This is a genomic window from Lysinibacillus telephonicus (assembly GCF_003966145.1).
Lineage (GTDB): Bacteria > Bacillota > Bacilli > Bacillales_A > Planococcaceae > Ureibacillus > Ureibacillus telephonicus.
Genome location: NZ_RXNR01000002.1, coordinates 1 through 57671 on the forward strand (window position 1 = coordinate 1; position 57671 = coordinate 57671).

49 protein-coding genes and 1 riboswitch (1 of these 50 running past the window's edge) are annotated in these 57671 nt (G+C 34.9%); of the genes, 28 read left to right on the top strand and 21 right to left on the bottom strand.

What is annotated here, in order from left to right:
* The coding region (locus tag EKG35_RS00690; protein WP_281274571.1) for a group II intron maturase-specific domain-containing protein at positions 1–277 on the top strand (277 nt) is incomplete at its 5' end.
* Between the two features lie 76 nt (positions 278–353).
* Here EKG35_RS00690 and EKG35_RS00700 read toward each other — a convergent pair.
* A complete protein-coding gene (locus EKG35_RS00700) occupies positions 354–1538 on the bottom strand; it encodes an alanyl-tRNA editing protein (protein WP_126292387.1) in 1185 nt (394 codons plus the stop codon).
* 359 nt (positions 1539–1897) lie between these two features.
* Between EKG35_RS00700 and EKG35_RS00705 the strand changes: the two genes are divergently transcribed.
* From EKG35_RS00705 to EKG35_RS00725, 5 genes are all read left to right on the top strand, one after another.
* Positions 1898–2875, top strand: a complete 978-nt coding sequence (locus tag EKG35_RS00705) for a BMP family lipoprotein (RefSeq protein ID WP_246020121.1) — start codon at positions 1898–1900, stop codon at positions 2873–2875.
* Positions 2876–2889: 14 nt separating this feature from the next.
* Positions 2890–4539 (top strand): methyl-accepting chemotaxis protein, encoded by a 1650-nt coding sequence (locus EKG35_RS00710; protein ID WP_126292388.1) that lies wholly within the window; start codon positions 2890–2892, stop codon positions 4537–4539.
* 74 nt (positions 4540–4613) lie between these two features.
* Positions 4614–4913 (top strand): DUF6509 family protein, encoded by a 300-nt coding sequence (locus EKG35_RS00715; protein ID WP_126292389.1) that lies wholly within the window; start codon positions 4614–4616, stop codon positions 4911–4913.
* 232 nt (positions 4914–5145) lie between these two features.
* Complete coding sequence (locus EKG35_RS00720) at positions 5146–6621, top strand: S-layer homology domain-containing protein (protein WP_126292390.1); 1476 nt, start codon at positions 5146–5148, stop codon at positions 6619–6621.
* A 486-nt stretch (positions 6622–7107) separates the two neighbouring features.
* Entirely contained in the window at positions 7108–8292 is a 1185-nt protein-coding gene (locus tag EKG35_RS00725) for a CaiB/BaiF CoA transferase family protein (protein ID WP_126292391.1), read from the top strand.
* Positions 8293–8335: 43 nt separating this feature from the next.
* On the opposite strand, the gene EKG35_RS00730 is transcribed toward EKG35_RS00725, so the two are convergent.
* Positions 8336–9793: a hypothetical protein gene (locus EKG35_RS00730; RefSeq protein WP_126292392.1), complete on the bottom strand. Its 1458-nt coding sequence runs from the start codon at positions 9791–9793 to the stop codon at positions 8336–8338.
* 562 nt (positions 9794–10355) lie between these two features.
* Between EKG35_RS00730 and EKG35_RS00735 the strand changes: the two genes are divergently transcribed.
* Both EKG35_RS00735 and EKG35_RS00740 read left to right on the top strand, forming a co-directional pair.
* Complete coding sequence (locus EKG35_RS00735; protein ID WP_126292393.1) at positions 10356–14672, top strand: S-layer homology domain-containing protein; 4317 nt, start codon at positions 10356–10358, stop codon at positions 14670–14672.
* A gap of 126 nt (positions 14673–14798) precedes the next feature.
* Positions 14799–15728 carry an AEC family transporter gene (locus tag EKG35_RS00740; protein WP_126292394.1) on the top strand — a complete coding sequence of 310 codons (930 nt, stop codon included), beginning with the start codon at positions 14799–14801 and terminating at the stop codon, positions 15726–15728.
* A 78-nt stretch (positions 15729–15806) separates the two neighbouring features.
* Here the strand turns inward: EKG35_RS00740 and EKG35_RS00745 are convergent, their stop codons facing one another.
* A complete protein-coding gene (locus tag EKG35_RS00745) occupies positions 15807–17303 on the bottom strand; it encodes a catalase (protein WP_126292395.1) in 1497 nt (498 codons plus the stop codon).
* 572 nt (positions 17304–17875) lie between these two features.
* Between EKG35_RS00745 and EKG35_RS00750 the strand changes: the two genes are divergently transcribed.
* On the top strand, positions 17876–18922 hold the full coding sequence (locus EKG35_RS00750; RefSeq protein WP_126292396.1) for a nitric oxide synthase oxygenase: 1047 nt from the start codon (positions 17876–17878) through the stop codon (positions 18920–18922).
* A 46-nt stretch (positions 18923–18968) separates the two neighbouring features.
* Here the strand turns inward: EKG35_RS00750 and EKG35_RS00755 are convergent, their stop codons facing one another.
* Positions 18969–19523 carry a restriction endonuclease gene (locus EKG35_RS00755; protein WP_126292397.1) on the bottom strand — a complete coding sequence of 185 codons (555 nt, stop codon included), beginning with the start codon at positions 19521–19523 and terminating at the stop codon, positions 18969–18971.
* 186 nt (positions 19524–19709) lie between these two features.
* Positions 19710–20927, bottom strand: a complete 1218-nt coding sequence (locus EKG35_RS00760) for a CynX/NimT family MFS transporter (RefSeq protein ID WP_126292398.1) — start codon at positions 20925–20927, stop codon at positions 19710–19712.
* 436 nt (positions 20928–21363) lie between these two features.
* On the opposite strand from EKG35_RS00760, the gene EKG35_RS00765 reads away from it, so the two are divergent.
* The 5 genes from EKG35_RS00765 to EKG35_RS00785 all read left to right on the top strand — a co-directional run bounded on the left by EKG35_RS00765 (position 21364) and on the right by EKG35_RS00785 (position 26682).
* The gene (locus tag EKG35_RS00765) at positions 21364–22815 is read left to right on the top strand and encodes an amino acid permease (RefSeq protein WP_126292399.1); all 1452 of its coding nucleotides are present in this window, start codon (positions 21364–21366) and stop codon (positions 22813–22815) included.
* A gap of 148 nt (positions 22816–22963) precedes the next feature.
* The gene (locus EKG35_RS00770) at positions 22964–23650 is read left to right on the top strand and encodes a uracil-DNA glycosylase family protein (RefSeq protein WP_126292400.1); all 687 of its coding nucleotides are present in this window, start codon (positions 22964–22966) and stop codon (positions 23648–23650) included.
* A 190-nt stretch (positions 23651–23840) separates the two neighbouring features.
* Positions 23841–23942: riboswitch (purine riboswitch) on the top strand.
* Positions 23943–24092: 150 nt separating this feature from the next.
* Entirely contained in the window at positions 24093–24665 is a 573-nt protein-coding gene (locus EKG35_RS00775) for a xanthine phosphoribosyltransferase (RefSeq protein WP_126292401.1), read from the top strand.
* A 37-nt stretch (positions 24666–24702) separates the two neighbouring features.
* Positions 24703–26004 (top strand): nucleobase:cation symporter-2 family protein, encoded by a 1302-nt coding sequence (locus tag EKG35_RS00780; RefSeq protein ID WP_126292402.1) that lies wholly within the window; start codon positions 24703–24705, stop codon positions 26002–26004.
* 174 nt (positions 26005–26178) lie between these two features.
* A complete protein-coding gene (locus EKG35_RS00785; RefSeq protein WP_126292403.1) occupies positions 26179–26682 on the top strand; it encodes a hypothetical protein in 504 nt (167 codons plus the stop codon).
* 33 nt (positions 26683–26715) lie between these two features.
* On the opposite strand, the gene EKG35_RS00790 is transcribed toward EKG35_RS00785, so the two are convergent.
* Positions 26716–27666: a carbohydrate kinase family protein gene (locus EKG35_RS00790; protein ID WP_126292404.1), complete on the bottom strand. Its 951-nt coding sequence runs from the start codon at positions 27664–27666 to the stop codon at positions 26716–26718.
* 323 nt (positions 27667–27989) lie between these two features.
* Complete coding sequence (locus EKG35_RS00795) at positions 27990–28430, bottom strand: Lrp/AsnC family transcriptional regulator (protein WP_126292405.1); 441 nt, start codon at positions 28428–28430, stop codon at positions 27990–27992.
* 133 nt (positions 28431–28563) lie between these two features.
* On the opposite strand from EKG35_RS00795, the gene EKG35_RS00800 reads away from it, so the two are divergent.
* Complete coding sequence (locus tag EKG35_RS00800; RefSeq protein ID WP_126292406.1) at positions 28564–29031, top strand: carboxymuconolactone decarboxylase family protein; 468 nt, start codon at positions 28564–28566, stop codon at positions 29029–29031.
* Between the two features lie 167 nt (positions 29032–29198).
* On the opposite strand, the gene EKG35_RS00805 is transcribed toward EKG35_RS00800, so the two are convergent.
* On the bottom strand, positions 29199–30575 hold the full coding sequence (locus EKG35_RS00805) for an aminotransferase-like domain-containing protein (RefSeq protein WP_126292407.1): 1377 nt from the start codon (positions 30573–30575) through the stop codon (positions 29199–29201).
* A 156-nt stretch (positions 30576–30731) separates the two neighbouring features.
* Between EKG35_RS00805 and EKG35_RS00810 the strand changes: the two genes are divergently transcribed.
* Complete coding sequence (locus EKG35_RS00810; protein WP_126292408.1) at positions 30732–31640, top strand: DMT family transporter; 909 nt, start codon at positions 30732–30734, stop codon at positions 31638–31640.
* Positions 31641–31913: 273 nt separating this feature from the next.
* Here the strand turns inward: EKG35_RS00810 and EKG35_RS00815 are convergent, their stop codons facing one another.
* The 5 genes from EKG35_RS00815 to fumC all read right to left on the bottom strand — a co-directional run bounded on the left by EKG35_RS00815 (position 31914) and on the right by fumC (position 37109).
* Positions 31914–32603 carry a LutC/YkgG family protein gene (locus EKG35_RS00815; protein ID WP_126292409.1) on the bottom strand — a complete coding sequence of 230 codons (690 nt, stop codon included), beginning with the start codon at positions 32601–32603 and terminating at the stop codon, positions 31914–31916.
* A complete protein-coding gene (locus EKG35_RS00820; RefSeq protein ID WP_126292410.1) occupies positions 32600–34030 on the bottom strand; it encodes a LutB/LldF family L-lactate oxidation iron-sulfur protein in 1431 nt (476 codons plus the stop codon). Before EKG35_RS00820 ends, EKG35_RS00815 begins: the two co-directional genes overlap by 4 nt.
* A gap of 28 nt (positions 34031–34058) precedes the next feature.
* The gene (locus EKG35_RS00825) at positions 34059–34775 is read right to left on the bottom strand and encodes a (Fe-S)-binding protein (RefSeq protein ID WP_126292411.1); all 717 of its coding nucleotides are present in this window, start codon (positions 34773–34775) and stop codon (positions 34059–34061) included.
* A 113-nt stretch (positions 34776–34888) separates the two neighbouring features.
* Entirely contained in the window at positions 34889–35605 is a 717-nt protein-coding gene (locus tag EKG35_RS00830) for a FadR/GntR family transcriptional regulator (protein WP_126292412.1), read from the bottom strand.
* Positions 35606–35717: 112 nt separating this feature from the next.
* A complete protein-coding gene (fumC, locus tag EKG35_RS00835; protein ID WP_126292413.1) occupies positions 35718–37109 on the bottom strand; it encodes a class II fumarate hydratase in 1392 nt (463 codons plus the stop codon).
* Between the two features lie 361 nt (positions 37110–37470).
* Here fumC and EKG35_RS00840 point away from each other — a divergent pair, with 361 nt between their 5' ends.
* Entirely contained in the window at positions 37471–38544 is a 1074-nt protein-coding gene (locus tag EKG35_RS00840) for a YeeE/YedE family protein (RefSeq protein WP_126292414.1), read from the top strand.
* An 18-nt stretch (positions 38545–38562) separates the two neighbouring features.
* Complete coding sequence (locus EKG35_RS00845; protein ID WP_126292415.1) at positions 38563–38787, top strand: sulfurtransferase TusA family protein; 225 nt, start codon at positions 38563–38565, stop codon at positions 38785–38787.
* 96 nt (positions 38788–38883) lie between these two features.
* On the opposite strand, the gene EKG35_RS00850 is transcribed toward EKG35_RS00845, so the two are convergent.
* The 3 genes from EKG35_RS00850 to EKG35_RS00860 form a co-directional block, all read right to left on the bottom strand.
* Positions 38884–39195, bottom strand: coding sequence for a hypothetical protein (locus EKG35_RS00850; protein ID WP_126292416.1), 312 nt, complete (start codon positions 39193–39195; stop codon positions 38884–38886).
* A gap of 112 nt (positions 39196–39307) precedes the next feature.
* Positions 39308–39859: an SLOG family protein gene (locus EKG35_RS00855; protein WP_425462042.1), complete on the bottom strand. Its 552-nt coding sequence runs from the start codon at positions 39857–39859 to the stop codon at positions 39308–39310.
* Positions 39860–39955: 96 nt separating this feature from the next.
* Positions 39956–41143 carry an ornithine--oxo-acid transaminase gene (locus EKG35_RS00860; RefSeq protein ID WP_126292493.1) on the bottom strand — a complete coding sequence of 396 codons (1188 nt, stop codon included), beginning with the start codon at positions 41141–41143 and terminating at the stop codon, positions 39956–39958.
* Between the two features lie 406 nt (positions 41144–41549).
* Between EKG35_RS00860 and EKG35_RS00865 the strand changes: the two genes are divergently transcribed.
* The 4 genes from EKG35_RS00865 to EKG35_RS00880 all read left to right on the top strand — a co-directional run bounded on the left by EKG35_RS00865 (position 41550) and on the right by EKG35_RS00880 (position 46360).
* Positions 41550–42734 (top strand): cysteine peptidase family C39 domain-containing protein, encoded by a 1185-nt coding sequence (locus EKG35_RS00865; protein WP_126292417.1) that lies wholly within the window; start codon positions 41550–41552, stop codon positions 42732–42734.
* Between the two features lie 52 nt (positions 42735–42786).
* A complete protein-coding gene (locus EKG35_RS00870; RefSeq protein ID WP_126292418.1) occupies positions 42787–43191 on the top strand; it encodes a hypothetical protein in 405 nt (134 codons plus the stop codon).
* A gap of 276 nt (positions 43192–43467) precedes the next feature.
* Positions 43468–44040 carry a TetR/AcrR family transcriptional regulator gene (locus EKG35_RS00875; RefSeq protein WP_126292419.1) on the top strand — a complete coding sequence of 191 codons (573 nt, stop codon included), beginning with the start codon at positions 43468–43470 and terminating at the stop codon, positions 44038–44040.
* A gap of 130 nt (positions 44041–44170) precedes the next feature.
* A complete protein-coding gene (locus tag EKG35_RS00880) occupies positions 44171–46360 on the top strand; it encodes a YhgE/Pip domain-containing protein (protein ID WP_126292420.1) in 2190 nt (729 codons plus the stop codon).
* A gap of 89 nt (positions 46361–46449) precedes the next feature.
* On the opposite strand, the gene EKG35_RS00885 is transcribed toward EKG35_RS00880, so the two are convergent.
* The 3 genes from EKG35_RS00885 to EKG35_RS00895 all read right to left on the bottom strand — a co-directional run bounded on the left by EKG35_RS00885 (position 46450) and on the right by EKG35_RS00895 (position 50138).
* The gene (locus EKG35_RS00885) at positions 46450–47622 is read right to left on the bottom strand and encodes an MFS transporter (RefSeq protein WP_126292421.1); all 1173 of its coding nucleotides are present in this window, start codon (positions 47620–47622) and stop codon (positions 46450–46452) included.
* Positions 47623–47819: 197 nt separating this feature from the next.
* A complete protein-coding gene (locus tag EKG35_RS00890) occupies positions 47820–48623 on the bottom strand; it encodes a hypothetical protein (protein ID WP_126292422.1) in 804 nt (267 codons plus the stop codon).
* Positions 48624–48965: 342 nt separating this feature from the next.
* Positions 48966–50138, bottom strand: a complete 1173-nt coding sequence (locus tag EKG35_RS00895) for a YbfB/YjiJ family MFS transporter (protein ID WP_126292423.1) — start codon at positions 50136–50138, stop codon at positions 48966–48968.
* 396 nt (positions 50139–50534) lie between these two features.
* Here EKG35_RS00895 and menC point away from each other — a divergent pair, with 396 nt between their 5' ends.
* The 5 genes from menC (at position 50535) to EKG35_RS00920 (ending at position 55448) form a co-directional block, all read left to right on the top strand.
* Complete coding sequence (menC, locus tag EKG35_RS00900; RefSeq protein ID WP_126292424.1) at positions 50535–51641, top strand: o-succinylbenzoate synthase; 1107 nt, start codon at positions 50535–50537, stop codon at positions 51639–51641.
* Between the two features lie 337 nt (positions 51642–51978).
* A complete protein-coding gene (locus EKG35_RS00905) occupies positions 51979–53019 on the top strand; it encodes a YkvI family membrane protein (protein WP_126292425.1) in 1041 nt (346 codons plus the stop codon).
* Positions 53020–53145: 126 nt separating this feature from the next.
* Complete coding sequence (locus EKG35_RS00910) at positions 53146–53883, top strand: VCBS repeat-containing protein (protein WP_126292426.1); 738 nt, start codon at positions 53146–53148, stop codon at positions 53881–53883.
* Positions 53884–53946: 63 nt separating this feature from the next.
* Positions 53947–54306, top strand: coding sequence for a hypothetical protein (locus EKG35_RS00915; RefSeq protein ID WP_126292427.1), 360 nt, complete (start codon positions 53947–53949; stop codon positions 54304–54306).
* A gap of 128 nt (positions 54307–54434) precedes the next feature.
* Positions 54435–55448 (top strand): S66 family peptidase, encoded by a 1014-nt coding sequence (locus EKG35_RS00920; protein WP_126292428.1) that lies wholly within the window; start codon positions 54435–54437, stop codon positions 55446–55448.
* Between the two features lie 196 nt (positions 55449–55644).
* On the opposite strand, the gene EKG35_RS00925 is transcribed toward EKG35_RS00920, so the two are convergent.
* Complete coding sequence (locus tag EKG35_RS00925; RefSeq protein ID WP_126292429.1) at positions 55645–56064, bottom strand: universal stress protein; 420 nt, start codon at positions 56062–56064, stop codon at positions 55645–55647.
* Between the two features lie 11 nt (positions 56065–56075).
* Positions 56076–57509, bottom strand: a complete 1434-nt coding sequence (locus tag EKG35_RS00930; RefSeq protein WP_126292430.1) for a SulP family inorganic anion transporter — start codon at positions 57507–57509, stop codon at positions 56076–56078.
* A gap of 127 nt (positions 57510–57636) precedes the next feature.
* Between EKG35_RS00930 and EKG35_RS00935 the strand changes: the two genes are divergently transcribed.
* On the top strand, positions 57637–57671 hold the 5' portion of the coding sequence (locus EKG35_RS00935; RefSeq protein WP_126292431.1) for a recombinase family protein. The gene runs 514 nt beyond the window's last position; only the first 35 of its 549 coding nucleotides appear in the window; it begins with the start codon at positions 57637–57639; the stop codon falls past the right edge of the window.

Below are 57671 nucleotides of genomic sequence, written 5' to 3' on the forward strand. Positions count from 1 at the left end.
TACGAGTTCCATATTCAAATCACTAGATAGCTGGATTAAAAGAAGATTAAGGATGTGTCTATGGAAGAATTGGAAGAAACCTCAAACAAGAGTCAGAAATCTTACTCGGTTGAAAGTTCCTTATGGAAAAGCATACGAGTGGGGAAACACCCGAAAAGGGTACTGGCGCATTTCTAAAAGCCCCATATTACACAGAACCCTCGGCAATTCCTATTGGGAAAGCCAAGGGCTGAAAAGTCTGAAAGTTCGTTACGAAACTTTGCGTTATTCATCTTAATTGAACCGCCGTATACGGAACCGTACGTACGGTGGTGTGAGAGGTCGGGAGTTAATCACTCCCTCCTACTCGATTTTTATAAAAACAAATTCTTCATTTTCGCTAACAATTCATCCGCAGATAACAGCTTTTCCCCACCGCCTTGAATGATATTGTCATTTCCTCCACCCTTGCCATTTATAAGAGGAAGGATTGCGCTAGAGACATCCTTCATACTTTTTTCTATATTTGCTCCACGTGCTGCAATAAATTGAAGCTTATCATCGTTGTCTGCAACAAATAATGCAACTGCCATACTGTTTTGAGCAGTAATTGCTCGGCCAAGTTTTTGTAAATCCTGGATTGTTCGATCTTTATATGCAGCTGCAATGACTCCATCTTTACAATTTGCAGCAAGTTCTTTTGCTTCATATTCTAATAACTTATTTTGAGCATCTTCCAATGCCTTTTCAGTTGCTTTTACTCCGTTTAGCACTTTTAATAGCGCCTCTGCAGAATGTTCTTCAGGCACGCTTAATTGACGTGCTACATTCGATAGTACGTTTTTCCTCATTCCCAACTGATCTAATACTCGTTTCCCACATACAAACGAAACACGAGTGTTTTTCTTCATTTTTTCAGTTCCTAATATTTTAATGGCGCTTACTTGTCCAGTCGAATTAGGGTGAGTACCACCACAGCCGTTATAATCGTAGTCGGGAATAATGACTAAACGTATATCTTCATCAACTGAAACGTCCTTGCGTAATTGGTAATTTGAAAGCTCTTCTTTTGTAACCCACTTTGATTCAATTGGACGATTCTCTAGTATAATTTCATTTGCTCGTTTTTCTGCCAAAACAAGCTGCTCTTCTGAAACAATTTCTGTATCTAAATCAATCGTTACTAGCTCATTTCCTAAATGGAAGCTGACAGTAGCAAAATCAAAAAGTTCTACAAAGGCTGCAGTTAATATATGCTGCCCACAGTGCTGCTGCATATGGTCAAATCTGCGCTCCCAATCTAGAACGCCTACTATTTCACCATCTAAAGAACTTATATCTCCCTCTACATAATGCCGTATCTCCTCTTCAACTTTTTCAACATTAATTACACGAATATCATTAATAAATCCTGTATCATTTGGTTGCCCACCGCCTGTTGGGTAAAAAGCTGTATTCGAAAGTACGATAAATGGGCGATTATAATCTATTCCCGTACGTATTACTTGAGCAGTAAATTGTTTTATCATGGCATCTTGATAATAAAGTAAATCTTTCATAATTTTCCCCTTTCTGTTCAACGTAAGGATTCTGGAAGTAATTTAAAAGTACAATAAATTTTATATTAAGAGTTTGTAACTTCCCCCTATATTTTCACTAAATGCAGTATGATTGCTTTGAATCTAGCTCTACATATTGAATCACGTATTAAGTAGACTTTCACAAAACTCTTAGTAACATTTTGGCATAGAAGTGTATTACTGTCACGAAGGTAGTAAATAATCCGTAAGTCATTTTATTTTTAAATACTTAAATAGTATTGTAAAATACTTAAGTGCAAATTATGGTAATTTTTTGAACGTTTTACCTAAAAGTTGGCTCGAAAAAGGAGAAATGTAGATACTTAGGAGTGATTTTGGTGAAAAAATATGTGATTATATGTACCTATATCCTGTGTGTTTTTGTTCTTTCCGCTTGCTCAGGTACAGACGAAAACACGGAAGATGATCGAGTGAAAATTGGTATCATGTTATCTGATGCAGGTTTAGGAGATCAATCATTTTCTGATCTAGGATTTGCAGGTCTGGAAAAAGCACGTGATGAATTAGGAATTTCGTTTGATTATCGTGAACTGAAGGATACTAAGACTTATGAGCAAGGTCTTGAAGAGTTGGTCGAAGAGGGAAATGATTTAATAATAGGGCTTGGTTTCGCTATTCAGGAAGCAATGGAAACAGTGGCTGAAAAATACCCAGACACAGAATTTTTAATAATTGATTCCCAATCAGATTTACCAAATATTAATAATATTACATTCAAAGAAGAAGAAGGATCTTTTTTAATTGGTGTAGTAGCTGGGATGAAAACACAAAGTAATGTTGTTGGCTTTGTTGGAGGAGAAGATGCACCTCTTATACATAAATTTGAACAAGGGTTTATTAATGGAGTAAAAGCCGTTAACCCTGAGGCACAGATACTTTCCAAATATGCAGGCACTTTTGGAGACGATAAATTAGGTGAAAGTATTGCAAAAGAGATGATAACAGCCGGGGCTGATTATATTTATCCAGCTGCAGGCTTTACAGGAGTAGGGGTTTTACTTGAGTCACAGCGTGCAGGAACCTATTCCTTTGGAGTTGATAGTGACCAATTTTATCTAGCAGAGAAATCTGTTGTGTCTTCTATGGTTAAACAGGTTGATGTCGCTATTTACGATACGGTAAAAGAACTCGTTGAAACAGGGACTATTTCTGAAAAAAATAAAGTACTAGGATTCAAAGAAAACGGTGTAGTAATTGCCCCAATAAGGGTGATAAAGCTTTCAGAAACTGAACAAAAAACATTAGATCAGTTTACAGAAGGAATCTCAAACGGATCAATTACAATACTAGACTAAGAGGCGGAAAGTAAATGAAATTAAAATATAAAATATTACTTCTATCCATCGTTCCTCTGTTGCTTTCTGCGTGTATTATAGGATTTAATATAATTCAATTAATGACTTTAAAATCCTCAACAGAGGAAATTGTTGATTCACTTGTTACGGTTGAAGAATTAAATAGTGCATCTAAAAGTCTTCAAAAATCTTTAAGTGCTTACGCTCTAAATCTAACTGAAAGCAACAAAAATGATATTGAACAAGATTTAAATTCGATTCAAAACATTCATAAGCAATTAATGCCTACTTTAACTACTGTCGAGCAACAAGCATACGCTGAAAAAATATCGAATAAGTATGAAGAAATTCTTAGCCTTTCGACTCAAGCGATTAATGAGAACAACCAAGCAGAAATAAAAAGACAGTCATTAAGAACAAAGGGCTTAATAAATGATGTTATTGAGCTTAAAAGAAATATATCCTCTCAATATGCAAACATGCAAGCCGAACTGCAACATAATATCGATAGAATCATCTTTATATCCATTTTGTTAGTTGCTATTCTTTTAGCTGGAAGTATCTTCTTCGTATACTTCCTTACAAATCGGATTGTTAAAAGCATAAGCAAAGTAACGAAAAATGCAGAGGAAATTGCGAATGGAAATTTAGCAATCAATCTAGAAGAGGAAACATCAAAAGATGAAATTGGTTCTCTACAAAACTCATTTAAACACATGACAATGAATTTAAGAGAAATCCTATCACATGTATATGATAGTTCAAGTCAAGTGGCTGCTTCGGCAGAAGAGTTAATGGCGAGTGCTGATGAAACAATGAAGGGCGCAGAATTGATTTCTGCATCAATTCAACAAGTATCCAATGGTGCTGAGAAGCAGGCTGTTATGTCTGAAGAGTCTGCCCGCTCTGCACAACGAAGTATACTAGCTGTCAGTGAAATAACTGAAAACGCTAATTTGGCACAAAAATTATCAATATCTACTAGCGACAAAACAAAACAAGGCTCAAGTTATGTAAAGGAAACTGTCTCTCAAATGCAAAGAATTAATGAATCTGTAAAAGAGACAGACGCTGCATTGATTAAGTTAAATAATCAAACAAAAGAAATTGTACAAGTTTTAAGCCAAATAACGGAAGTAGCAGACCAAACGAATTTATTGTCACTTAATGCAGCGATTGAAGCTGCAAGAGCAGGAGAAGCAGGAAAAGGGTTTGCAGTTGTAGCCGATGAGGTAAGAAAACTAGCAGATCAAACAAGAAGTTTAGTTTCTAACATTACTGAAGTTGCAACCCAAATAGATATTGATACAGAGAAAACGGTTCATTCTATCAATGATGTAAAAGAACGTGTAAATTCAGGTTTGATAATTGCTTCTGATACACAAACTACATTTGAGGAAATTCTTACAGCAGTTGAACAAGTAAACATGCAAGTAAGCAATATAACAACAATATCAAATAAAATCCAATCAGAAGTGTCGAAAGTATCTACACATGCTTATGAGATGTCAAACGTATCTAAAGCTACTTCAGATAACTCTAATTCTGTAGCGGCTACATCAGAAGAACAGCTTGCATCTATGGGGGAAATTACGGGTGCGGCTGATTCATTGGCCAATCTCGCAGAGGAACTGCAAAAAAGGTTATCAAAATTTACAATTTAATAAATATTTGTGTATGATAAATGAGGCGTAAGGCCAAAATAGAATCTCTTAAAGTAATAAGAAGGGGCTTGTTTATGGAAATTACACAATTTTCGATTGAAGAAATAAAAGATCCAACCAACATTATTGAAGGAAAACGTTATGAATTTTTGCTAGATGTTGAAGTGGACGAAGAAGATGAACTATATTCTGCTGCAGGTATTGAAGTTCGTGTTTTAATAGGACAAAAGCCAGATGGGGAAACTTACATCTTAAACTATTTCATTATTGATAAAGCGGAAAATGAATACTTAGATTTTGCGCTTGAAGATGAAGAAGAGGTAATGATTTTAGGGTTCTGTCGAGAACAATTAACAAGTGAAGAAACAGAATAAGGATACCAAAAAGAGGCACAGCATTTTGTGCCTCTTTTTTATGTTAAATGATTGCGATTGAAATTCCAGTGTAGAATCACTCGTTTAAAACAGTGACAAAAATTAGCAGCGCAGCATTTAATATTTTTATCCCAAACTTAAATTATATTAAAATGTTATTTAAAGCCCATAGCCTAATTTCCATTATAAGGTTATATTTTAAGAGAAGTGTTTTTTTAGGGAGGGCTTGAAAATGCTTTTAAAACGTAGTAAGTGGTTAACATTTGTAGTCGCATTCGCCATTTGTTTAAGTCTATTTACTTTACAAGCAAAGGCAAAAATTGTTTCAAAGGAATTCACCGATGTGCCAAAAGACAAGCCATACGCAAGTGCTGTTTATGATCTTGCCGAGCGAAATATTATTGGCGGATATAAAGATGGTACTTTCAAACCAGAAGCAACTATCACGCGCGGTCAAGCAGCAGCAATTATAGCAAAACTATTAAACCTTGATACTAAAAATGTAAAAGATCCAGGATTTAAAGATGTGTCTTCAAAACTTTGGAGCTATGGAGCTATTGCTGCAGTATCTGAAAAAGAAATTTTCCGTGGATATGCAGATGGCAGATTTGGACCGAATGATCCCATTACTCGTGGGCAAATGGCATCTATTTTAATTAAAGCTTTTGAATTCCATTATTATAACGCTGATTATCAGGATTCCCCTTTTAAAGATATAGAGAGATTAGAGAGTCATAAAGATGCAGTATATACGCTTTATAAGTTAGGTATAACTTCTGGTACAACACCAACAACATTTAGTCCAAATAATCCGATTACTAGAGCACAAGCAGCAGTTCTAATTACAAAAACGGAAAGGGCTCGATCAGCAACAGTTACATTAAATGTAAAAGATTATGGCTGGTCCAAATTTAGAGAGTACGAAGATTATCATGATCGCTATAGACCTGAACAAAATGAAGAAGAAATTATTCAAGTAATACCAAGTAATACGAATGCTAGATTACTTCAAATCGTACCGGTAAAAGTTGGAACTCAAAAGCTTTCTATTGCTGGTCTGAAGGTGGATGCAACAGGTAGCGAGAGCAGGGTATATAAAAAATACTATGTCCACGTTACAAAAGATAGCAGTCAACTAAAAATTAATTTTGAAGAAACAGAAGATGTTTTACCGACAAATGTTGGATTAAATGCTAAGAAAGAATCTATAGAAAAAATTTCGCTCTCAACGATGAATGGAACGATTTTAAACGACAATATGGAGTTTAAAAACTGCAAATATATGGGTTCTGATGAAACTTGTATTACGTTAACTGAACCTGGTGAATATATTGCAACTGTTAAGTATGTGAATGGTACACAAGTTCGCTATGGCATACAAGCAACCGTAAATTCATCTAGTTTCTACTTCGGCACAAGGTTGCTTGAAGAAAATCAAACTGTTACGGTGGATTTAAGTGAAGATAAAGGTGACTTTAGTGAATATGAAATAAAAAATACTAATGGTAGCGATGTTATAAAATTCACTCGAGAAGGTAATTCTGATATTTTCCATATCGAAGGGGTGTCGGAAGGGAATGTTTATATAGATTTTCCTAAAAACGACGAGGGCAAGGAAGGATTGCTAGGTTTAAACATTAATGTTCAAAAAATTGGTTCAATTATTCATGTTGTAGTCAATCGCGATTACTATGATCCATACCATTAACAAACCAATAAGTATATTTCACAAGAAATAGACTTTAAAAAAGTAGATTAGTGTATGAGCAACGTTTATTAGAAATATTTAAATAACCCAGCTGCCATTAAGTCAGCTGGGTTATTTCACGTATAAGGGAGCTTTCCGCTATGTAACATAACAGGATTATAGCTCAAAGCAATCATACTGTATTTAATAGAAAAAAAGGGATGATTTACAATCTCTTAATATAATCTTTATTGTATCTTAAATTTTTTGAAAAATTCTTACATTACATTAATAATTTTAGCTTAATTACTCATATTTCTCTGACCTTCCCCATATAATTTTCAGATTATTTCTATATTATGATTCTTTTTATATAATTTTAGAAAAACAACTGTTATAATACTGTTGTAAGTAATATAATCTGTATTATCACAGGTTTTGAAGTAACATAGGTTTGTCATTTTTCTTTAAGGGGTACTCGTTTAGTTCATTAAAGGGGATGGGAATATGGCGATTTTAAAGGGGTTAAAAATACTTGATTTTACTTCAGTACTACCTGGTTCGTTAGCGACAATGATGTTTGCTGATTACGGGGCGGATGTGATTCATATAGAATCTTCTCGTCGGGTAGATTTAATGAGAATTATGCCGCCATATGATGAACATAAGGAGTCCTATATTCATCAATACTTAAACCGTTCAAAGAAATCGCTTTCATTAAATTTAAAAGAGCCTGAAGCGGTTGAAATTGTGAAGAACTTGATTCTTGAATATGACATCATAGTCGAAGGATTCCGTCCTGGAGTTATGCAGCGTTTAGGATTGGACTATGAATCGCTAAACTGTGTAAATCCAAGGCTTATTTACTGTTCCATCACTGGTTACGGTCAGACTGGTCCTTACCGAGAACGACCTGGGCATGATAATAATTATTTATCTATAGCAGGCGTGCTCGATCATTCGCGACTAAAAGGAAAAAAGCCAGTCGCGATGGGCATTCAAATTGCAGACATAGCAGGAGGGACATTGCACGCAGCGGTAGGGGTGCTTGCTGCGGCACTACATCGTGAACAAACAGGTGAAGGAAAGTATATCGATGTTTCTATGACTGATGCAGTATTTTCAATGAATGCATTATATGGACCTGCTTTTTTAGGAAGCGGCCATGTAGCTCAGCCTGAAGAAGAAATATTAAATGGCGGAACGTTTTATGATTATTATCAAACAAAGGATGGGCGGTATTTCTCAGTGGGAAGTCTTGAACCACAATTTCGCAAACTGCTTTGCGAGGCGTTGGAGATTCCCGAATTAATCCAAAGTACATTTAATGATTCAACATACACACAAAAACGATTTAAGGATGCAGTCAAAGACGCATTTCTATCTAAAACTTTTGTTGAATGGCTCAACATATTTAATAATGGTTTCCATGGTTGTGTAGAGCCTGTTTTGACTTTTGATGAAGCTTGTGAACATCCGCAAATACAAGCTCGCAATATGCTAGTAGATGTACCAGATCATAACGGAAATCTTCAAAAACAAATCGGAGCTGCAATTAAGTTTAACCAAGTAGAACCTACCTATAAATTCGTAGGAGCAAAACTTGGGCAACATACAGAAGAACTATTGCTAGAACGAGGATATTCAAAAGAAGAAATTGTTTCATTAAAGGATAGAGGGGTTTTACAATAAAAGAGTTTTAGGATCGTCTCATTTGAAATGGAGGCGATCCTTTTTACGTACTCAACTCATTTTTAACATAAACAGAAACAAAATCTCGTAAATTAATAAAATGCTCATCGATTTTAAAATACTTTTTATAAATTTCCATTAATTTTTCAAAAAGCTCATACTGCTCAGTTGCAAACAAAGATTTTAATATATTGCATACATGATTTGAAGTCATATTTGCAATTTCATAATATGGACTTCTCTCATCATAGTAATGCTCCAGCCATTCTTCTATGGATTGCAGCACATATTGAGGGGAATTATGAACAATATAAGCAATATCACGCTGCACAGTTGCTTCAATTCGATGAAGCAAGTCCTTATTAAACTGCTGAGCATTAAAGTATTCATAAATGCTGGTACAGGAAGCAATTTCATGTTGTTTAAGCAATTGAACGACTTCTGAAAATTGATTGCTTTGAACAAGTGCATCTATCAGTATATAAAAAACTTGCTCTAAATAGTTATTATCATACCTCTTTACAAGTGTGGTTGGTTCCGGTTTTAAATTCGGCAATACATCACTGTATTCTAATAGCAATTCGATTGCATGGTTAATAAGACGATCATTTTGAATTAACTGTTTTCCATATTTAATTATTTTTTCAGTATCGTTTTGAGTAGATGTTGTGATTGCCAAAATATATGTTAAAAGAGTTAATTCTTTTTCGGATAAAGCCCATTTGCCTTTTTCCCATGATTTAATTATGTCTTCAATTAATGAATTTAACTTTCGGAAATGTCTCTTTCCACCGTTATAATGTGATATGAGATTGAATAAATGAAGCTCTTTTAATTGAAAGGAACGAATATTTTCATTATCAATATATTTGATAAGTTGGTTAGTTATAATAACAGATTGGTTTAGTGTGTATTGTGTTTCTAATAAACCTTTAAATTGCTTCATAAGTTGTGTCGCATTTTGGATTGTATGTAAGGGTGTCTGCATAAAGATAGAATAGATTTTTTTAGTAAATAAAACATTCCAGAAATTAGAGTGCTCATTATAAATAATATGGACTAAATACTTTTTTCCAATTTGATATAAGTAAATTTGGTGTAGACCTCCGACTGCCTTTGAAAATTTAATCTCTTTTCCAAATACTAAGCCAATTAAGTTTTCAAATTTAAATGAATTATGTATAAGTAAATAGTCAAAAATAGTCTTTTTCGCTTGTGGTGATGAAAAAAAGGCTTTCAATCGGTCATTGGCATTTTCTAAATCGATTGATGTCCCTTGAATAGTTGCATGTAAAAATAAATTCACATCTCCCCAATAATTTTGAGCTGTAGAAAATATAAGTTTACTAGCTTTTTCTTTATTAACGAGAATAGAATTTGCGGGGAGGATTGCACCAAAAATATCGCTCCAATCCTCTGATAATCTACAGATAGCGTCCTCTAACGAGTGTCCTACTTTCCCTTTTGTTTCATTTAGTAGTTCATAATCTATTTTTAGCATAATGACACCTCTATCCATAAAAGAGAAATCTTACAAAAAATATATCAAAAATTTTTGAAAAATAAAATGTCCAGTCAGTGGATCCCCTCTTTACAGACATTTTAATTTAACTCTTCTTACTCATTAAAGTACTTGCAGCCAATAATGTTGCAATGTAAACAATAACTGTGAATATGATGCTTGAAGTTGGGAAACTGCCGGTATTCACGTAAGATTTTATTAAATTGATTGTAAAAAGTACTGATAAAAAAAGGCAAATATAAAAGTGTCTTTTATTTTTATTTCCTCTCATTTTTGCCACTCCATATTTATTATTTAATCCAATACTAACATCAGTAATGTGACAATAAAATTATTTTATTTTAAATAAATCATTTATGTAGGAAGTTACCAAAGTTCTGTTAAGTTAAAAATGATTTTATGCGGGCGGTTGAAAAAATTGTATTTTTTTCATATCTTTATCAATGGATAGTGGTTATTAACCGATATAATTCATATAGTGTGTTTTTTGGTAAAGATTCTATCACTTTAAATAGAAAATAACTTAAAGGAGGCTCTTAAAATGGAGAAAGGCAAGTTTAAGAAGCTGAATAAGGCAACTGTTGCTACCATTTTAGCTGCCAGTGGTGTCGCTGTAGTCGTTCCGCAGCCAACATTTGCGAATACATTTAAAGACTTAAACCCAAACGCCGATTATTATGGACCAGTTATGGAACTAACGAATCGTGGAATAATTAGTGGGTACTCAGATGGTACTTTCCGCCCTAATAGTATCGTTACACGTGGACAGGCAGCTAAGATGCTGGCTCTTGCATTAAAGTTGGATATAGAAAACGTAGTAAATCCAAACTTTAAAGACGTACCAACAAATTATCAATTTTACAAATATATTGCAGCATTAGTACAGGAAGGGTTAATTGATGGCTATTCAGATCAAACGTTTAGACCAGATGAGCCGATAACACGCGGTCAAATAGCTAAAATTCTAACATTAGGCTATCGTTTTAGTGTAGCAACAAAGCTAACTCATCACTTCGAGGATGTTCCAAGTAATAATAGTAATGCCTACTATATTCAAACATTAATTAACCTAAATATTACTAAGGGAGTCTCTCCAGTATCGTTTAAACCAAACGATCCTATTACACGTGGGCAGATGGCAACTTTCATTGTAAGAGCTGAAAATGCAGATGGTTCAGGAATGGCTGTAAATACAGTCGGAAAAATTGAAGGCAACAAAGTTTATATTAACTCTGTTCCATATTCAATTGATCCAAGTCTAACTTCAATCTTTAATGAAAGTAATGAAGCTATTCTAAAAGATGCATACGTAGAAGGTACGTTTAGTGGAAAGACAATCAAATCATTATCGAAGTTAACAATTAATGCTTCTGGTTCTGAAAATAGAAAGTTGCAATTTGATGGTAAAAACACAAGCTATAGTGGACAGCTTATAGTGAATGGCAACTATGTTGAATTTAAGAATTGGACATTATCGGGTACAGTAACGATAGGTGAAACACCTCGAAAATCATTAAGCTACTATACGAATAGATTACAAAATGTTCGTATTGCTAGTTTAAACGGGGTAGGATTTATTGATTGGACAAAACCAACAGAGCCAGAAGACAATGAGTTTTTAAATCCAGATGAAAATGAGCAGTTAAAAGATAAACCATCTAAAAATGGTTCATCAAAGGTAATTGATCGTATGCCGGTAATAGAAAGATATGTAGATTTTACAAACTGTACGGTAAATCGTTTAGTTATTGAACAAAATCGTACATATGTTACTGGTGATAAAAAGTTTGGCAGTATAACTGTGCAAAAAAACGTTGAACAGTTTGAACTTTATGCTGATGCAGAGACGATGTATATTGAAACAGACACTTCAGTTATCATGTATGGCTCTAGTGATATTGATAAAGTTTATAAAAATAGTTATTACGATGTATATTTCAATTCTGATAGCTACATCGACATATTAGCAGTAGACAATAGCTATGGTTGGATTGATATCGGTGACAATGCATATATTGATAAGGCAATATTGCCTGTAGGTAAAGGTGTTAACGATATTTTTGATGACTTTACCAATGACAGCGAAAACATCGGGGATATCGAAGACGAAAATGGTGACGATGTCGACAAAGACCCAGGTGATGATGAAGTAGCAGATAACACAAATCCAGAAATAATAGATTTAGACGTAATACCATCAGGTGATGGAGGAGAAGCTCAATTAACTGCCAATGAAAGTGGTACATATTACTATGTAGTGCGCAGTGCCGAAGATATAGAAAAAGGAATTCAATCGGCTCCATCAGTAAGAGAAATCATCGTTGGGGCAAGAGGTAGCGGTCAAGTTATTGAAGACCAAACTGCATTTTTTGAAATAACAGGACTTGAAGAAGAAAAGGAATATATTCTTTATGTAGTAGTAGTTGATGCTGCAGAAAATGTATCGAATGTAGAAAGTAAACCATTTACAACAACAGATGGAACGTTGCCTCAAGTAAATAATTTAACAGCTAGACCATTGCATGGTGGGCAGCGAATTGAGTTCAGCTTTAGACCTAGTGAGCCTGGGGAGTATTTCTATTACATCCGAATTAAATCGACTGCACCAGATCCGACAACAGAGGATATTATTCGAAATCCTTATGGAAGAGGAACGATTAATAGTCTGACAGATTTAGAAAATGGATTTGTTACAGATATCGCTTCCGGTTTAGCAAACAACACAGAGTATGAATTATATGTTGTGATGAGAGATAAGTGGGGGAATATTTCAAATGATCCACCACAGAAAGCAACTGTAAAAACAGGTGATTTAGATAATACACCACCATTTATAGTGGATGGAAAACTTAATGTATTAAATTATGAAGAAAATACGTTTTATTTTGAAGTAAGTGAAGAATTAGACCCGGAAACGGCACAAAATACTCAAAATTACCTCTTATCAGGAACGGGTATTATTAATACAAGTGGACAGGAAGAAATTTATCCTGAGAAAGTTGTTTACGATAAAACGAATAATCGAATCATTTTAACTATTCCTTCATTAACAGGTTTTGTAAATGGAGATAATTTAATTGTGACAGTGCTTCCGAGCGTAAAAGATATTGCCTACAATGACTTTGAAAATACAAGCAATGTCCATCCAACGGCAACGCCTAGAAACAGAGCGGAATATATTCATTCCGATACATTGCTTCCAGTGTTAACGTTAATAGGTGAACCGGAAGTGAATCCTTCTAAGACAGCGGCATTAGTAACGTATCGTGCCAATAAAGCTGGGACTTATCACTATGTAATTATGGAATCAGGCATCGACCCATCAGCTATTGATGGACGAGAAATGATTAAAGCAATTCAAGACAATGCAACAACCTTAAATGTGACGTCTGGTGATACTGTTGTAGGTATAGACATTGTTGGAAGCAACGGAAATAACCCGGCACAGCTCGGAGAACAGACAGTTAATATTCCATTCCCAAATAGAACGGCTTTAAATCCTTATAAGAGCTACGATTTATATATCGTATTACGAGACCGTTCTGGGAATATTTCGCAAGTACGATCTACACCTCTTATTGCCGATGAGCTGCCGCCAACGATTACTGGGGTAGATGTTAAAGTAAATGAAGGGGATCGTTCTGCTGTACTTTCCTTTACATCAACTGAGATGGGTGAGTATTACTATCTTGTTAGAAAAGAAGGAGAAGACCCGGCTTTACCAACAGATGAAGATGAATTAAAGGCTTATATTTTAGAAAATGGTAATAAACGAGAAATGCGAGAGTTAGGAAACAGTGTTTCTCTGAATGGGCTAGACCCACACGAAGACTATATGTTGTATTTAGCTGCAAAGGATGTATTTGGCAACGTTACAATATATAAAAACCATAGAGTAAATAATCAAGGTAAAGAATTACAACATGATGGCTTAATGGCGTACAAATTCTATACAGATGGAACTGCTCCAAAAATCGGTGAGGTAGTAAGAAAATTATCCCGAGCAGAATTTGAAGTAGTAAATAACCCGGCAAGCTTAAGTGGAACTGGTAACTTTGAATCTGTAACATATGAAGAGAATAAAACATTCTTAGTAACATTCTCTGAATCGATTATATTAGATGACCCAACACAGAGCTTCTTTGTTATCAGAGATGAAGATGGTAATCCAATTGATAAGACTAAATATACGTTTGTATTTGAAGACTACTATGATGAAACTAAACCGAATACGGTAAATTCTCCAAAAAATACTTGGAGTCCTAGAAGAATGATTATTAAATTCAATGAAGAAATGAAAAGTAGCTTTAGTGTCGTAATTGATGCGAACGCAGTAGATATTAACAAACCAGATGCATTTGGTGGAAATAATAAATTTGAAGGTAATACTCCACTTGGTAACAATGCAATAGGACACTATAAATATCCGACTACTACAGCGAATAATGAAATCCTTGCTGGAGCATTAACAGGAAATATTACATCAGTAGGTAATTATAAATACTCTAGTACAATGGATTTACTAGTTCAAATCAATACAACTTTAGATTGGAAGCAAACATATTACTTTGCTGTGGCAAATGTTAGTGCGCAAGATTTAACTGCGGATGATATTATTAGAGTTGTTGATAAGGGTACGACGATACAGGGTGTTACAGCAGGTGGTAAAGATGAACTGGATGTAAGTACAATTAGTGAGGGAAGCTTCGTACTTCACCTTAAAACACCAGTTTCAGGTCAAGTATTTACTACAGGACAAAAAATCTATCTGTTAACAGTTGACCAATACGGTAACGTTGTAATGGCTATGGATAGAGAAAATAATCAAAATAATTATATATTAATTACTGCACCATAATTTAAAGTAAGAAGGATGTCCAAAAGTAAAAAACTATGGAACATCCTTCTTTTATTGAATAAATTGGAGTGGTGATATAAAATTTCCATATGTAGTATAAAAAACTTAAATTTAGAGGAAAATACTATGACCTACTTATCTATGATTTTCTTCCAAATTGTCGCCCCAATCTTAGTGCTTTTAGTTATTGGAGCTGCTTTACAGAGAAAATTTCAATTTAATTTAAAGGCGATGTCACACTTAATTACATACTGTTTTATGCCGGTTACTGTATTACTAAACATATATGAAACGACTATTGAAATGAGTGTTTTAGGGCAGGTTGCAATATTTATTCTCCTATTAATTGGAAGTCAAATGCTTCTTAGTCATTTTATTGCAAAAATACTCGGTCTTAATCGCATGGAATCTGCAGTTTTCAAAAATAGTGTTGTTCTAATTAACTCTGGAAATTATGGAATTCCAGTTGCTCAAATGATATTTGCTACTCAGCCAATCGGTGTTGCCATTCAGGTAATTCTAGTGATCTTTCAAAACATAACTACATACACATATGGTTTATATAATCTAATTTCTGCAACAAAATCAGGTATTGAAATTTTAAAAGACTTTATTAAAATGCCAATTCTCCACGCACTTTTATTGGGTGTTATTTTGAATGTCTTGAACTTCGACATTCCTCAAACAATACGAATCCCACTCGATCATATTTCAGATGGATTTGTTGCCGTTGCATTAATTACACTTGGTGCACAGCTTTCTCAAATTGAAATAAAAACTATGTTAAATAAAACTATTTTAATCAGTTGTTTTACAAGATTAATAGTGGGGCCTTCTGTTGCCTTATTAATAATTTATATATTAGGACTTGATGGAGTAGTAGCACAATCACTTTTAATAGCAAGCTCATTTCCAACGTCTCGCAATAGCTCAAGCCTTGCACTTGAATATGATATTGAATCGAATACAGCTGCGCAAACTGTATTGTTCTCAACAATTGTTAGCTGCTTAACAGTAACGTTTGTAATTTACTTATCTACAATGCTCTTTGGATAATAATAAAAACGCTTCGTAATTCATATTGAATTACGAAGCGTTTTTTTGGATTGGATATCAATGAAAATAAATCGTTAATTATTGACCTACTTTAGTTAGGTATGGATTTGAAAGGTCCATTCCGTCTAAAGTTAAGCCCATAGCTTTTGCTACGCCTTCACCATATGCTGGATCAGCTAAGTAGCAGTGTAGGATATGGCGGCGTTTAATAAATTCTTCTACGCCTTCCATGTTTGCAGCAGTGTTTTCGAATAAACGTTGTTGTTCTTCTGCTGTCATTAAGTTAAATAACTTACCTGGCTGTTCGAAGAAGTTATTATCATCTTGGTTAAAGTCGTAAATATCAGCTGGACCATCTAAAGCAAGAGCTGGGTCTTTGTATTGTGGTTGAGCTTGTAACGCACCATAGCTGTTTGGATAGTATGATAAATCACTTCCGTTGTTGCCATCAACACGCATTGCGCCATCGCGGTGGTAAGCGATGAATGGACAACGTGGTTTGTTTACTGGAATTTGGTAATGGTTTACACCTAAACGGTAACGAGTTGCGTCTGCATAAGCAAATAAACGAGCTTGTAGCATACGGTCAGGTGAGAATGAAATACCAGGAACTACGTTGGATGGAGCAAATGCAGCTTGCTCAACGTCTGCGAAGTAGTTTTCTGGGTTTTTATTTAATTCGAATTCACCAACAGGAATTAATGGATATTCAGATTTGTACCATACTTTTGTTAAATCGAATGGGTTATCTTTGTGATTACGAGCTTGTTCTTCTGTCATCACTTGGATATACATTTTCCATTTAGGGAAATCGCCGCGCTCGATTGCTTCGAATAGGTCGCGTTGTGAAGATTCGCGGTCTTCACCGATTACTTTTGCAGCTTCATCGCTAGTTAAGTTTTTGATACCTTGTTCTGTACGGAAGTGGAATTTCACATATACGCGCTCACCAGCTTCGTTTATCATTGAGTATGTGTGAGAACCGAATCCGTGCATGTGACGGTAGCCATCAGGAATACCACGGTCGCTCATTACGATTGTTACTTGGTGTAATGCTTCCGGTAGACTAGTCCAGAAATCCCAGTTGCTATTAGCGTTGTGCATATTAGTTTTTGGGTCACGTTTAACAACGTGGTTTAAATCTGGGAAGTGTAATGGATCGCGGAAGAAGAATACAGGTGTGTTGTTACCAACTAAATCCCAGTTGCCTTCTTCAGTGTAGAATTTAAGAGCGAAACCACGGATATCGCGTTCAGCATCAGCTGCACCACGCTCACCAGCAACTGTTGAGAAACGAGCGAACATTTCAGTTTTCTTACCAACTTCAGAGAAGATTTTTGCTTTTGTATATTTCGTAATATCATGAGTTACAGTGAAAGTACCAAATGCACCCGAACCTTTTGCGTGCATACGACGTTCTGGAATAACTTCACGGTTAAAGTTAGCTAATTTTTCGATTAGGAAAACGTCTTGTAATAGAATTGGGCCGCGACGACCAGCTGTTAATACATCATCGTTGCTTACAACTGGAGCACCAGTAGTAGTAGTTAAACGTTGATTGTTTTTATTTGTCATATATGTACCTCCTAAAATTTAATTTTTAACCTCTTCGAAAGTCAGTATAACAAATCTAAATCATAATATCTACTAAATTATAATAATTCTTTTTAAGAAGTTTATATCCTTTACTAAATATTTTAAAAGTAATGCAGAATAGTAAAAAGATGTTTTTGCTTTTCTGGATAGTGTCTTTCTTATTAATAGGGAAAACGTTGTCTGATAATGATTTTGTCGAGGAGAGTCGAAATCTGATTGTAAATTTTTTGTTTAAAATTTTAAAGAGGTTTTTTTATAAATTTACATTTTCAATAAAAATATTAAATTCTTATTGAAAATTTATAGTTCTAATTGAAAATGAACCTTGTAGAAATACCAGGGTCATTAATATTAAATAAAAAACTAAAAGATTTATAACTTAAGCTCTATTGTTCAATTAATAACCTTTTAATTTTTTGAGAGGTCACCCAGCAAATTAATTATTATGAATAATCTATGTCATATATATAAAATACATCTTTTTTCAGTATTAAATATCATTGATATAAGGAAATTCAGTAATCTAAAATTGAGATAACGGGGGATTGATAATGAATATACAGGAGACATCTGAATTTCTAAAACAGTATAAAGAAGAATTGGGTCTTTCCGATGAATGGTATGAAAATAGAATGAAAGATATACGAAGTGACAGCGATTATTATCCAACAACTGAGGAATTAACATTCGGTGCAAGAGTTGCTTGGCGTAATAGTAATCGATGTATTGGAAGACTCTTTTGGAAGTCATTATATGTATTTGATGAACGCGAATTACAGACAGAAGAAGAAATATATATGGCACTTCTTCGCCATATAAACTTCGCAACTAATAATGGAAAAATAAGGCCGACAATAACTGTTTTTAAGTCAAATGCAGTGCGTATATGGAACTGCCAATTAATTCGATATGCAGGATATGAAACGGAAGGTGGCGTTTTAGGAGATCCACATTCAATTGAATTCACAAAAATTTGCCAACAATTAGGTTGGCAAGGAGAAGGAACAGGGTTTGATATACTGCCTCTTGTAATTCAAATAGCAGAAAATGATCCGAAAATTTTTGACATACCAAAAGAATACATATTAGAAGTACCAATTCGCCACCCTCATTATGAAAAAATGACGGATTTGAATTTGAAGTGGTATGCAGTACCAATAGTATCAAATATGAAATTAAGCTGCGGCGGCATCGAGTTTCATGCAGCCCCGTTTAACGGATGGTATATGGGTACTGAAATTGGGGCTCGAAACTTTGCTGATATTGACCGTTATAATTTACTGCCCAAAGTAGCTGAAATAATCGGACTTGATACTAACTCTAATATATCGCTTTGGAAGGATAGGGCGCTTGTTGAATTAAATGTTGCTGTCCTGCATTCATTTAAAGAAGCCGGCGTAAGTATTGTAGATCACCATACGGCTGCTCAACAATTTAAATTATTTGAACAACAGGAAGAAGATAATAATCGTCAAGTTACGGGTAATTGGTCTTGGTTAATTCCACCAATGTCTCCAGCAGCAACACACATTTTCCATAAGCCGATTGCAAATATTATTAAAAAGCCTAATTATTTTTATCAAAAAAGGCCTTATTAAAAAAGCTATTTAAAAGTAATAAAGAACTTTTAAATAGCTTTAGTTTTTATTTTTTATTTAAGATCATATCAATTAATTCATCTCGATCAATTAAATAAACGTCATTTGTCATAGCTAATTTTTCTGCTTGTTTTGTAAAATAGCTATTTGTTGCAACCCAAGCCTGCGTAGCATCATACATTTTTAATGCACCGACAATTTCTTGAACAGCTTTTACCCCAACAGAACCAGAGTACCTCTTTGCTTGTACGACGATAATTTCTTCTCGGTCCTCTAATATTAAATCTGCGCCATAATCGCCGGAAGCCTTTGTGTACGATACTTTAAACCCACGCTTTTTAAAAAGATGGCCTAAATATTGCTCAAATTCTTCCCCAGACATTGCATCGATTTCTTTAATTCCTGCTTTTCTTAATCTTGCATAGCCTCTCGTTTTACGCCAAATTTTAAAGCTAATAACAAAGAGAATGAATAAAACAATAGCGGCAATAATACCATTTATTGAATTTGTATAATACCAACCACCGTATCCGACTACGGAAATTATTAATAAAGGAAAAAAACGAATTCGCTTTTTCTTTTTTTCTTTGCGTTTTCGCAAACTGCTTAACCCCTTTTATTTTTACTCATATATCCCTATTTAACGTGAAGCAAGGCCGACACCTTAAAATGCCTTACCGTCAAAGCGGGACTGTTTCACTAACAATCAGTAGAGGATGAAGAGGTCCCCCTTGATTGAAGTTTTACTTTATTTTATTGTAACATAAAAAGGGTACATATGTTTGTGTTATAGATATCGATTTTTCGCACTAATATAGGCTGAAACAAACAGTATCATTGATGCAATAATAAATATTATATTTGATGTGTTCCAGCTTCCTGTTACATCATGTAAATATCCGAATAAAACTGGTCCAACTGCTGCAAGTAGGTAGCCAATAGATTGGGCGAAACCTGAAATTTGCGCAGCTTCATATGCTGTTTTTGTTCGTAAAGTAAACAGCATTACAACAACACCAAATGATGCGCCTCCACTAACCCCTAAACAAATCATCCAAACAACTGTTAAGTCTGTCCATTTAAAAAAGAGTCCAGTTAATCCAATTAAATAGAACAATGTGAAAAAGATGACGATTGGCCGCTGCGATTTCAATTTCTCTGCAATAATTGGAATAAGAAAAGTCATTGGGATTTGTGACATTTGCATAATTGAAGCCATCCAGCCAGCCTTTTGCGCACTCATTCCTTGTGAAATTAATATTTCAGGTAACCACGCAGTGAAACTATAAAAAAGTAGTGACTGCAATCCCATTGAAATTGCAATTGCCCATGCTAACGGCGTTTTCCAAAGCTTCTTCTCCGCCGGTTTTGTACTATCGCCGGAAATGGCAGTTAAATCAACTTTTTGTCCCCGCAGAAGCGGAATCCAAGCAATCAGTGTAATTGCTGTTAGAATAATTGAAAAAGAGAGGGCACCTTGCCAGCCAAAAGAAGTACTAGAAGCTATTGGATTGCTGATTCCTAACGCTATACTAGCTGATATATTCATTGAAACTGTGTAAATTCCTGTTAAAAGACCTACGTGAAGTGGATATTTAAGCTTAAAAAGACTAGGTACTAACACATTTCCAAAAGAAATGCCAATACCTATCAGAACAGTGCCTAAAATTAAAAAAGAAGTAGTGCCTAGTGAACGTAAAATAATGCCTAACGTTAGTAAAATAACTGCATAAAATAATGTTTGCTCCATTCCGAATTTACGTGAAATTCGAGGAGCTAGTGGTGAAAATACTGCGAACGCCAATAACGGAATGGTCGTTAAAAACCCGGCAAGTACATTTGAAATGTTAAGTTCATCACGTATAATTGAGATTATTGGTCCAACTCCCGTTAAAGGAGTTCTAAGCGTAGTAGCTAGAAAAATAATTGCAATGACAAAGAAGACCGTTGTTGAGCTTATATTTATTTTTTTATTTTGATGAGTTGTTGTTTTAACAGTAGACATATGTTGCCTCCAAATGTATCAAGTAAATAGTAAATAAACTCATTCCATGATAAACTATGAAACGAACCAATCTTAATCATACAACTTCAAACTGATTTGGGATAGTGTTAATAATCATTAAAAATACCATCTTAAGTTAGATGGTTTTTATTTTTTACTGATTAGTAAAATTTAAAAATTTTTAATAATGTCTAGCTCCAGCGCCCAGCCCCTTGAGGTCGCGGTCTGCCCTCGGTCGAAAGCTGGAAAGATGCTTTCGATTTGGGCCCTCCGACGTACAGGGATGTACAAGTGCCGACAATGCAACAGGACGTGGCGTTCTTGTCGGCCAGCGCTTGTCGGGGCTAAACAAATTTATTCTGCATCGAAAGCGATAGCGACAGATGCAGGGCGCTTGCGCTTTTCTAAGTTAGTGTACTTCAAAGGAGATTTCAACATGAATGACACAAATAATAAAAAACAAGAGCAAGGTCTAAAAAGGGGATTAAAAAGTCGCCATATTACAATGATTTCACTAGGCGGGACAATTGGGACAGGCCTATTTTTGGCTAGTGGTGCTTCGATTGCACAAGCCGGTCCTGGCGGTGCTCTTGTTGCTTATGCATTAATTGGTATTATGGTGTACTTTTTAATGACAAGTTTAGGAGAAATGGCAGCTTATATGCCAACGTCGGGTTCTTTTAGTACGTATGCAACAAAATTCGTCGACCCTGCATTTGGCTTTGCGATGGGGTGGAATTACTGGTACAACTGGGCAATTACAATTGCAGCAGAGATTTCAGCAGTTACACTCATTATGAAATATTGGTTTCCAAATAGTTCTTCTGTACTTTGGACAGTACTATTTATCGTTGTTATTTTAACATTCAACCTATTATCTGTAAGAGCCTATGGGGAAAGTGAATATTGGTTTGCCATGATAAAAGTCGCAACGGTCATTGTATTTATCATCGTTTCATTTTTAATGATTTTTGGGATTTTAAGTGGCCATGATCGAATTGGCTTTGAAAACTTCTTTGTTGGAGATGCGCCATTTAATGGTGGGTTCTTAACGATTTTTGGAATTTTCTTAGCTGCAGGTTTTTCATTCCAAGGTACCGAGCTTTTAGGGATAACAGCAGGTGAAACAGACGATCCAAAGAGAAATATTCCAAAGGCTGTTCGATCAGTGTTTTGGAGAATATTGCTTTTTTATATTTTAGCTATTTTAGCAATTGGCTTATTAATTCCCTATACTGATTCAAGACTATTATCTGAAGATATTGCCGTATCTCCATTTACAATAGTATTTGATAAATTAGGAGTTGCCTTTGCTGCTTCAGTAATGAATGCGATTATTTTAACGGCAATGTTATCAGCAGGTAATTCAGGACTATATGCATCTTCAAGAATGCTATGGCAGCTAGCTGTAGACGGCAAAGCTCCAAAAATATTTGCTAAACTAAGTAAGCGTGGCATACCGGTTTATGCATTACTTGCTACATTAGCTGTAGGGTGTTTAGCATTCTTGTCCTCCTTCTTTGGAGATGGCCTCGTTTACATGTGGCTTCTAAATGCTTCCGGCTTGTCGGGCTTTATTGCTTGGATTGGAATTGCTATTAGCCATTATCGATTCCGTAAAGCGTACGTAGCACAGGGTCTTGATATTAGCCAGCTGCCTTATAAAGCACCGTTAGCTCCATTCGGATCACTATTTGCATTTGTTGTGTGTATGATTGTTATTATTGGACAAAACTACACTGCGTTTATAGGAGATTCAATTGATTGGTATGGCGTAGCTGTTTCTTATATCGGTATTCCGCTGTTTTTAGCACTTTGGCTAGGATATAAAATAAAATATAAAACAAAAATTGTTCCACTAGAAGAATGTGATTTAGAACATCACTAAAAAATCTCGACAAAATTCGAAATTAGAATTTTGTCGTTTTTTTATTTAAGAAATAGGTAAAATGATATCAATTATTAAATCAATACTTGGTATAATGGGGATAATAGTCTGCAGTCAATAAGATTGATAGGTAAAGGATGTCGAGAATATGACAGTTTCAATGGGATTTTATAAAGTAATTAAACAATGGGTAATAGATAGTGAAACCGGGAACATAACATTTCAACCTTTTCAAGCTGACGGGAATCCTTATAAATCAAATGTCTTTTTAGTTGGTGCAAGCCCAGAGGTGAATTTGGAAATTGCTATGAATAACTTAAAGCTATATGTTGATTCTTTAGTAGATGGAAAGCTATTTCAAGAAACTTTTACACAGGAACTGCAAGGTGCAAGCCGTGAATATAAAGGCAGTTTGAACTTCGTTTCTTGGATGAAAGAACGATATAACGAAAATGTCGTCTTAACAAATGTGAATTGCCTTTCTACTGAGAATGCTCAAATGTTAAAGCAAATGAAAAAACAGGAACATCCATTATACAAAAGAGGATTGCAAATTTTTGAAGAAGTGCTAAATGAATTTGCTCCAGAAATTGTTATTTTGCAAGGATCTTCTGCATATAAAGCTTTTATTGAACATTTTGGAGATCGGTTAATCGATTTTGTAAGTACAAACGATACAGTTCAGCAACTAGAACAAAAGGGTGTACTCGCCAAGTTTCCGTTAAAGAATGGAAAAAATATAAATATTATTGTAAGTAGGAGTATGAGTTATTTTGGAAAAGAAGGTAACTCTTTTGGAAAATTTAAAGCTACTATCAACCGAATATTACAGTGAAATATTTCCTGAATCATATTAATTTTACGTGAAAAGCGAACAATTTTATTAAAAGATACACGTTTTGCTCCTAATTTCCGAATAATTTGAATCGTTTTATTATTTAATATGTTATTGCAATCGACAAAATCCGTGTTTATAATGGGAACATTCTTAACAAAATATTTAAATTAAACAGCTTTAGTTTTACATTAGCTGGTAAAATATCACTCATATAATGGCGGGAATATGGCTCGCAAGTTTCTACCGACTTACCGTAAATAAGTCGACTATGAGAGAAAAAGTTTAGATGGCGGATGTCCTATTATTGTTTTTGGACGATTTGTTTTCTATTTACTTTCGAACATACACTCGAAAGACTTGTTCTACTCATAGAGGTGGAATAAGTTTTTCGAGTTTTTTATTGCCAAAAAGGATTTTCTGAAAGGAAGGGCTTCAACCTATGAAATTGTTAAAAGATAAAATCATACAAGAAGGAAAAGTATTATCAGATACGGTGTTAAAAGTGGATACTTTTTTAAATCATCAAATTGATCCACAACTGATGAAGGAAATTGGAGAAGAGTTTGCAAACCGATACTCAGATGAGGTAATAACAAAAATATTAACGATTGAATCGTCTGGTATTGCTCCAGCTACGATGTTAGGTTTAGTCATCGGTGCACCAGTTGTTTTTGCTCGTAAGCGTAAATCATTAACATTAGCAAACAATCTTTATTCATCAACTGTTCATTCTTTTACAAAAAAGGAAACAAATGAGATTTCCGTTTCAAGAGATTTTTTAACAGCTGACGATAATGTATTAATTGTCGATGACTTCTTAGCAAATGGAGAGGCAGTAAAAGGGTTGTTAGATATTGCAAAGCAATCAGGTGCAAAGGTAGTCGGTGTAGGAATTGTCATTGAAAAAGGATTTCAACGAGGTGGACAATTACTTCGAGAGCAAGGTATTCGAGTTGAATCATTAGCAAGAATTAAGTCTTTAGATAATGGACAAGTAGAATTTTTAGATTAATTAACTAGATTGATAGCCTAAATTAGGAGGATTTTTTGTGAAAAACGCAAAATCATTTACGCTTGGTATTCAACATTTACTTGCAATGTATGCGGGAGCTATTTTAGTACCTATTATTATCGGTGGATCGTTAGGCTTTAACTCTGAACAAATGACATATTTAGTTGCGATTGATATTTTAATGTGTGGTATTGCAACATTGTTACAAGTTATGAGAGGGAAAATATTTGGGATTGGACTACCTGTCGTACTAGGCTGTACTTTTACTGCTGTAAGTCCGATTATTGCCATTGGGACGGATAAGGGCGTCGGAGCAGTTTACGGAGCAATTATTGCTTCAGGTTTAATCGTTGTATTAATTTCAGGCTTTTTTGGTAAATTGGTTAAGTTTTTCCCACCTATCGTAACGGGTTCTGTTGTAACAATTATCGGGATTTCTTTAATTCCTGTTGCGATAAATAATATGGGTGGTGGACAAGGGGCAGCAGATTTTGGTTCAGCTCTTAATATTACTCTAGCATTACTTACGTTAGTATTTATCCTAATTGTTTATCGTTTTACAACTGGATTTGTTCGTTCGATTTCTATTTTATTAGGTCTTGTTTTTGGAACAGTAATTGCTGCTTTTCTTGGAAAAGTAGATTTTACACCAGTTGAAGAAGCATCTTTGCTTCATATGGTTCAACCGTTTTACTTTGGTACACCAACATTTGACATTAGTGCGATTATTACGATGACGTTAGTAGCAATGGTTTCATTAGTTGAATCATCTGGTGTTTATTTTGCATTAAGTGATATTACAAAAACTCCTGTTGAATCGAAGGATTTATCTCGTGGTTATCGTTCAGAAGGTTTGGCATCTATTATTGGCGGTATTTTTAATGCATTCCCATACACTACTTTTTCTCAAAACGTAGGGTTAATTAAAATGACAGGGGTAAAGGAACGCAAAGTTATTTTTATCACTGGAATTATGCTGGTAGCGCTTGGTTTCTTACCTAAAGTAGCAGCTTTAACAACAATTATTCCAACTGCAGTGCTTGGCGGTGCGATGCTTGCGATGTTTGGTATGGTTGTAACGCAGGGGATTACAATGTTAGCTCCTGAAATTATGCGTTCGCCGGAAAATGCAATGATTGCGGCAATTGCAGTTGGTTTAGGTGGAGGCGTTGTTATGGTGCCTAATATTTTCGAGGTATTGCCTGCAAGTCTTTCTGTTTTAACATCAAACGGGATTGTATGTGGTTCATTAACAGCAATTTTATTAAACATTGTATTTAATATGATTGGACCAAAAAAAGAAGATCCAATGCATACACAAACTATTCAGGCTGAATAAACTTTTCTAAGACTGTCTTGTAAGCAACATTACAAGATAGTCTTTTCTTTTGTATACTAAACTCTTTGTAACGTTCTGTAAAATCCATTCGTCTACTTTGTATCAGGGGTATTTTTATAAGTAAGAATGGGGTGTATAGCAATTAAAAGGCAAATTTGTCTTGTTACTTTTGTTTTGATTGTGATAATAAACATTTTAACAAGCTGTAGTCATCAAGTAGATGAACTAGATAGTAAACCTATAACTTCAAGTATTAAAAGCCCAGATTTTACGCTGCAAGTGACAGCACCAATGAACGTAAAAGCAAAAGAAGAATTTAAAGTGTTTGTGAAGTTTACTTATGAAGGTAAAAAAACAAAACTCCTTCAATATTCAGGAGACAAAATAAACTTTATTCTTTATAACGAAGAAATGGAAGTATATTATGAGTCGGGTTATCCGGATATAGCGAATTTAGAAAATGTTCAACCTGGAGACATTTCTCAATTGGAAGAAAGCTTCATATTAGAAAAGGGAAAATATTATTTAGCTGTAAGAACATCAAGTTTGTCTTTAGATGGAATTAGTATTAAGGGCGTTGGAAATGAAGATTATATAACAGAGGATGTGTCACCTCTCAAACTACGAATGGAGGAAAGTAAAATTACTCTTGGACCAATTGTTATTGAAGCTTATTAAAGGAGAAAAACGAGTTGTTTTTCTCCTAAAAAACTAACGTGATAAAACCTCTTCCAAAGAAGGTATCGCTTCGATTGCACCCATTTTTTCACAAACCATTGCCCCGACTTTGTTGCTGAAATGAATGATGGTTTTCCAGTCTGTGAATGAAATGGACTTTGGATGTTCAAGTTTGCTTAATTGATGTAATGTCGCTCCAACAAAAGCATCTCCTGCTCCTGTTGTATCTATTGCTTTAATAGGGATGCTACTAATGGTACTTGATTCGCCGCTATATGATAGGAAAGTTCCATCCTTCCCGAGAGTAACTGCAATACAGTTAGCCCCCAATCGATGCAATATAGAAACAGCCTTCTGTATGTTGTCTTCTTTCGTTAATAAAAATAATTCCTCGTCACTTACCTTTAAAAAATCACAATGTGGTAGATAGTTAAGAATAATTTTTATAAATTCCTCCTCCCGCCCTTGCCATAAATCAGTTCGAAAATTTGGATCAAAGGAAATAAAGCAGCGATTATTTTTTGCATAAGTAAATATTTCTTTATATGTTTGATTAAAAGGGGGGGTTAATAGAGCCGTTGCTGAACCAAAATGTATTATTTTCATTGCACCCACGATTTCTAAAGGAACATCATCCAATGTTAAATTGGCATCCGCTCCTCGATTGAAAACAAAATCTCTTTGCCCATCTTCTCCTAATGACACGAACGCCAATGTTGTAGGAGATGAAGAATCTTTTACTAGCAGATTTGTATGTACACCCACAGATTGCAATGTTTCTTCAAGAAAATCCCCAAATGGATCGGCCCCGACTTTACCTAAAAAAATAGCTTCTCCACCTAATTTTGAAATTGCTGCACAAACATTAGCGGGAGCACCACCAGCTTTTTTTATAAAAGTTTGGCTTTTCTTAAGGCTGACATTTGCCTCATGAGAAAAAAAGTCGATTAAACATTCCCCAACACATAAAATTGATTGATTCATATTGCAAGTCCTTTCAAAAGGTTATTTAAACCATAAAGTTCTATTCCTTAAAATAAAATTCCTCTAAAAAAGTTTTCGACATTCTTACTATATGAAAATAGGTGAAAGAAGTAAAACTAAACAAAATAATTAGTGTAGTAGGTGTTTTTGAACGTTAAAAATTATTTTAAAACATTATTTTTCAAATAAAGAAAAAACCACTTGCTCTCCTATTTTAGAGGAAGCAAGTGGTTTTTAATAATGAACGAATAGAATAGGAATTATTAATGATGGTTGCCTTTATTAATCTAGGTTAGGAACCTATGATTATATTTACTATAACTTTAATTAGAATCAAATTTTATATTAGTTTGAACACGTGAAAAAACAAAATGTGTTACAGTCTGTGCAAAGGGACTGACTTTATCAATAAACTCTTCTGCTTTAGCAAGAGTTTCAAATTGCATTTTCAGCATATAACAGGCATTTCCTGCGATTCTATAACAAAACTCTACATTCGGAAGTTTCTCTATATAATTTCTAAAAGAATTATATTCTCCGTTTTTAATCGTTGCCTCTATTATGCATTGTATCGGCAAACCTAATTTTTCGTAATCAACATCTAAGGTATATTTTTTTATTAATCCAAATGACTCCATTTGTCTTACTCTTTCTGTTACGGATGGAGAAGATAAATTTACCCTTCTTCCTAGTTCACTCATGGATAAACGACTATTATTTAGTAATTCATCCAGTATTCTCTTATCAATATCATCTATTTTCATTTTTAATGTAAATCCTCCTGTATTCGTTAATTTCATAAAGAACTAATTTAATATTTGTTTTGAATTAAATGTGATTATATATTTTGCTTTATTATAATTAAATCATATTAAATATAACAGGGAGGTACCTTATATGACAAGGATTATTGAATCTAAATTTAGAGAAACTCCTTTTCAAAGGCTTTTAGGATATAACAAAGAAGTGATGGCAAGGTGGTCGCAGTTAGGAGATGTTCTAGAAAAGGATGGACTGCTCTCTGCTGAATTAAAAGAACAAGTTAGAAGGACATTAGCCCAAAGTAATGGCTGTGAATATTTCACAGCAAAAGGAAAACCAGATCCTTCTATGTTTGATGAAAAAACATTGATTGCAGTAACATTTGCAGAAGCTTTTTTAAAACATAGAAGTGATATATCCGATTCACATTTTAATATTTTAAAGGAATATTTTACTGAAGAAGAAATAAGTGAACTATGTGCATTTATTACTTTTACTACGGCTCAGCAATATTTTGGTGCAATAATGAAATTAGAAACTATTGAAAAAATTACTTTCAATAAGTTGCTTTTTCAAATTTTGGATGGAAGGCAAATGAAATAAACAAGTCTATTATCATGTAAATGGAACTACGTTTAATAGAATGATGGAGTGCCTAAGAAATCGAAATAAAGTTCCTTATTAAAGAGAGCTGTCCTAAAAGTTATTATTTCGAACTTTTGGATAGCTCTCATTATTTAAAAGTTCTTTATTAATTCTTAACATCCAATCTACAAGGTTAAAAATTTGTTTGCAGTAATATTATTTTTCCTGTTTGCAACTAAATTAATACAGTGAGCAAGTCGTTCCACGCCAAGTTTAATTTTACTCTCTTCCACTTGTGAAATGCTAAGTCGAAGTTGGTTTTCCTTTTTGAATTCTGGTAAAAAAAATCTAGATGCATCATCAACATAAATATGCTGCTCGTTAAGCATATGAACTATCTGTTTTGCTGTCACATTCCCTGGCAAACTAATGGAAAGATAAAATCCTGAAGTTGGTTTAGAATAATAAGCATTATCTGGCAGCAATAATTCACAAGCATCTAGAAGGATTTGCATTTTAGTACGGTATACCTCTTTTATTTTTTTAAGATGACTATTAAACATCCCGCTTTTTAAATAAATTTCCAGAGCACCTTGCGAAAGAGCTGAGCTATTAAAATCAGAACTGAATTTATATCGTAAAAAATTGTTAATCATTAATGGCGGGAGAACGACAGTAGCAATCCTTAATCCCGGGAGGAAAATTTTCGAAAAGCTTTTAATGTAAATCACTCTCCCAGAAGGGTTAAAAGCAAAAAAGGGGTCCGATTTTGTATCTGGATCAAGGTCACCTAAAAAATCATCTTCCACAATATAAACATCGTATTTTTCTGCTAGTTCCACGATTTTTTTCTTTTCACTATTCGTGTAACAATGTCCAAGTGGATTGTGAAATCTCGGGATAATATAGAAAAACTTTATATCATTATTTCGAAAAATGTATTCCAGACGATCAAGATCGATTCCATTCATCGATAACTCAATTCCAAAGGTATTGGCTTGGTGAAGGGAGATGGATTCAATAAATCCAAAATAAGTAGGCTGTTCTATCAAAATATTTCTTTTTCCGTTTGGAAATGGCATGGAAACTAATAAATTAAGAGCTTGCTGCGAGCCGGATACAACGATTAATCTTTCAGGGTTAGTGAACACCTGTAAATCCTGCAAATATTTCACTAACTGTACACGTAATGAATAAGAACCTTGTTGATCAGAGTATGTAAAAAGCTCTTCTTTATATTGTTCAATTGCTTGATTTATACAATGTTGAAATTCAAGATAAGGCATAACATTTTTATCCGGACCGGCAGATAAGAAATCAATGACCTCATTTTCATTCGATGCATTTTGATATTCATTCACAACGTAGTAGCCGCTTTTAGAAATAGAATAAATTAAATGCTCTTTTTCTAGTTCGGTATATGCTTTTATAACTGTATTTTTGCTGCATGAAAAATGCTCAGATAGCTGACGAACAGAAGGGAGTTTACTCCCTGCAATAAGTGATCCATTTGCAAGCCTAAGCTTAATTTCCCCCATTATTTTCAAATATTTTGAGCTCATTTATCGCCCCTCCTATGTGTACCAGTACAGATGTGTGAAAATAGAATGTTTTTATTGTTTGTACCCCGTTATTATGTTAATTATATCAAAACTGTTTTTCGTAAAGGAAGGAAATGGTACAGATATGATAAAGATTAATATGGGGGTAGGGTAAGGATGCAGAGAGAAAAATTTGGATTACTCTTGGGATTGCTAGGTGTTATTTGCTTTAGCTTAACGCTCCCTTCTACGAGTATTGCAGTAGAGTATTTTGGGACCACTGTCGTTGGTTTAGGTAGAACAGTCGTAGCCGCCATTTTAGTAGCTTTGGTATTGATTGTTCGAAAAGAAAAACTTCCTTCTCTTCGCCAATTCAAAAGCCTAGCGATTGTTGCTTTAGGAGCAGTTTTAGGATTTCCTCTCCTCACTTCTTGGGCAATGGAATCTTTGCCTGTTTCCCATGGAGCGGTTGAATTAGCCTTGTTGCCATTAGCAACAGCTGGATTTGCTATGTTTAGAGCAGGTGAAGTGCCGTCTATTAAATTCTGGATTTCAAGTGTCATCGGTTCCCTAGCTGTTATTATGTATGCACTTCATCTTGGATTTGGACAATTGCAATTTGCGGATTTAGCTTTACTTGCAGCAGTTATTATACTAGGACTTAGTTACGCGGAAGGTGGAAGATTAGCAAAAGAGCTGGGAAGCTGGCAGGTGATTGCTTGGGCCATTATGATCGGTGCTCCATTTTTCATTATTCCGGTTGGGCTTAATCTGACAACAGAAATGATCAACGCACCTTTTCAAGCTTGGATTAGCTTTATTTATCTTGCAGTAGTTAGTCAATTTTTAGCATATGTTGCTTGGTATAGCGGAATGGCTATGGGTGGAATAGCAAGAGTAAGTCAAATTCAGTACTTACAGCCATTTTTAATGATTTTATTTGCGACAGTATTTCTAGGTGAATCTATCACATTTTTCACTATTGTTATAGCATTGATTGTTGTTATTTCAGTTATTTTAGGCAAAAATGCTCCTGTATCAAAAAAAGGTGATGCATTAGAGGAAAACCCTGTTAAAAGAGCGTAAGGGTTAAACTACTAGGAAAAACATAACTATCTTTTCACTTTCTAACGGGGAATTTAGATTCATGGTTTATTGGATGATGTTGGTGAAGAACAATAAGTAGATTATTTGAAAGAATTCATTAGAATCGGATAACTTATGAAAATTGATTGGAGTGAAGGGTGGAAGCGTAACGGAATGGATTAATTTTCTTCATGTAAAAAACGTCATTTTTTATCAAGAAAAATGACGTTTTTTAACATTGCCCTGTTCTATTTCTACTTAATAGGCTTTGATCTAGTAATCTTCAACAATCACATATGTCATTTGAACAGGGCCATGAACACCAACAACTAGGTTCATTTCAATATCTGCCGAGTTGCTCGGACCTGTAATGAAGTTAATGCATGAAGATACTGGTCCGTCAATGCTTCTTAAAAACTGAGCAGCCTGAGTAAAGCGTGGAACAATTGAACTTTTTGGCACGATGGCAATCGAGTTTGTTGGTAAGAAAGAAATTACACGACCTTTCTTTTCGTTTGTTTGCAACATAATCGTACCTGACTCAGCAAGTGTAACATCGCTAATGACTATACCAATATTCGCTTGATCTGCAATTGTTATGTTTTGCTCCAATAATTCTGGTTGCCACTTGAAGCTTTCGGGCTGGGATTGCAAGAAAGAATCAATTCGCAGCTCACTAAAACGATTGTCGTCAGTGTATATAATCGAGCCGTTGCCATATTGATCAAAAATTATTTTTAAGGTTTCAGCTAAAGATGCACTATCACAAAGGTGAACGGAAGTATGGATGTTTTGACATTGCTCTATTAATATTTGAACCAATTCATCCTTTGATGTGTTTTTTAACACTTCATGCTGAGGCAGATGATTCCAACGGATTTCAGGTTTTTTGGTAAGAGGTGCAGTACGTCCTAATTTTTCGGATATCGTTTGTAAAAAAGAATCTCGGTTTTGAATCGTCATGATGGATTACCTCCTTTGTTCCGTTTTTCGAACCAATCACGGAACCGTTCCTTTTCAGGAGAAGGGAAGTCGCGTATTTCGGTCCAGTTTTTTAACGGTCCAGGTCCTTTTTTTATTTTCTCTTCATTAACAAAAGGCTTCATAACAGTAGAGGCCACTTTCGATCCTAATTTATAGACAGTGCTTGAGCCAGTTCCAAAACCAAATGCCTGCATTAAGGCAGTTTCACTTAGTGGTGCGCGCCCCTCTTTTTCAACGATAACTTCCCTATGTTTATGAAGCAATTGATGAAGCGGAATTTTCACCGGGCACACCTCTGTGCATGCACCACATAAAGTAGATGCATAAGGCAATTCTTTATAATCATCATAGCCGCCAAGAAGAGGGGAGAGAACTGCTCCAATCGGGCCAGAATAAATGGAGCCGTATGCGTGGCCTCCAATATGACGATAAACTGGACAAGCATTAACACATGCTGCACAACGGATGCATTGTAAAATTGATTGGAATTCTCCGCCTAAAATAGAAGAACGTCCGTTATCGACTATGACGAGATGAAATTCTTCCGGTCCATCTACTTCAAAAGGTTGTTTTGCTCCTGTTAAAACTGTAATATAGCTAGTTAGCTTTTGACCGACAGCACTTCTAGTTAACATGCTGACAAGTACTTCCATTTCTTCAAACGTTGGCACTAAACGTTCCATTCCCATTACCGTAATTTGCGTTTTTGGCAATGCGGATACTAGATCAGCGTTGCCTTCATTTGTTACTAAACAGATGGAACCTGTCTCTGCAACAGCAAAATTACAGCCAGTAATGCCGATATCTGCAGATAAAAATTCTTCCCTTAATACTTTACGAGCATGCAATGCTAGCTCTTCAGGTTTCGAAGTATTTGTGTATTCGATTTTGTCGGCAAAAACTTCTCGAATTTGATCCTTATTTTTGTGAAGAGCAGGTGCTACAATATGTGACGGTGGATCGTGGTCGTCAAGCTGCAAAATGTATTCGCCTAAATCTGTTTCAACAACGGAACAGCCGATTTCATCTAAATGTTGATTTAAATTTATTTCTTCCGTGACCATCGATTTTGATTTTACGATTTTCTTTGCTTCTTTTTGTTTTGCGATGGAAACGATATAATTTGAAGCTTCTTCAGCAGTTTGAGCAAAAAATACGTGCCCACCACGTTTTGACACATTTTCGCTTAACTCATACAAGTAGTAGTCAAGATTTTGTAAAACATGTTGACGAATTTCTTCACCATGATTTCGCCATTCTTCCCAATTTCCTAAACTTTCCGCTGCCAGGCTTCGTCTGGATTGCAACCTCTCTTGAGCAGAAGCAACAGCATTTCTCATAAAGTCATTTTTTAAATTTGTTTCTAATCTATCAGTAAATTTATCATTCGATATTTTCATTGCCATAGAAAAGGCCCCCTAAAAGATTAATGAACTAATGACAATTTAAAACTTCTGCAATATGCAAGGTTTGTATATTTAAATCTTTCCGGTCAATTCGACCACCGATATTCATTAAACACCCAGCATCAGAACCGATTAAATAATGTACATCTGTTTCTTGCACCGACGATACTTTTTCATCTACCATCTTTTCGGAGATTTTCCCCATTTTGACGGAAAAAGTCCCACCAAATCCACAGCAATTTTCTTTTAGAGGCAATTCAATTAATTCTAGTCCTTTAACATGCTTAAGGAGTGTTAATGGAGCATTTTTTACTTGCAACAACCTTGTCATATGACAAGATGGATGATATGTTGCTCTTCCATTAAGCTTTGCTCCTACATCTTCTACTTTAAGAACGTCTACAATAAATTGAGTTAACTCAAAAGTTTTACTAGCAATCTCTTTTGCACGACCCTGCCATTCAGAGTCTCCTTGAAAGATGTGCTCATAATCCTTAATCATATTGGCACACGAGCCGGAAGGGCAGACAATGTATTCAGACTTTTCAAATGCTCGAATCGTATTTTTCATTGCTTCTTTTGATACTTTTACATACCCGCTATTATAGGCAGGCTGCCCACAGCAAGTTTGTTCCTTTGGAAATTCTACTTCGCAATTTAATCTCTCTAAAAGTTCAACGGTGCTTTTGCCAATGTTGCTTTGAAACATATCGACTAAGCAGGTTGCAAATAATGAAACTTTCATAAAATCCCCCCTATTAAGAACACTTTACAATTTATGTTATTTATAGTCAACAGCTCATATGATGACTATAGAATAAAAGTTTAAAATAGAATAAATTTATCTATTTTAAGGGATTATTTGTTTTCTAAGTGATTAAACAAAAGACTTTCCACATGCAGTAAATGTTTTTTCATTACATTGCTAGCTTGCTGTGAATCTTGTTCTTGAAGCGCTTTAAATATATCAACATGTTCTTGATGAAGCTGCAGCAATGCTCCTCGTTCCGAATAGGATAGTAGTTCTCGAGTTTGAATAATTTGTTGTGCTATCGTACTTGAAACATTTTGCAGCATCGTAACTAGCAAAGGATTATTTGCCGCTTCTGATATTGTATGGTGAAATAAAATATCAGCTTCTCCACTGGTGTTTGCATCAAAGACTGATTTCTCCATAATTTGTAAAGTGTTGCGTAATACTTCAAGGTGTTCTTCAGTCCGGAACTTTGCGGCATTTTCAATTAAACCAAGCTCAAGTATTTTTCGAATTTCAAAAATGTTTTTAATTTGTTCCTTATCAAAAATAAGTGAACTAGGTATAAGTAGTTGAATATCTTCAGCCCCCAATTTACGTACAAATGTACCTTCTCCATGTCGAATCTCAACAATCCCTTTCGCTTGCAATGATGTGAGCGCTTCTCTAATAGCAGAGCGGCCAACCTCGAAATGTTTTGCCAGTTGCTCCACTGAGTCAAGCTTTTCCCCAGGGAGTATTTCCTTGTTTAAAATTTGTTGTTCAATGATGTCTGCAACTTGCTCATATAATTTTTTAGGTTTTATTTTTTTATATTGCATTTGATTAATACCTTCCCATGTTTCTTTCTTATTATTGATTATATTTTATTCAATGGCCTGTTTCTATAGAATAAAAAACCGCCCGTAATACGGACGGTTTAGGGTAAAGAGATTATTCTGCGTTTGGATAAATCATTTTCTTTGGATCAATGTATTCATCAAATTGTTCTTCCGTTAGAAGACCTAATGAAATAGCAGCCTCTTTTAAAGTTGATCCTTCTTTATGAGCTTTTTTCGCGATTTTTGCAGCATTTTCATACCCGATATATGGGTTTAATGCAGTTACTAGCATTAAAGAATTTTCAAGGTTTTTCTCAAGCACTTCCATATTCGGCTCGATACCAACTGCACAGTTATCATTGAAAGATTTCATTGCATCTGCAAGAAGGCGTGCAGATTGCAGGAAGTTGTAGATAATAACAGGCTTGAATACATTTAATTCGAAATTACCTTGTGAAGCCGCGAATGCAATTGTTGCGTCATTTCCAACTACTTGTGTAACAACCATTGTCATTGCTTCACTTTGTGTAGGGTTTACTTTACCTGGCATGATGGAGCTTCCTGGTTCATTTTCCGGAATTGTAATTTCACCAATTCCACTACGAGGACCACTTGCTAACCATCGAACATCATTTGCTATCTTCATTAAATCAACAGCAAGTGCTTTTAGTGCACCGTGAGCAGAGACGATTTCATCATGACTTGTTAAAGCATGGAATTTATTTTCGGAAGAGGCGAAAGACTTTCCTGTTAATGTACTAATTTCTTCTGCTACCATGTCACCGAAGCGTGGGTGTGCATTAATGCCTGTACCAACAGCAGTACCACCAATAGCAAGATCCTTTAGAAATTCAGTGTTTACTTTAATCATCTTTTCTGATTTTACGAGCATGTGGTGCCAGCCGCTAATTTCTTGGCCTAAAGTTAAAGGAGTTGCATCTTGTAAATGTGTTCGGCCGATTTTAATAATATCATTAAATGCTTCTGACTTTTCTTTTAACGTTTCCTTTAACAGTTGAAGCCGCGGCATTAAGTAGTTTTCAACAATTTGTACAGCTGCGATATGCAATGCAGTAGGGAAAGTATCATTTGAACTTTGTGATTTATTAACGTCATCATTTGGATGTACATGTTCAGTAATGCCTTGCTCTTCTAACAATTGATTAGCACGGTAGGCAATAACCTCATTCACATTCATATTAGACTGTGTCCCACTACCTGTTTGCCATACAACAAGAGGGAAATGGTCATCCCATTTGCCTGCTAAAATTTCATCGGCAGTCGTTACAATTGCATCTGCTTTAGCTGGCGATAATTTGCCTAGTTTTTTATTTGCAATAGCAGCTGCTTTTTTTAATGTTGCAAATGCGCGAATAATTTCAATCGGCATTTTTTCTTCACCGATTTGGAAATTTTCTTTACTTCTTTGTGTTTGAGCTCCCCAAATTTTATCAGCAGGCACTTGAATCTCACCAATTGTGTCTTTTTCAATACGATAATCCATTCTACCAACTCCCTTTGTATAGTTATATGTAAGTTATACCCAGTAATAGAAGTAATAATAGAAAAAGGCAAACCCAAGATAGATTTGCCATTTTTCATAAAAATTATTCGAGAATTCTGAGGGGGGTATCTCGAAAATAAGAAGCAACAATATACGATAATGATAATCATTATCACTAGGGTTGTCAATTAATATTTTCCAAAAAATTATAAAAAGGGAATAGAAGGAAATATATCAGAATGAAACTAGTAATTATAATAATTTCTAGAAAATTAATAGGAATTATGTACTATTGAAATTTGAGTCGCATACAATGTATTATATTCATATTGTTTTACTAAGAATTAAAGGAGCTGATTTTATGGCTTATATGATAATAACAGGATTAATTTGCGGCGCATTGCTTGGCTTCGTAATGCAAAGAGGCCGTTTTTGTTTAACAGGTGGATTCCGCGATATGTATTTAGCTAAAAACAATCGCATGTTTTATGCATTGTTAGTAGCTATTGCTGTACAAAGTGTTGGAGTCTTTTTACTAATAGATATGGGAGTATTTGAATACTCTGCAGGAACATTGCCAATTGTTGCTGTAATTGTCGGGTCGTTTATTTTTGGTATCGGAATTATTTTAGCTGGGGGCTGTGCAACTGGTACTTGGTATCGTGCAGGTGAAGGGCTTATCGGCAGCTGGATTGCATTAGCAGGTTATATGTTGATGAGTACTATTATGAAATCAGGCGTACTAGCACCAATTAATCAGCAAATTCAAGGAAGTTCAGTCTTACCAACAAACTCAATTGCAGATACTTTTGGAATAAATCATTGGTTTATTATCATTCCATTTGTAGCAATTGTTGCGTTTATCTTATTTAAACAATTAACAAAGCCTAAAGTTGCAATTCCAGCGTTGAAAGCAAAACGTACAGGTTTAGCTCATATTTTATTTGAAAAACGTTGGAATCCGTTTGTTACGGCGGCTTTAATTGGGGTTATTGCATTAATTGCATGGCCATTAAGTGCGGCAACAGGCCGTGTATTTGGTCTTGGAATTACTACACCATCAGCAAATATTCTTCAATATTTAACAACTGGCGATAGCACGTTTATTAACTGGGGTGTATTTTTAGTATTAGGTATTTTCGCGGGCTCATTTATTGCAGCAAAAGGAAGCAAAGAATTTCGTTTTAGAATGCCTGATGTTAAAACAGGAATAAACAGTTTTGTTGGCGGTAATTTAATGGGAATTGGCGCTAGTCTTGCTGGTGGTTGTTCAATAGGGAATGGTTTGGTTATGACAGCCGCAATGACTTGGCAAGGTTGGATTGGTCTAATCTTTATGATTTTAGGCACTTGGACAGCATCTTATTTTGTTTATGTTCGTCCACGTCAAAAAGCCAAAGCTGCAAAATTAAAAGAGCAAGTAGCTGCAGTTTAATTTTAGGAGGAGATTCTTATGCAAAAAAGATTAGAAGTATTAGGAATGGTTTGTCCATTTCCGTTAATTGAGGCGCAACAAGCTATTGAAGAACTTAATTCAGGTGATGAATTAGTTGTGGATTTTGATTGTACTCAAGGTACTGAATCTATTCCTCGCTGGGCAGCAGAAGCAGGGCACACAGTAACGAATTTTGAGCAGACTGATGAAGCTGCATGGACAATTACAATTCAAAAGAAATAATTTATAAATTTAAACACCGCTTGTTTGAAAAGCTTACTTAGCTTTACGAACAGGCGGTGTTTTTAATTGGTATTCACTTTGATTATCACCTCGAAATTAAATAATTTTAACATAAAAATCTTTCCCGTTATTAATTCCATTGACTTCAATGTCCTTCTTGTTTTGATAGTAGTTTACAATGGATCTTGCAAGGCCGGAATGTCCATTTAAGTAGGTTCCAGGTGTAATGGCTTTCCCAGGATTATGAAAATCAAAATAGATTCTTGTGTCATGGGACATGCTCTCTAATATTTCAACAAAGTCTTCGTGTGGAATATGAAATCCTCTTGTGTAACAGCATTCTCTTCTATAAGTATCATGAGATATATTAATAGGTTTAGGTTCAATGACCATTTTGAAATCTTCCATAGATTCAGCTCCTTTTCTTGTACAAAATATTTCTAATAAGTATAACAAAAAAAAGGTTTGAGGTGTCAGAATATTTAATAAATAAGGGGTGAATGTTTTATGAAACTATGGTTCACCATTCCTCCCTCTGCATTTCCTCTGCGATGACTTGAAGGTCGTATGCATTAATCTCTATTATTTTATAGTTATGAAGGTCTGCATACTTTTGTGCTAGGCTCTTAACGTATTTCGGTGATGCTTCGTTTTCTTCATCGTATACAAGAAGTAGGCCATCAGTATTGGAAATAATAAACTTATCTTTTTCGATAAATTGCCAGGGTGCCTCATAGGTGCGTTTTGTTACACTTGTAACAAAATCTGCTTTACCTACTATGAAATGAAACTTCTGTTGTTTTTGTTCATTCCAATTTTTTTCTTGTTCTAAAAATGGGGTAATAACAGAATATTTTAAATTAGGATATTCATTTTTTAATTCTATTATGACTTCTGCTGTCCATGTTTCGACACCTGGTTGGCCGCTAATAACAACCCATTCTAAGCCATTGTCCAATAATACTCTTAATTCATTTTCTATTGCCTTTTTAATAATAGGGATACCAGGGTGATTATCATTAAATATTCCAAGTTCATGTGGACGATAGCCAGAAACGTAGATTGTTTTCATAATTAACTCCTTAAAAATTAATATCTTCACCATTATTTTAACGAAAAAAAAGGCTATTCGATAATATTTCGAATAACCGCTTTAAATGGCGCACTATTATGAGAATTGCTTGCGCACGAGATCTATTGCCCAATCGATTTCTTCCTTCGTAATAATTAATGGAGGGGCAAAACGGATTACGTAATCATGTGTTTCTTTACATAATAATCCTAATCCCATTAATTTTTCACAGTAAGGACGAGCTGGTTCTGTTAGTTCAACTCCGATAAATAGGCCTTTTCCTCGAACTTCTTTTACAGCCGGGTGTTTAATTGCTCGTAGTTGTTCAACGAAGTATTTGCCAAGTTCAAGTGAGCGATCTAGTAGTTTTTCCTCTTCAATCACTTCAAGAGATGCAAGTGAAACGGCGCAGGCAAGCGGGTTTCCACCGAAAGTAGATCCATGTGAACCGGGATTTAATACGCCAAGAATGTCACTATTTGCAACAACAGCAGAAATTGGCATTACGCCGCCCCCAAGTGCTTTTCCGAGGATAATTACATCCGGGGTTACATCATCCCATTGGTGAGCAAACATTCTTCCTGTACGAGCTAATCCTGTTTGGATTTCATCTGCAATAAATAATACATTGTTTTCTTTGCATATCTGTTCAGCTGCTTTTAAGAAGCCTTTTGGAGGTATGATGATACCAGCTTCGCCTTGAATTGGCTCAACAATAAATGCAGCAGTGTTTGGTGTGATTGCCTTTTTAAGGGCATCAGCATCACCATAAGGAATTAATTTAAATCCAGGCAACATCGGTCCGAATCCACGTTTATACTCTTGTTCAGAAGATAGCGAAACAGCACCGATTGTACGGCCGTGGAAGTTCCCGTTGCAGCCAATTATTTCTGCTTTGTTGTCTTCCACACCTTTTACTTCATATGCCCAGCGACGAGCAACTTTAATTGCAGATTCTACAGCTTCTGCACCTGTATTCATTGGTAATACCATGTTTTTCGCTGTTATTTCACAAACTTTTTCATACCAAGGGCCAAGCTTGTCATTGTGGAACGCACGCGATGTAAGTGTTACGCGATTCGCTTGGTCGATTAATGCCTGAATAATTTTCGGGTGGCGATGGCCTTGATTTAATGCAGAATAAGCGGAAAGCATATCCATATATTTATTGCCTTCAGGGTCTTTTACCCAAACCCCTTCAGCTTCTGAAATTACAATTGGTAGTGGATGATAATTGTTTGCACCAAAGTTTTCAGTTTGTTTAATTAAACTTGTTGATTTCATAGTCAAATGAAGTTCCCCCTTTATGATGGTGATTGAAAAGAAGCATATACATGGTGAAATTACACGCAATGAAAGATGCTAGTAATCATCATTACAGTATATTTTCTAATCGCAATCTAATTCTCTCTTTTGTAATATGCTGTCATATTTCATCCAAATCTTTTTATTCGATATAGAGAGTGTAAAAACCTTCTAATGATGTTACATTCGGTAGCTATTCATAGTATGAAAAATACTTCATAAAACGTTTTTATCTAACAAAAAAATTAAAAATGTGTTCTAAAATTTAGCTTAGATTCAATGTCATTTGTCGTTTTTACAGGTCAAAGGAAGCTTTTTAATTTCAAGTTATTTACATTTTGTTTCCTCAATGTAATAATATGGTAAAATCAAAGAGGTCGAGGAAATGGAAATAAAAAAATTTATTGTTAGCTTCTTAGTAATTATATTATTTAGTATCATCTCATTTAATAATATTAGTGCTAAAGCAAATATCATTGAATTAGATAATGCAAAAATAATAGCTGAAAAATTTAAAGCAAATAGTATATACACCGAAACATGGAAATATGGAGAGTTGGTTTTTGAAAACTTAATTTACGATGTCGATGATAGTCTATTAGGTTATCACTTTATAATCAATGAGAAAGGGCAAAATATAGGGTATATTGTAGTCTCAGCTTCTGAAAATGTAGAAACTATATTTTCATTTGGAACAGGTTCTTTTATGAATGAAGATGTTGAGCAAAATTCAGGAGAGAAGATTTATTTTATAAATCCTGTGTCAATTGTCACAGCAAAGAATACTATTGAATTAAACGAAACATTTGAAAAAAATAAAACGGAACTAATTGATAAGTTGAAGGATGAAATGACATTGAATAATCTTTCGGACGAAGACTCTACCGACTCGATTAGAGAGGAAATTGAATTAATTGAAAACTTGGAGTTAAAAACAGTTAGTGAAAGAAATTTGGAAAATAATATTACAGACTCTGAATCAGCAATTCAAAATAGTAATCCTTCAGTTATAACGCCACTAGCCTCAAATCCTTTACCAGTTAGAAGAGTATACCAGAGATCTTCAGGTGTATTACAACCAGGGAAATCATGTGGACCAGCAGTTGGGGTAATGATGTCAAACTATTATTATTCAATAGGGTATGAGTCTATTAATAATAGCGGATATTATGGTGGAGATGCTAAATTTATAAATCACCTAGCGAGTTCAGGTTACATGAAAACAGGTACTGTTGGTACTTCATTAGCTAATTTTGAAGATGGGCTTAGAAAACATTTAAACTTAAATTTAACTTCAAACTTATTTGATGTGGCTCGTACCTCTGCTACAAATAAATATAGTACGTATAAAAATTTAATTAATTCAGGCCATCCAGTGGCAATTAGATTTACAAATATATGGGAGGCTATCTTTGGGTCATCAGCTTATTCCTGGCACTATGTTTTAGGAACTGGGTATTCTGGTTCAAATGTGATAATGTTAGATCCAGATGGTTCAAGTTCTGGAACTAAAACTTTCAACTATACTACTTATCAGTCAGATATGAATTTAATTTGGATTATCCCTTGATGGTCTCGTTATTAATTTATTTTTAATTAAAAAATATATAGTAGGTGGTATAATGAAACCTTTCTATCTAATTTTGGTTAGCTCAATTCCTTTTATTGTGAGTTTGTTACTGGGGGTTATATCTTGGATATTCCTTTATCAAAGAACTATACCGAATGATATTTTGTTTGCTGTTATTTTTTACATTATACCTCCTTATGTATTTATTATTTTGCCTTTTTATTTCGGAATAAAATATGTCATTGAGAGGATTTTTAATTCACTTCGAGGTGGAGTATTTATAGCTAGCTGTGTTTTAGTAGCCTTTTTACAAGCCTATCTTTTAGTACTAGTTTTAGGTGGAAGTCTTTTTGATAAAAATGGTGCATTAGTAATCGGCTTGCCATTTTTATTACTAGGATTTAGTTTTGCTTTACTTGTTTTATTTTTTGAAAGAAAGCCAAAGGAAAAAATTTAAATAATTAAAATGAATCTAATCTTCTTTCCGCTATCTAAAAGGAGCATATTTTCCTTTACAAATCAGTACTGTATTCACGGTAATGAACATTGCCCTTGATTGCTATGTACCACAAAGCTATTCTGATTACTATAAAATTTAATTTGAAAAAACCAAAATAAATACTTGCATTATTGCTGAGATAGGAATATTATAATGACCGGATGACCAAAATGGTTTTGCGGTCATTTTTTGTGCGGTATGCTGTACATAACTTAACTAGAAAGGATGTTGGGAATGGATCGTAGGCAGGAAATTCTTGAAGCAGCTACAAAATCTTTTACATTGTTTGGCTATAAGGCGACAACAATGGAACAAGTAGCGAAAATTGCGAATGTCGGTAAAGGAACCATTTATACATTCTTTGCGAATAAAGAAATTCTATTTCAAGAAATAGTCATGTCTCTTATACGGGAAATGCAAGCCGAAGCGGATGCTGTTTTAGATGCATCAGCTAGCTTTATGGACAATGCGCACAATGCTTTAATGAAAATGCTGCAGTTCCGTGAAAAACATCTTTTATTTGCGAAGTTGATAGAGGAGGAAAAGGAATTACGGACGCCGGCGGTTAAACAAGTGCTTATTCGTATCGAAAGTGAAATTTTATCGTATGTGGCAAAGTTAATTCAGCGGCGCATCGATAAAGGGGAAATTAAAGATTGTGATACCCAGTTAGTAAGCTACTTGTTGTTCAAGGCGTATCTGGCATTTGTTGTTGATTGGCATGATTTGCACGGTGACAGCATACCAGAAGAAAAGATTTTAAATCTTTTCAAGGAAACCATTTTCCGGGGACTAGTTTTAACATGAAAAGGCATCACCTACACTATAGAGGATGCCGATTCGTGATTCATTGTAGTCTGTGGAACGTGTGATATTTTTTTAACTATAATTGACTGAATGACGTTTTTGGTCAGAGTGTATAGGAGTGAGAAAAAACATGATTAAAGCGGAATGGCTGAAAATTTTAAAAACAAGGAAAATGCTTATCCCAATCATCGCTGTCTTATTTATCCCAGTCATGTATGCTGGCATGTTTTTATGGGCATTTTGGGATCCATATGCAGGCCTTCCTAACTTACCGGTAGCTATTGTCAATGAGGATAAAGGCGCTGAAATGGACGGGGAAAAATTAGATTTAGGAAACACCTTGGTTGATAAGCTTGTCGATAGCGAGCAATTTAATTTTATTGAAGTCTCAAAGGAACAAGCTGAAAAGGGCTTAAACAATCGAGACTATTATATGATCTTAGAAATTCCAACAAATTTCTCTGAGCATGCAACAACAATATTAGATGATAAACCATCTAAATTAGTCATGAATTATATTCCGAATGAAGGATTAAACTTCCTCGGTGCACAAATTGGCGAAACAGCAATGAATCGTGTGCAGGCGGAAGTGAATGCACAAATTACGTCAACGTTTGCGGAAAAATTATTTGATTCCATTACAACGCTTGGCGATGGCTTTTCAGAGGCTGCTGACGGCTCCTTGAAACTGGATGAGGGTGCTCAAAAAGTAGCTAATGGGGCAAAAGATTTAAAAGGGTATCTAGAACAATTAGCATCAAGTACGATTGAATTGTCAGATGGCACAGATAAAATCACACAGGGTGCCAGTGAAGCTGCAAAGGGTGCGAATAATTTATCAACTGGTTTAGTGAAGCTGCAGGATGGTACTGTACAATTGCAGCAAGGTGCACAACAGGCAGCAAATGGAGCTGAGAGCCTTGAGCAAGGCTTATCCCAATATACACAGGGGGTTGCTAAGGTTGAATCAGGCTTAGCTACGCTGAACGATAAACAACAACAAATCAGTACTGGTGCAGCTTCGCTTGCAGATAGTGCAGGTACATTAAATGGAGCAGCTGGCGAGTTAACTGATGGTTCTGCAAAGGTAGAAACAGGCATCTCTGCTTTATCACAGCAATTACAAGAAGTGTTGGCGTCTCTTCCTGAAGAGCAATCAACAGCCATAAAGCAAACATTGGCAGAGCTGCAAGCAGGCAGTTCAAGCGTGCATAATGGTTTAGTATCTTTATCAGATGGTACAGAAAAGCTGCAGGCTGGTGCAAACCAAGTGAAATCCGGTGCAACGCAAATTGCTGAAGGCCAAGCGGAAGTGTTGGCAGGTGCAAATGAGTTAACAGCAAAAAGCAGTGCCTTACTAGAAGGTGTACACGGTTTGCAGGAAGGTAATGCAACACTAGCTGAAAAATTAGGTGAATTAAATGCTGGTGCAGAAACTGCTGTTGCAGGTTCCAAATCATTAGTTTCAGGCTTAAATGAATTGGCGAGTGGCTCAAAAACGTTAAATGAAGGTACAACAACGCTTGCTTCAAAATCTGGTGAGTTGGCTCAAGGCTCTGCAACACTAGCCGATGGTTCAACCGAGGTTGCAGATGGTACAGCAACTTTATCCAGCAAGTTAGACGATGCAAGTGAGAAGGTAAACGAAGTTCATGCAAATGAAGACACTTATGATATGATAGGCAGTCCAGTTGAGGTAGACAAAGAATCAGTCAACCATGTGCCTAACTATGGTACAGGTTTTGCACCATATTTCATTTCCCTTGGGTTATTCGTAGGGGCTTTATTAATCTCAATTGTGTTCCCCCTTGTAGAGCCGGCTATCCGACCAAAAAGTGGAGCTGCTTGGTTTACAAGTAAAGTGACTGTATTAGCATTTGTTGGATTGATTCAAACATTATTGACTGTAGTAATTGTAAAATGGGGCTTAGGTCTTGAGGTGCAAAACTTTGGATATTTCGTACTAACTGCATTAATTACAAGCTACGTATTCCTTGCTTTAATTCAAATGCTTGTATCGATTTTAGGCGATCCAGGTCGCTTTATAGCAATTGTTGTATTAATTTTACAACTTACAACAAGTGCTGGTACATTCCCGTTAGAGTTAATCCCGTCACCATTACAAGTATTTAATAAGCTATTGCCGATGACATATACTGTTCAAGCGTTTAAATCAAGTATTTCTACTGGCGATAAATCATTCTTAATGCAAAACTACGGTGTATTGATTGGATTCATGATTGCTTTCTTAGTGATTACATTTGGATATTTCAAACTGTTATATACAAAGCGTTACTCAAAAATAGCAGAAGAAAACTAAGTAAATTAGTACAATAGCTGTACGTAAAAAGGATAAATAGGGAAAACGGCTCCTAATCGGTATTATATTACCGATTTAGGAGCCGTTTTTTAATTATAGAGAGTTTTAGGCTTTTTCCAAAACATCGAAATTATGATTCCGATGATTAGTACTAGAGTTGCAAAATAATATGGGAAGTTAAAGTTTATATCAAATAAAACGCCGCCGATAATCGGTCCAATAATATTACCGAGGCTCGTAAACATAGAGTTCATGCCGCCCATAAATCCTTGCTCATTGGCTGCAATATTTGATAAATAAGAAGTAATTGCAGGACGAATTAAATCAAACCCAATAAATACAATGCATGATGTAATCATAACGGACCAATATGAATTAACGACGGTCATTGCATATACTAAAAGTGCGGATACTATTAAGCAATAGCGTACAAGTCCGATTTCTCCAACCTTTTTTATCAATGGGTCAAATAATAAAACTTGTGCTACAGCTCCGACAAGTCCTCCACCTGTTACTAAAATAGCAATATCGGTAGGTGTAAAACTAAATTTATGGTCTACAAATAAACTAAATAATGATTCAAACGAGGCTAAACTAAAGGAACTAACAAAAAGTGAAATGAATGCAAAAAAGTATATAGGAACAAGAAATTGCCGGAAGCCTTTTTTCTCTTTTACATTGTTTACAGTTTCTTTTTCTCTTCTGTCAGGTTCTTTCAAAAATATAAACGATAGAATAAAAGCAAGCATTGCTAATATGGCTGCAGCAAAAAATGGAGCGCGCACACCAAATTCTGTTAATAAACCACCAATCCCAGGTCCAATAATAAATCCTGTATTAATTGCTGCGGACATATAGCCAAGTGCTTTTGGACGGTAGCTTTCCGTCGTAATATCTGCAATAAATGCTGTTACAGCCGGCATTATAAAAGCGCCGCTTATACCACCAAGTACTCGAGATATAAATAATATTTCCACTGTATTTCCTAAACCAAATAACAGCTCAGAAAGGCTAAAAATAACTAAACCAATTAGTATCATAATTTTACGGCCAAATTTATCTGCCCATTTACCTGCAAACGGGGAGAATACTAACTGAGCGATGGCAAAAGCAGACACCATATAGCCCATAATAGAACCATTTAGCGACATTTCATTCATAATCGTTGGCATTACTGGAATAACAAGTCCAATGCCAATAAAAGAGATAAATAAATTACTTAATAAAATTACTAGGGTAATTTTTGAGGTTTCGGGATTCATAGTTGGATCTCCTCACGAAAACAAAAGTGTTAAAAATTTACTACTTGAATCAAACTAAACTTTATTATATGTATCGACATTATGGAGTCAATGAATACGCTCTATTAAAATACTAAAAAAGAATGCCTATTGTAGAAGGAAATAGGCATAAAAGTTTATCGGTGAATAGGTTGTGGATGTAATTTAAATCCTATGAATTAAGAAAGGCGTTTTTTGCGTACTTTCTTTAGCGGCAATTGTCCATAGTAGAATTCCTTTTTGTCGTAACAATTCCAATCAAAATCATTTTCAAAAAAATGATAGAGAAACTCTTCATCAAAAGATTCCTCAGAGAAATCCATATTCCCTTCAGCAGCTATTGTAGCGAATAATACATCTAAATTTAACATTCCTTTTTTATTAAGAAGTGATAAAAGATCTGATAGCCAAATGCTTTCTGGCATATCTCTCCTTTTTTTATGAGGCTTTAGATAGAATTCGGATTCCATCTCCTCGGCAGTAGAGAATGTACATTTGCATTGATGCTTACTTTTGCGCGGCTTAGAGTTGGGACGCTCAGTAATGCAGGAATCATTGTCTACCCACACAGACAATTTTCGAGCATTTTGTTTATTTGGTTTCTCAGCAACTTTAATGTGCTTTTTACATTTGCAAGGATCGCAGCAATGACATTTCTTACGTTTCTCATTAACTTCTTCAATAATAGATTCTAGGATATATGGAATTATACATTTACACATTTTATGATGTGGATTTAATTTCCTTCCAGGAGAAGAATGCGTACATTTTTTACAATGCCTATGATGTTCAAATGAATCAAAGTGAGATTTAACTTCTTCAATATATTGTAGTTCTGCATTGTTTTCTTCACTTACAGAATCCAGCAATTGTTTCATAAGTTGGTCTAGTTCTGACAGTTGATCATCCTCTCTTTCTTCTATCTCATGCTTTTTATGAGAATGATTAGGATAGTGATTGTTATGGCGGCAATTGCATTTCATTCCTTCACCTCCTTTCAGTACATAGTATTCGAATAATAGAGTAAATGAATGGACAGATAGCCATAACAACAAAAAATATATGAATGTTTACTAGGAATTTGTGAGGTTATTTTAACTGCAGAAGAAAGTTATAGGTAGGAGTCCCGAAAGAAGAAAATAGGTGTTTATGTGATTTCTCGTATAACTGACAAAGATACTTTTCGTGAAACTATAATTCACTGTACATGCCATGAATTGCTAAAGAACTAATCAAATATATAAATAAAAAATAAACTGCCCCTCCACTAGTAGAATTAAAACTAATAAGTGAAAGTGCAGTTTAATTTAATTTTAACTTTATAATTAGGTAAGGTTAGGTGGTTGTTTACGGTTGCTGAAGAATTTTCCAAAAACTAAAATTACAAGTGCAAATGTTACGATTGATCCTGCAAATGTAAGGGGTGCTTTAAAACTATTAAAATAGGCTTCAACGCTACTTGCTAATATTGGCCCGGCAATTTGACCAAGAGCATAGGCCGTTGTAAGTGCAGAAACAACAGCACCACTTTGTTTCGGAAATAATTCGCGTGCATAAGCAGTTGAAAGTGACACAATTCCAACAAACGTAAAGCCAAATAAAAAGGCGGACAAAAGAACACTCCAAGCTGTTTGAGAAATTACTGGGAGTAAGATCCCGATAACTTGTAATATGTAAGCTGTTGATAATACTTTAACAGTAGAAAATTTTGAAATCATCGCCATCCATATTGGTGCTGCTGGAGCTGCAGCAATTCCAGCAATGACCCAGCTAAAACTAGCAAACGCTCTTAAACTCTCAATATTGTATATAATATCTACTAAAAAAGTTCCAGTTATAATATATCCTAGCCCTTCTAGTCCATAGGCAACAATCAGCCAGGGCATAAATCCTTTAAATATTTTAGTATCACTTGTTTTTTGCAATTTTTCTCCATCGTGAATGGTAATGTGTCGCCATAAGAAAAGAGTCATTGTGAAAAATAGAGTAGATATAATGCCAAGCCAAATCCAAGTTCCTTCCCATGCAAATACTTGTTCAATAATAGGGACAATTAATCCTGAGATAGCTATGCCTAACCCAATGCCGGTAAACAAGTAGCCAGACCAACGTGAGAGTAAATGTGAAGCTAAATAATCCATAATAATGCTAGAAGTTAAAACAAAAATATATCCACCAGTTGCACCGGCAATAAAACGTAATAATAACCATAACCAAAACGAATGGGTTAAACCCATCATTAAGATAGAGGCAACATTTATAAATACATTAAGAAGTAAAAAGTTCTTTTTATTTCGATATATAAAACCTGCACCTAGAGCACCAACGAAATAACCAATATAATTGCTAGATGCTAAATAACCACCTTCTTCAAATGAAAGTCCTTCATCAATTCGCATGAACGGTAGAATAGGTGTAAATGCAAAACGACTAATACCCATCGCAATAACTAATAACAACACTCCCCCAAGCAGCACCCCAATACGTTGTCGCGTCATACTATAACCCCTTTATTTACAACTAGTTAAATTTCCAACGTTTGTACTCATTAAACTTTTCTAAATTGTAACATTCTAAAATTTGGAATCAAGTTTTTTATAGTAAAATAAAAGTTTTAGCCTATACACCTTTAGAAGAGGGAATAACTTATTTATTATTCCTTAATTAACAAAAGGTAAAGTTGGTGGTTGAAGTAATGAGGACTATCATTTTCGAAAAAGTTTTTGGGGGAGTACTTTTACCAGTACATCAACTTTAACAGATATTAAAAATGGTAGTATTATGAAAGGTGCTTAAATTGCTGATTTAGCTATTGTCACAAGAACATATATGAAAAGTAGGAAAGTTATCTTGTTAAAAATAGTTATCATTAAAAAAGAAGAGAGGATTCTAAAATGAAAATAGAAGAAATTACAGTTCGTCATTTAAAAATGAAATTAAAAAACCCGTTCTCTACAAGCTTTGGTACGTTTGTCGAAAAAGAATTTTTATTATTAGAAGCAAAAGATGAACAAGGAACAATTGGTTGGGGAGAATCCGTAGCTTTTGATGCTCCTTGGTACAATGAAGAGACGATGAAAACCAATTGGCATATGCTTGAGGATTTTTTAATACCAATAATTTTGAATAAAGAAATTAAACATCCCGATGAGGTAAGTGAGCTATTTAAAGGGGTACGAAAAAATAATATGGCGAAGTCAACAGTAGAAGGTGCTATTTGGGATATTTACGCTCAAGAGACAAATCAATCGTTGGCATCTGCAATTGGCGGCAACAAGGAAAAAATTGAGGTAGGCATTAGTATTGGAATTCAAAGTTCGATTGAAAAACAAATTGAGGTTGTAGGAAATGCAGTAAAAGATGGCTATAAACGTATTAAGGTAAAAATTAAGCCTGATTGGGATGTTGAAGTAATACGAATACTTCGCGAAAACTTTCCTGATGTGTCGATTATGGCCGATGCAAATTCTGCTTACTCTTTAAGTGATGTAGATCTACTAAAACAATTAGATAAATTTAATCTAACAATGATTGAACAACCATTAGCTTCAGATGACATTATTGATCATGCAGTTTTACAAAAACAAATTAAAACCCCAATTTGCTTAGATGAGAGTATCCATTCACTTGAAGATGCTCGTAAAGCAATTGAGCTTGGCAGCTGTGGAATCATAAATATTAAAATCGGGAGAGTAGGCGGAATTTCAGAGGCCAAAAAAATTCATGACTACTGCCAAGAAAAGGGTATTCCTGTTTGGTGCGGAGGCATGCTTGAATCGGGTATTGGCCGTGCTCATAATATCGCACTAACAACATTATCAAACTTCATATTGCCGGGAGATACTGCTGGTTCAAGCCACTACTGGGAGCAAGATATAATTGAACCTGAAGTAGTAGTAGAAGATGGCTATATAACTGTTCCACAAAAGGTAGGTATTGGTTATAAGCCGAATAAGGAAGCGATTAACAAATATACAGTTAAGAGTAAAACATATAAATAAGAGTCGAATTTTGAAGTACATTAGAATGTATTTATACAAAAAGAAATCATATTTATATAAAAAGAGCTTGTATTATCTTCATTCAGTAAATTTGAGTATGCCTATTGAATTAGAGGAACCACGAAAAAGCATACCTTCCTTTTGGATGGCCAACTTCGTGTTGGACAAGAATAATCATAAATCAAATGCATATCGTTGCAACCAAAACTTTAACGGAAGGTGTAAATACTTCTAGCCCGAAATTGTAATCGGATGGTTCAAAGTTTTCTCCGAAGACCACTGTGATCGTGTGCAAAGAATATGTTAAGACGTTCCAATTTTAGAAATGAGGGAATTGGTGAAAAAGAGTTTCCAAATTGGCGGTGCATTTGTTGGCTTAGTTGTTGGTGGTGGCTTTGCTTCAGGACAAGAAATTATGCAATTTTTTACAGGTTTTGGTTTGTATGGTATTGTAGGGGCTATCGTTGCAGCATTTGGATTTGCTTTTTTAGGAGCGAATATTGCCCAACTAGGGTATGAATTACAAACCACTTCACATAAAGAAGTTGTCTATCATATTGCGGGTCGCTTTTTTGGTTCAATCTTGGACATTTTGATAACATTCTTTTTATTCGGTATATTGGTGGCCATGTTTGCCGGAGCAGCCTCCACATTTCAACAAATGTTAGGAATCGATCCTTATTTAGGTAGTTTGTTTATGGTAGTAATAACGGTTTTTACACTTATGCTAAACGTGAAAAGTATAATTAATGTTATTGCTGTAGCAACACCATATTTATTGGCTATAATGCTTGTTATAGCAATTTATTCTATCTTGACGATGGACTTGTCATTTGTTGAACAAAATATTTTAGCTCAACATCAGCGAACAGCTGCACCTAATTGGGTTATGGGTGCTATCCTTTATGTCTCGTATAATATTGCATCTAGTGTCGCAATGCTTACAGTTATTGGGAGTGCAGCTGCCAGCAGAAGGTCAGCGGGCATGGGCGGCATTGTAGGCGGCGTAATGCTTGGTGTACTTATTTTGCTTATCAATGTTGCCATGTTTGTGAAAATAGATGTTGTTTCTGGAACAGATATGCCAGTTCTTGAGATTGCAAAAACAATACACCCAATTGTAGGTATTCTAATGGCTATTGCACTATTAGGAATGATATATAATACAGCGGTTGGCCTTTTTTACTCTTTTATTGTCCGTTTTATTTCTCCAAAAGATCCATCATATAAGCCAGCAGTAATTCTAATTGGTGCAATTGGATTCATGGCAAGTTTTATTGGTTTTACTACATTAGTTGGAAAAGTGTATTCCATAATGGGATACTTAGGTTTTGCAATTATAATTGCGATTATTACTGCGAGAATTAATAATCGATAAATTTTATTATCTCCGAAATATCGGGGATTTTTTTATTTTTAGGCACCTTTCCTACTAAATGAACATTAACTATGAAAGAATTACGAATCTTTCTCGGCTGATGAACTTTTTAAAAGGAGGATAATCATGAATGACTTTTACTGGAGAAGAATAGTTTCACCGTCCCCGACACATTCTATTGTTGCTAGTAAGGTTGCTGATGTTACTGGTGACGGCTTTCCTGATTGGGTCTACCTTACAGCAGTTAAACAACCTGATAGCCCTTACTTAACAAATATTACCCTTGTTATTAGAAATGGTCGAACACATCAGAGTGAAACGTATTCGCTCACCGAGAACTCGGGCTATTATCCAACATTATGGTTGGGCGATTTTACGGGAAATGGCATCAATGACATTCTAATTGTGATTGATTCAGGGGGAAGCGGTGGAATTGTATATGCATATATTTACTCAACTTTACAAGATAGAATGACTAAAATTTTTGATTCTATTCAGTTTAATGAGCAGCATCAATATCAAGTTCAATATGCAAATCAGTATAAGGTAAATATTATAAGTGACAATCCTAGAAAAATTTACACATTGGATCTACATTATAAAGGTCCAGAATATTTAAATGAAATTTATAACCCAGATGGCACATTAAAACAACCAATAGAAGGCTGGGTAGATCCTGTAGGAGGCATTTATCCAATAGATTTATCTAGAAATAACAAATACTATTTGCTTATTATGCAACAAATAGCTGGAAGATATCATGCAGATGGTTTGGGTTATGTTGAAAATCTACTATCTTGGAACGGACATCAGTTTGAAATTGTGCGTCAAACCGTTGCTACTTATGGTAAAAATATTGATTAAAAATCGTATAACCTCCAATAAACTACACAGACTATATTCATAAAATGTTTAGGAGGTTTTTTGATGAAAAAATTATTGTTATTACCTTTTGCATTCCTTTTAGCAGGTTCGTTGGCAGCATGTGCAGATAACGCGAATGACAACGAAAATGGGGATGTGCTTGATGAGAATGTAGATGATACACAAACAGGCAACCAAGAGGACACAGATATACTAGATAATGATACAAACAACGGTACTGACACTGGCAACAATGGTGCTGTTGAAACAGAAGATGGTATGGGAACTAATAATAATGGCAATACAAATGGAACAATGAATGAAGAAGGCACAAATGATGCAGGCACAAATGAAAATGGTACAACTGATAACGGGACAGAAACTGAAACAGAATTACGTGATGAAGAAAAAGAAGAACAATAATTAAAATCTTTGAAATAAAACCGATTTCTAGCAAAGAAATCGGTTTTATTTTTTAAAGTAATCTTAATTAAAGGAAAATTTCATATACTTAATAGTAGGATATATTTTTAAGGAAAAGAGGAGAGTCTTTGATTACATATCCAAGTTTGAAAACGCCTGTAAAAGTCGGGGTTGCGGCACCATCAGCAGGGCTACATATTAAACAGCATTTTTATCTTGAACAGGCTATCTATCGTTTACAAGCAAAAGGATATGAAGTTATTGTTGGCAATACATGTTGGACCCAATATAAAGCAAAGTCAGCCCCAGCAAAAACTCGAGCAGAAGAATTAAATTTAATGCTTACTGACGATACAATCCAATTAATTTTTCCACCCTGGGGAGGAGAACTATTAATTGAAATTCTGGAATATATAGATTTTGAAAAAATAAAACCAAAATGGGTATTAGGTTACTCTGATACAAGTGTTTTGCTGCTTGCAATGACCTTAACTAAAGGTATTGCAACTGCGCATGGTCCAAATCTAATAGAACTTCGTGGGGAAGTTTCAGATTCAACTACAGCTATGTGGGAAGAGGTGTTGTTTACTAACCAAGGGGAAGAAGTAATGCAATATCCTTCCGAAAAATATCAAGAATATTGGCAGCATGATTATGAGACTGAATATGTTTTCCATCTAACGGAACAAACAAAGTGGAAGACGATATCCAACGAGCCAATATATGTGAAGGGACGATTTTTGGGAGGATGCATTGATGTAATTCGTCACTTAATTGGGACACCATATGGAGATGTATTGCAATTTCAGAAAAAATTTATAAACAATGAGCCGATTATTTGGTATTTTGAAAACTGCCAGATGAACGTAACTGATTTACGTAGATCGTTATTACAAATGAAATTAGCAGGGTGGTTTACAAATTGTAATGGAATCCTTTTTGGAAGAAGCGCGGCAAACGAGCCTGTTGATGATTATAATATAATAGATGTATATATGGAGCTGGTAGAAGAATTAAATGTACCTATTGCTTATGATATCGATTGCGGACATATGCCCCCTCAGCTTACTTTTATAAATGGTGCCTATGGCGAAGTAAGAATTTATAATAGCGGTAGTGCGGTAAAGCAAAAGTTTATATAGAGTATCTTAATTTATAACTAGTGATTGTACATATGACTTATTGTTTAACCTTACGATAAAAGTAAACTGCTTTTCTTCTCAAAAGGGAATTTGATTACTAACTAAAAAATCACCACATCATTAAAAACTATAATGGTGAGGTGATTTTAATTATGAAAATTAATGCTTTTTAGTAAAAAAGGGATGTAATAAAAACCTATTTTACTATTAATGCCGGGCAATTCACCCGCTTCATTACTTTATGGCTGACACTGCCTAATACCATTTCTTGCAAGCCATTTAACCCGCGGCTGCCTATAACAACTAACTCGACCTGTTGTTCGTTTGCATATTTCACAATTTCAGGGCCAGGAGTGCCATGTAGAATTTTTACCTTATAGGAAATGTTTGACTCACGAAGCAGTTGTTCTATCTTTGATATTTTTTGACGACGTTCAAGGTTTAAAGCCTCACTTGAAGTTGAATGTAACACTTCTGATTTGGCTTTTTCAAAATCCGCAACATAAATTACTTCAATCACTGCCTCTTTATTACAAGAAGCAATTTTTATTGCTTCTTTTGCAGCACGTAAAGCATTTTCAGAACCATCTGCAGCTAACAAAATGTGTTTATACATAAGAATCCCCCTTAATGAGATGATGACATTCCTTGTAATTTCGAAATGATTTTTTTACTTGGGGCATCTAATTCGATAACTTCTACTTGAATTCCTTTTTCACGTAATAGATCCTCAACTTTTACTAATGCCCCAACAGCAGAATCATCCCAAATGCGGCTATTTGAAAAATCTATTTGAATGCTGCTGTCTTTTATATCTGCTGATTTAAAGTAGTCTACAAACGCATCAGTAGAGGCAAAGAATAGCTGACCCTCTACAATAAAACGATTATTATCTTGGTGAATCTTTACTGTTGCAATTTTTACTACGAAAAATATTGCACTCAAAATAACACCTGTGATGACACCCTTTGATAAATCGTGTGTCCATACGACAATAACTACAGTTGTTAACATAACGATTACATCTGTACGAGGGGCTTTTACTAAATACTTGAATGAACTCCAATCAAATGTCCCTACACTAACCATTATCATAATTCCTACCAGAACAGGCATTGGAATTTTTACAACTAAATCACCAAGTACCATAATTAAAAAGATTAAAAACAATCCTGCGATTAGCGTTGATAAGCGTCCCCGTCCACCAGATTTTACGTTAATAACTGACTGGCCAATCATTGCACAACCCGCCATTCCTCCAAAAAAGCCTGTTACAATATTGGCTATACCTTGACCTCGAGCTTCTCTATTTTTATTACTTTCTGTTCCTGTCATATCATCAACAATTTGTGAGGTTAATAAAGACTCGACCAACCCTACAATAGCTAGGGATATAGAAAACGGGAAAATAATTTTTAATGTTTCAAAATTAAATGGTACATCGGGAATTAAGAAGGATGGCAAGGATTGCGTTATTGATCCTAAATCACCGATTGTTCTAAGGTCAACGCCACTATAAATAGCAATTGAAGTTAATACAACAATTGCAATAAGTGGAGCTGGAATGGCTTTTATAAAACGTGGTAGTGTATAGACAAGAAGAAGAGTTATACCAACGAATATATATGTCATTGTTGAAATGCCAATGAAATGTGGTACTTGAGCCATAAAGATTAATATAGCTAATGAATTGACGAATCCAATCATTACAGCGTTTGGAATAAACTTCATTAACTTTGCGATTTTAAGGACACCAAAAAGAATTTGAATAATACCTGTTAAAATTGTTGCGGCAAATAAGTACTGTAATCCATAATCACGTACTAAGGGAACCATTACAAGTGCCATAGCGCCAGTTGCTGCAGAAATCATTCCAGGTCTGCCACCTGCAAATGCGATAATAATAGCCATTGTAAATGATGCATATAATCCTACCATTGGATCAACGCCAGCAATAATAGAAAAAGCGATTGCTTCTGGTATGAGCGCCAGTGCTACGACAATCCCAGATAAAATATCGCCACGCACGTTGCCAAACCATTGTTGTTTTAAACTTTGCATGGTACTCTCCTTTACATAACATCTTTATCGAATATAAATAAAGACAAATAAATTAAAAAAGCTTCAATAATAATAACATCTACCTTCCTAAAAAGGAACCCTTTTGGGAAGGTTTAGGAGTGATAAAATGATTTATGGTTATATTAGACCTCTATATAATGA

Bases quoted from the DNA above. Each gene is read 5' to 3' on its own strand.
- EKG35_RS00700 (WP_126292387.1), bottom strand. From the start codon at position 1,538: ATGAAAGATTTACTTTATTATCAAGATGCCATGATAAAACAATTTACT.
- EKG35_RS00710 (WP_126292388.1), top strand. From the start codon at position 2,890: ATGAAATTAAAATATAAAATATTACTTCTATCCATCGTTCCTCTGTTG.
- EKG35_RS00715 (WP_126292389.1), top strand. From the start codon at position 4,614: ATGGAAATTACACAATTTTCGATTGAAGAAATAAAAGATCCAACCAAC.
- EKG35_RS00720 (WP_126292390.1), top strand. From the start codon at position 5,146: ATGCTTTTAAAACGTAGTAAGTGGTTAACATTTGTAGTCGCATTCGCC.
- EKG35_RS00725 (WP_126292391.1), top strand. From the start codon at position 7,108: ATGGCGATTTTAAAGGGGTTAAAAATACTTGATTTTACTTCAGTACTA.
- EKG35_RS00730 (WP_126292392.1), bottom strand. From the start codon at position 9,793: ATGCTAAAAATAGATTATGAACTACTAAATGAAACAAAAGGGAAAGTA.
- EKG35_RS00735 (WP_126292393.1), top strand. From the start codon at position 10,356: ATGGAGAAAGGCAAGTTTAAGAAGCTGAATAAGGCAACTGTTGCTACC.
- EKG35_RS00740 (WP_126292394.1), top strand. From the start codon at position 14,799: ATGACCTACTTATCTATGATTTTCTTCCAAATTGTCGCCCCAATCTTA.
- EKG35_RS00745 (WP_126292395.1), bottom strand. From the start codon at position 17,303: ATGACAAATAAAAACAATCAACGTTTAACTACTACTACTGGTGCTCCA.
- EKG35_RS00750 (WP_126292396.1), top strand. From the start codon at position 17,876: ATGAATATACAGGAGACATCTGAATTTCTAAAACAGTATAAAGAAGAA.
- EKG35_RS00760 (WP_126292398.1), bottom strand. From the start codon at position 20,927: ATGTCTACTGTTAAAACAACAACTCATCAAAATAAAAAAATAAATATA.
- EKG35_RS00765 (WP_126292399.1), top strand. From the start codon at position 21,364: ATGAATGACACAAATAATAAAAAACAAGAGCAAGGTCTAAAAAGGGGA.
- EKG35_RS00770 (WP_126292400.1), top strand. From the start codon at position 22,964: ATGACAGTTTCAATGGGATTTTATAAAGTAATTAAACAATGGGTAATA.
- EKG35_RS00775 (WP_126292401.1), top strand. From the start codon at position 24,093: ATGAAATTGTTAAAAGATAAAATCATACAAGAAGGAAAAGTATTATCA.
- EKG35_RS00790 (WP_126292404.1), bottom strand. From the start codon at position 27,666: ATGAATCAATCAATTTTATGTGTTGGGGAATGTTTAATCGACTTTTTT.
- EKG35_RS00795 (WP_126292405.1), bottom strand. From the start codon at position 28,430: ATGAAAATAGATGATATTGATAAGAGAATACTGGATGAATTACTAAAT.
- EKG35_RS00800 (WP_126292406.1), top strand. From the start codon at position 28,564: ATGACAAGGATTATTGAATCTAAATTTAGAGAAACTCCTTTTCAAAGG.
- EKG35_RS00805 (WP_126292407.1), bottom strand. From the start codon at position 30,575: ATGAGCTCAAAATATTTGAAAATAATGGGGGAAATTAAGCTTAGGCTT.
- EKG35_RS00810 (WP_126292408.1), top strand. From the start codon at position 30,732: ATGCAGAGAGAAAAATTTGGATTACTCTTGGGATTGCTAGGTGTTATT.
- EKG35_RS00815 (WP_126292409.1), bottom strand. From the start codon at position 32,603: ATGACGATTCAAAACCGAGATTCTTTTTTACAAACGATATCCGAAAAA.
- EKG35_RS00820 (WP_126292410.1), bottom strand. From the start codon at position 34,030: ATGGCAATGAAAATATCGAATGATAAATTTACTGATAGATTAGAAACA.
- EKG35_RS00825 (WP_126292411.1), bottom strand. From the start codon at position 34,775: ATGAAAGTTTCATTATTTGCAACCTGCTTAGTCGATATGTTTCAAAGC.
- EKG35_RS00830 (WP_126292412.1), bottom strand. From the start codon at position 35,605: ATGCAATATAAAAAAATAAAACCTAAAAAATTATATGAGCAAGTTGCA.
- fumC (WP_126292413.1), bottom strand. From the start codon at position 37,109: ATGGATTATCGTATTGAAAAAGACACAATTGGTGAGATTCAAGTGCCT.
- EKG35_RS00840 (WP_126292414.1), top strand. From the start codon at position 37,471: ATGGCTTATATGATAATAACAGGATTAATTTGCGGCGCATTGCTTGGC.
- EKG35_RS00845 (WP_126292415.1), top strand. From the start codon at position 38,563: ATGCAAAAAAGATTAGAAGTATTAGGAATGGTTTGTCCATTTCCGTTA.
- EKG35_RS00850 (WP_126292416.1), bottom strand. From the start codon at position 39,195: ATGGAAGATTTCAAAATGGTCATTGAACCTAAACCTATTAATATATCT.
- EKG35_RS00855 (WP_425462042.1), bottom strand. From the start codon at position 39,859: ATGAAAACAATCTACGTTTCTGGCTATCGTCCACATGAACTTGGAATA.
- EKG35_RS00860 (WP_126292493.1), bottom strand. From the start codon at position 41,143: ATGAAATCAACAAGTTTAATTAAACAAACTGAAAACTTTGGTGCAAAC.
- EKG35_RS00865 (WP_126292417.1), top strand. From the start codon at position 41,550: ATGGAAATAAAAAAATTTATTGTTAGCTTCTTAGTAATTATATTATTT.
- EKG35_RS00870 (WP_126292418.1), top strand. From the start codon at position 42,787: ATGAAACCTTTCTATCTAATTTTGGTTAGCTCAATTCCTTTTATTGTG.
- EKG35_RS00875 (WP_126292419.1), top strand. From the start codon at position 43,468: ATGGATCGTAGGCAGGAAATTCTTGAAGCAGCTACAAAATCTTTTACA.
- EKG35_RS00880 (WP_126292420.1), top strand. From the start codon at position 44,171: ATGATTAAAGCGGAATGGCTGAAAATTTTAAAAACAAGGAAAATGCTT.
- EKG35_RS00885 (WP_126292421.1), bottom strand. From the start codon at position 47,622: ATGAATCCCGAAACCTCAAAAATTACCCTAGTAATTTTATTAAGTAAT.
- EKG35_RS00890 (WP_126292422.1), bottom strand. From the start codon at position 48,623: ATGAAATGCAATTGCCGCCATAACAATCACTATCCTAATCATTCTCAT.
- EKG35_RS00895 (WP_126292423.1), bottom strand. From the start codon at position 50,138: ATGACGCGACAACGTATTGGGGTGCTGCTTGGGGGAGTGTTGTTATTA.
- menC (WP_126292424.1), top strand. From the start codon at position 50,535: ATGAAAATAGAAGAAATTACAGTTCGTCATTTAAAAATGAAATTAAAA.
- EKG35_RS00910 (WP_126292426.1), top strand. From the start codon at position 53,146: ATGAATGACTTTTACTGGAGAAGAATAGTTTCACCGTCCCCGACACAT.
- EKG35_RS00915 (WP_126292427.1), top strand. From the start codon at position 53,947: ATGAAAAAATTATTGTTATTACCTTTTGCATTCCTTTTAGCAGGTTCG.
- EKG35_RS00925 (WP_126292429.1), bottom strand. From the start codon at position 56,064: ATGTATAAACACATTTTGTTAGCTGCAGATGGTTCTGAAAATGCTTTA.
- EKG35_RS00930 (WP_126292430.1), bottom strand. From the start codon at position 57,509: ATGCAAAGTTTAAAACAACAATGGTTTGGCAACGTGCGTGGCGATATT.